This window comes from Nocardia otitidiscaviarum NBRC 14405 (assembly GCF_000308635.1).
GTDB lineage: Bacteria > Actinomycetota > Actinomycetes > Mycobacteriales > Mycobacteriaceae > Nocardia > Nocardia otitidiscaviarum.
Map to the genome: position 1 here is coordinate 1 of NZ_BAGD01000100.1, position 57,671 is coordinate 57,671.

Sequence of the window (57,671 nt, forward strand, 5' to 3'; positions counted from 1 at the left end):
ACGAGACATTCACATCGTCGCCTACGACCCCACCTGGCCTCAGCGCTTCGCCATCGAGCGGGGTCGCATCGGCGAGGCACTGGGTGCTACTGCGTGCCGCATCGACCACATCGGCTCGACTGCGGTGCCGGGCCTGGCGGCCAAGCCGATCCTCGACATCGACCTCAGCGTGCCTAATGTCGACGATGAGGCGGCCTATCTCGATCAGCTTCTGACGGCGGGCTACCAGCTTCGTGTCCGCGAGCGAGGTCACCGCATGGTGCGAACTCCGCAGCGTGACGTCCATGTCCACATCTGCACAGTCGGTAGCGAGTGGGAACGGCGCCATCTGTTGTTTCGAGACTGGCTGCGGCACGATTCTTCGGATCGTGCCACATACGAAAAGTTCAAACGCCTTCTCGCACAGCGAGACTGGGCCGACATGAATGGCTACGCAGATGCCAAGGGGCCGTTGATCGCCAAGATCACCTTACGGGCGGAAGCGTGGGCGCAGTCCGTGAGCTGGACGCCGACAGATTGAGCCATACCGGCTGGCCTCGATGACCGGGACCGAATCATCAGCCGAGGTTAAGAACAAGCTGTGAAGCTGTCTCTGATCCAACGAGGTTTGGAGAGATTTGAGAGGCGCACTGTGCGTCATCATGGCCTTTCATCAGTACCGCGTGACCCCTGTCACAAAATTTGCTGAAGGATTGCCAGTGACTGGCGGTTCTGCTTTGGTCGAACAGTCAAGGCTCTAAATTCGCAACAACATTGGGGTGGGTTCGCTGTGACGATGAGGGTTTCCGCAGTTCCTGTCGGTTTGCTGGCTGTTGTCTTGTCGGGTGTGGGGGTGGCGTCGGCGGAGCTGGTCCGCAGCCCCGATCATGTGGTCACGAAACCGACGGTGGATGGTTGGGTGGCGGAGGCGTCGCTGGTGAACGTGGTGGTCAACACCGTGCCGAACCTGGCCCAGTCGCCGTGGACGCGGGAGGCGTTCGTCGATGCCACCGCGATCGGCAATATCACCGGTCGGGGCTCGACCGGTGTGAAGTCGGGGGCGCTGCGCTCAGGGTTGCAGTTGGGCTGCAATACGGATGTGTCCTCGGGGTTGCAGACCGGGTCCTCGGCGTCGGTCGGCCCGAATGCCTCGGTCACCATCTCCGAGCGCCCCTCGGTCAATGTCGGTGGTAGTGCGACGGTGTCGCCGTCGATCCAGACCACGATCAAACCCGGTGCGATCACCACGATCCCGTTGTCGGAGCGGGTGCTCGAGGGCGCGGTCGGCGCGTCGGATCTGACCGGTATCCAGGTGCATGTGGACAATTGCCTGGGTCCGGTGAGTGTGCGCGTCTACACCCAGTTCTCGATGTCCACCCATGTCGCCGACACCACGGTCACGGTCTACTCCGACCCGACCACCATCTAAAGGGGCGGAATCTGACATGCGACTCGGAGACATTCTCAGACCTCAACGGCGAGGGCGCGCGGTCGCCGCCATCACCGCCTCGGTGACGGTGGCGGCGGCGACCGTGATCGCGCTCAATCCCGGCACCGCCACCGGTGAAACCCCGGCCGAACGGTGCGCGCGGGAGACCGCGGCCTACAACGCGGCGTGGGAATCGACCTGGCGAGCAAGCAATCCCGGCAACCCGGGACCTCCACCCCCGCCCCCGGTGCCCTACGTCTGCCACGACCCGGGAGAGCCAACCACGACGACACCGACCGCCCCGCCGACCGCACCAGGGCTACAGCCCACGCAAGCACCCGGCGCTGGGGTTCAAGGCCAGGCTGGGAACGCGCCGGGTCAACTCCCTCAAGGCAATGGCACCGACATCGTGCCGGTGCCGACCGTCACTCCCGTCGTGCCCGCTCAGACGCCAGCAGCTGAGCCTGAGTCTCCTCGCAGGCAGGACCCCGCAGTCTCGAATGCCGTTGTGCCGGAAACCGAGGGCTCGATGCCACCGCCTTCTCCCGACACCGCGACGACGAACCCGAGACCGTTTGACAGCCGACTTCATGAGGTCAGCAACAAGGTCGGTGAGGCACCACCACCAGGAGAAGGCCCGTCGTACAACGGATGCCAGTACTGTCCAACCGATGGCAAGGGCAACCTTGTCACCGGTGACGTGGGTGATGCCCCGTCTCGATGGCATACCGGGACCTACTACCACTGGAAAATCGACCGCGTAGAGCCGCGTGGGATCAGAACCGGCCCAGTCAAGGAGAACCCTGTGGTCACCTGCTTCGGACCTGATCCAGACCGAAACTGGCCCGGCGACAAGGTTGTCAAAGGAGAAGACATCGAACGCGGAACGCTCAACGTGACCGAGAGTGGCTTCGATGTCGGTGGAACCCTGGGGCTCAGCAACGAAAAGGGCAGTGGAGAACTCAGTGGCTCCTACCACCGCTCCACTTCGACCGAAGAAAGCAAAACGGTCACGGCGTCGATGTCGGTCGACTGCGGTGCGTACGACATACCCGTCGGACAGGTCGTCAACGTGTACCCGACCTATCGCGTAACTGAATGGTGGGGACACTGGGAGCAAGTGACCTGCGGAGTTGCGGTAGGTTGCCGAGTTCGCTCCGTGGGACCCACCGAACATGGGTTCTACTACTCGCTCGGCGGCGGCGGCCTGCCTGTCCTCGAGCCAGCGGCGTGAAATGGGAAGGGGTGACAATGAACGCTCTGAAGCAACGTCCGGTGAGGGCGCTCGTCGTAGCGGCGGCCAGCGTCGTGGTGCTGCTGTTCCTGCTGATCTTCGGGTTGGGTGGTGTGTCCGGGGTATTCGATAACGACCACCCTTCGGGCGCGATACCGACGACGGAGCCGGTTCGCCCGTTCCATGACGTCACGCTCAGCGACCAGATCGGCAAGACTGTCGCCCAGGCCCAGCGCGATCTCGGCATCCTCGACCGGACGACCAGTACAGCTCTCACGCCACCACGACTGGTCGCGGTACCCATGGGCACCCAGATCGAGGGCATGCCCGACGACCAGCTGATCGTGACGGCACTATGCATCGATGCGCCCGACCCAGACTCGCCCACGCCCTACCCGACCTACTTCGGTGTCACGCCCGCTGAGGACTTCACCGACGACATCCGCCGCCAGGCAACCCGCGGATTCGAATTGGCTGACCAACTACGCCAACAGACCGGATGTGTGAACACAAGTCTGCTGACGGTATCTGTGTTCGACTCTTGAACAGCGACGTGGCTGGCTACATCGGCGAACCCGGACGGCGTTGATCGGTGAATCCCGACGTCACCCCCGACCGGTGGGTTGTCGTATCGGCGGAAGCTGACGTCAGAGCTCAGATTGACATCCTGCTGTGGCTGGTTCCGTCAGCGCTGTATGCGGCATGTGAGTGCGTTCGCGTGGCCCTGCCGCCGGTCATCGGTGCGGCCACGAGTTCGAAGGGGACGGTCGGCGTACTCAGTGCGCGCACCTGGTGCGAGACTTTCACACCGTGAATGTCGACGGCACTTCGACGCCGGAAATGCACGATTGGCATATCGAAGCACGCGAATACGCTCGCCAAGAAGACCGCCGCGGGCGGCGGTTTGCCTACTCCGATCTCGTACCCGCGACGACTGCGCTGGTTGTCATCGACATGGTGCCCTTCCATGTCGCCGACAACCTCTACGGCCGCGGGATCGTGCCGAACATCAATCGCCTGACCGAGACGCTGCGGACAGCGGGAGGCACCGTCGCCTGGGTGCTGCCTGACACGAGTAGACCCAGTCGGGCAGCGATCGAGTTCTTCGGTCCGGCATTTGCCGAAATCTTCAGCAGGTCAGGCGGTACCGGTCCTCCGCACGCCCGGCTGTGGCCGGAGTTGGTCGCCGACGACGGAGATGTCTTCGTGGATAAATCCGCGTTCAGCGCCTTCTTTCCAGGTCGGTGCGCGCTGCCGCAGCAGCTGGAACAGCGCGGTATCGACACGGTGCTGATCACGGGGACTGTCACCAACGTGTGCTGTGAGTCCTCGGCCCGCGACGCGGCTACCCTCGGCTTCCGGGTGATCATGGTCGCCGACGCAAACGCCGCTCGCCGCGATCAGGACCATAACGCCACACTGCACACGATCTACCGATCGTTCGGCGACGTGCGCTCGACGGCGGATGTGCTCGCCATGATCCGCGCCGCCGGACAATAGCGACGCCATCGAGAGCCACCTGTCCGGTCTCCATCGGTGTTGACGGCAAGCCCAGCTTCGACGTTGAGACGTGCTCGGTCCAGCAGTAGCGTACGTTCAGCCGACACCAGATGCCTGAGGCCGTTGATCTCTTGAGGCTCCGAACTGGCCAGTTCGGTCAGCGCGGCATGTCTGGTCCGAGAATGCCGCCGAAACGGCGAGAGGCGACCGCGTCCGGTGGGACCATCATGCGGTGGGATCCGGGACAACCTCTGAGCAGCGCGGTCAGGTCCCGCAAGGGTCGGCTGCGTTGATCAGATTCCATCCTGTGTGGCTCCGCCATTGGTTGAACGCGGTCACGAGCAGGCTGCGTTGAGTCGGAGCCAGCACAGTTTCGAGGCCGCGGACGGCGGCGGTGAGCCGGGTGTGCAACTGATCATGCCGCGTATCCATCAGCGCGACAACGCAGTTAGCGAGATCCGCTGAGGTAGCGGACGATGAGGCATCCTCGTCCAGCAGGGCAACCATGTCGCCCAGCAGTGAGAAGGCGGCGTCTTTGACGACCACGCGAGCGTCGCGCATGGCGTGACGGGCCGGTCCGTCGAGGAGTTTTTCCAGGGATTTCAGGGTGTAGTCGAGTGCGAAATGCCGGTCGATCCACAGTTGGGCGTGTTGGGAGTACACGCCGATGCGAGTGTCGGCGAACTCGGCGTCGAGTCGCCCCATCGACGGTCGCGTGGCGCCTGCGAGGCCGGCTGCTTGGACCCGTTTGGTGTAGGCGGCCCCGATGAGGCATTCCATCGAGACGAGCATGTAGGAGATGCCGGTGTAGAACGGGCGTCCCGTGGCGTGCTCGGCGACGAAGTCTTCGTCGCGGACGCCGTCGACGATCGCTTCGACCGGCAGGTGCGGTAGAGGTTCGAGGATCAGGTCGGTGCGGGCCTGGAAGGCGTGGGTGGCGCGCAGCTCGGCCTGCGACATCAGGTGGTCGAAGGTGATGTAGGTGTACCGGGTGGGGATGCCGAGTGCGGACAGGGTCCGGATGGCCAGGGCGTTCTGCTCGGCGGTGGTTTCCTTGTTGAACCGGGTCAAGATCGAGGTGACGCCGGATTCGACACCGAACAGGCAACGGCGCAGCCCGCGCCGGTGTAGGGTGCGCCACATATGGGCGCGGTGGCAGTGCCAGTCCCGGTCGGTGTCGAGGCGCACGACCTGGTCGATGCGGCAGGAGGTCTCCCAGGTGAATCGGTGCTGGTGCACGATCTCGGCAACCGCGAGGGCCCGATCGACTGAGTCAGGGCCGCGTCCGATGAACTCTTCATCGACCAGGTACAGGGTGCGGGCGATGTGGGGATAGCGATCGAAGACCTCGCTCATAGCCGACACGATCGAAGGCAGCTGGTCCGGTGGCACCCCCGACCAGGTGCCTTTGTGTCCACGTGGGCAGAACGAGCAGTAGTTCGTGCAGCCGCGTGAGGATTCCAGCTGCGCGACGCCGTGATGGTCGAAAGTCGTTGCCAACAAGTCGAGCTCGGGGAAGATGTCGGTGCGTGTCCGGTTGGGAGCGGTGGCGGTCTTCCGGTAGCGCCCGACGGTGAGGGTGCCCTCGCCGCGGTTCGCGCCGGTGTAGCCGAGGCCCCGGATCTGATCGATGGTGAGGTCGCGGTGCCAGAACGCGAGGGCGTCGGCGACGGTCGGTTCCCCGGCGGCGCGGGCGATGAGCAGCCATGGCCAGCGCTCCAGTAGGAGACGCTCATTGCGGGCGGTCAGGCTACCGCCGACGAGGACCAGTGGCCGGTCAGCCATGACTTCGATAGCGCCGAGCAGGCTGACGAGGAGGTCGTGCTGGCCGAAGGTCGCGGAGATGCCGAGGATGTCGGGCTGTTCTGTGGCGATGGTGGTGAGAATGTCGCTCAGGGTGGTGCCCAGCTGCATGTCCATCAGCGTGACCTGCCCGGTCAGGGTGGCGCGGGCGGCGCGGGCGAGATCGCTGATCGCCAGGGGGAACCGTGGGAGCGGAAAGTGCTCGGGGTGGTATAGCGCCGCGAGAAGGATACGGGGGCGGGTGAGCCGGAATTCGGCGTCGGTGGTGAGGTTCCCGGTGCTGAGCCAGGATTCTGCGGTGTCGACGATGATGCCTTCGCGTGCCCAACTGGGCCAGGCGCGTTCGGCGAGTGGGCGTCCGGACAATTCGGCGATGCTCCAGGTGTGGTGATCGGCGTGCTCTGTGAGTAGCAGCCGGTGATCGAGGGTGTCGGCGACCAGCAGTCGTGACGGGACTGTCGCGGTGAGCGCATCGCGCAGCTGGTTGGGTTCGCTGAGATGGAGATCGCCCAGCAGGGACGTGGCTTTGTCGGTGTCGCCGCCGGTGTTCGCGACAACGGTGAGGATGCGGCGGGCGACGGGGCTGTCGGTATGCATGGTGGTGCCGTTTCTGACGGGGACCCGGCCGGTTTTCGGCAGCACTGGGTCGCAGCGCGTGCCGACCGGGCGGCCGGGCGCTGAAAACTAATGGGGGGAGCGCGTTTACACGCGCAGCGTGAGGATCATCGCTGCGTGATCGCTGAGCTCGTTGTGGCGAGGACGATGCTGATAGGCGCAGTCCTGCACGAGGTGGCGGTGCTCGGCGGTGACGAAGGTGTGGTCGAAGCGGTAACCATTGCGTGTGCCGTCAGTGGCTGTACGCCCGAACCATGAGTGCTCGACCAGATCCGGGTGTATGAGGCGGAACACGTCGACGAATCCGCTCGCGGCGAACGCCCGGTAGAAGTCATACTCCCAGGTTCCGAAGACGCGATAGTGCGGAACATGACCGGGCTCAACGACATTGAGATCGCCCGTGATCACGACCGGGCCCGGCGTGCTCGCCCGCTGCGGAAGCTCGGCCAGACATGCCGTGACCGCGTCCTGGAACTCACGCTTGGCGACATTGCGGCGCTCGGCCGGACCCCGCGAGGGCACATAGAGCCCGGCCACGGCGAACTCGAACCCCGTGCCGGCATGCTTCACGCGCGCCGCGGCAAGCCGATGCGGCATCACGGAGATCCCGGTATCGACCGGATCGAGGACACCCCGGGCAGCCAACAGCACCCGGTACCGGTCGGTGCCGCCGGGGTCGGGCAGCTGCACGCTGTAACCCACGCCGCGCAGCCACTGCGCCATCAAATCCCCGGTTGCGCCAGCGGGCACCTCCGTCAGCACGACGACATCGGGAGAGACTCGCGACAGCCACGACACCTGCCGCTGCGCGCGGATCATGCTGGCATGCTGGACATTCAGCGACAGCACCCGCACCGACGACTGGAATGCGTGGCTCATCGATGTGCTCCCATCGCCCGCTCGTCCACGAATACCTCCCCGGCCGCGTCCAGCCGCCGCTGCACATCGCCCATAATCGCTCGCACCCGGGCGATCACCGCCTCTGCGGGCCGCTGGCCCGAACCGGTGATATTAGCGGTGACCTGCGCTGGAGTGCTGAACCCGACGAGCACAGCTGCGTTGTTCGAACGTTCCAGGCATGACCACAACGCGATCCGCACCAGATCTGCGGACGACCCGCCGATCAGGTCCCGCACCTGATCGAGCCCCTCGTTGATCATCCGGGTCGCCTCTGGTGTGAACCAGCGTTTGCGCGAGCGGTGGTCCCCCTCACTGAACGCCCGGGGATACTCGGGATCGTAGGTCCCGGTCAGCAGCCCTTGGGCCAGCGGTTTGTTGATCAGTACGCCGCAGTCGTGCGCTTCCGCCAGGCCGAAGATACTCATGGACCGGTCGGCCGGGGTGAGCAGGTTGTCCCGGATTGCAAGTACCTGCGGCCGGATGCGGTCGAACAACTCCCGAAACCGCTTGTCCTTGTCGGTCTTCGGTGCTTCGCTGATCCGGTCGGTTGCGTAGCGGTGCGGCCCGCGCATACCGATCGCGCGGATCAGCCCTTCGGCACGGAAGTCGTACATCGCTTCGATCGCCAGCTCCAAGCGTTCATTATTCGGACCGAAGTCACTGTGATGGAAGAAATAGACGTCCAGGTAATCGGTGTCGAGATTATCGAGGCTCTGCTCCAGCTGACGGCGCATGTGCCCGGTGTCGTAGCCGTGCGCGGCGGTCCCCGCAAAGTACCCGACTTTCGACACCAGTTGAATCTCGTTGCGTGGCACCTGCGCCACCAGTGTGCCGAGCAATCTTTCGGAACGGCCGTGCCCGTACACGTCGGCGGTGTCGAACAGCGTCGCCCCGAGCTCCCACGCACACTCGAGCCCGGCAATAGCGTCAGCCTCTGTGACCGCTCCCCACCCCATCGGCAGGCCGAGATTGGTGTCCGGCCCGCCGATGGCCCAGCAGCCGACACCTAGCCCGGAGACCTCGATACCGCATGCCCCCAGTGTCCGCTTGATCATGGTTGCCCCTTTCCCTCGTCGCGGTCGTTACCGTCGGCCAACAGCTCGGCGCATCGGACGGTTGGTGCAAGCCGCATCCGAGAGCCCCGGCGGCGTCAATTCGAAGTCTTCGTCACGAGGCGGCAGTCTCACGAATTCGGTACGCGCCCAAGTTTGTTCGGGGATAGCGGTGATCAAATCACAGACATCGCACACGAGCGCTGGTTGGTTGTCCACGTGTGCGAGGTCTGGAACAAGGATCGCCGCAACGCTCAACTCGTCGGCGATGGTGAGGACGTGCTCCAAGGGGTCGGGCACCGAGCTCGGCCAAAGCCTCACTATGTAGACCAGCTGGTAGTCCCACCGATTTGCCAGTGAACGAATCGCGTCGGTGTGCCGGGTAAGGCCGGTGCCGGAGATATCGCCGCGCAGATAACCGAGTGCGCGTGATTCGTGCAGCGGCCAAGGGGTTTTCATCGCTGTCTGTGTCATTCGTGTCAGACCTCGCTCGCGTGATGACTGGACCGACACCCGGCCTAGCGGCACACCATCTCGTGCTGCGTGCAAGTTGGTCAGAACCAAGGGTTGTGGCTCATTTCGACCGTCCGGATGTCCACCTCCAGCACACACCGCCACCGAACGCCTGAGAGAGGGCAAATTATGGGGCAGAATCACGCTGACGCCGGGCACGGCCCCGGCACGGGGAACGGCCGAGGGGGTAGGTATGCCACCGAATGTACGGTTGCAGCAGCGGCGCGAAGCCGTGCCGTCACCGGTCGTGTCCGGGCGCGCGATGAGTCGCGCCGAACTCGCCGAAGCCGTTAACCGATACCTGTGGCGGACCCGCGGTGAGCGGCGAGATATGGACGCCCATACCATCGCCCGCTACGAACGCGGAACCATCCGGTGGCCGAACGAAGGCTACCGAGAAGCGCTCCGGGCCGTACTAGAGGCATCGGATGCCGAACTGGGGTTCACGCCCCGCCGCCAGCGCTCCGCCGCGTCCGCACCCAATCTGTTCAGCCCCTTCGACCTCGGCAACGTGCCCGACGTTCTCGTTCCACTTGACATGACCACAGCGCGTAGAACGGGTCGCATCGGGATGACCGACGTCACCGACGTCCAGGCCGCAACGCGCGACGCAGCGTCCGCCGAAAACCTCCACGGAGGTGGGTCCGTGGACTCCTTCGCCATCACGCAGCTTCGTCGTTTCACGCCCCTGCTCCACGGCGCTATCGTGCCCACTGCGCGCAACGCCCTAGTGGAAGCCATCGGCAATCTCAGCGGCGTCGCGGGCTATGCGGCCTTCGACACTGGCGACCACGCCACCGCCGAGCGCTGCTTCCGGTTCGCGCTCTGGTGCGCCGATGCCTCCGGCTCGTGGGAACTACGCGCCAGCAGCCTGGCCGACATGGCCAGAAAGACCGCCTACGTCGGGAAACCCGACGATGCACTATCGCTGATCGAACTAGCCGCAGTGCGAGCCGACCGACTGGCATCGACCACCCGGGCGATGCTCGGCGCACTGCGGGCCCAGTACCTCGCCGCAACAGGACGAACCCAGGAAGCACTCGACGAGGTGACCCGCGCCGACGAGCATTTCGCTGCCCGCGGCCCGACCGCCGATCCGCCTTGGCTCTGCTACTACGACCTCGCCGAGCACCTCGGCAGCACCGGAAAAGCGCTCATCCCCGTGGCACACGAACGCCAGCGTGTCGAACTGGCCGCCAGCCGAATCCAGCAAGCGATCGACCTGCAAGGCAGCGACTATCGGCGATCGCGCACCTTCTCGCTCACTCGCCTGGCCACCTTGCGGATGCGGCTCGACGACCCACGAGAAGCCGCAGCCATCGGGCTGCGGGCCGCCCGTGACGCAGCGACATTGTCCTCCCAACGGCTCCACAACGAACTCGGATCCCTGGCCGCCGCGAGTGCCCGCCACCGCCGGATCGCCGACGTTGCCGAACTACGCCACGCCATCATGACGGCGAAAACGATGTAAAGATCGAAACGTGAACCGCGTGCCCGTGACACCGTCCGGCGAAATCCTGGCCAGAGCCGCCCAGATCGCGGCACTCGACATGACCGGCAGCAGCGTGATCCGCGACGGCTCTCACGCCATCTACCAGCTGCCAGGGCAAGTGGTCGCCCGAATCGGTCGACCAGGCACCGCAGACGATGCTGCCAGGGAACTCGCCGTCTCCCGGTGGCTGAACGCTTCCGGCGTAAACACGGTCGAGCCTGTCCCGAATCTGCCACAGCCCATCGTCGTGGACGGCCGCCCGGTCACCTGGTGGCGACTCGTCCCGAACCACCGTACGTCAACTCCGCCCGAACTGGGAGTGACATTGCGTGCCCTCCACGCTTTGCCGGTGCCGTCCGAGCCAGCACTACCCGAGTACGACCCCTTCGTGGGTCTGCGCGAACGTTTGGCCGCCGCGTCGACGATCGACCACGACGACCGGGCCTGGCTCCTGCGGCACCATGACGACCTCCAGGCTCGATACTCGCGAGACCAATCCCAGCAAACACCGCACGTCATCCACGGAGACGCCTGGCAAGGCAACCTCGTGGTCACCATCGACTCCGGCGTCCCCACCCTGCTGGACTTGGATAAGGTCTCGACCGGACACCCTGACTGGGACCTCATTCAAATCGCCGTCGACCACACCGACTTCCACAGGATCTCCGACAACGACTACCGCTTGTTCGTAGACGCCTACGGCGGCTACGACGTCACTGCCTCACCTCGGTTCCGCCTCCTCGCCGACATCCAGGAACTCCGATGGGTCGGGTTCGCACTCGATCGCGCCGACACCAGTTCGGAGGCGCGCCAGCAGGCCCATCACCGCATCGCCTGCCTTCGCGGTACCATCCCGAAACCGTGGATATGGGCCGCCTTGTAATCGCGGTGTGGGCAGCTCCGGCAACACCGAAAGACATCATGTGCGTTACGCGCCGCGCGGACCGGCCACCTCATCGAGGTCGCTCACGCGTATCTGCGGCGAGATGAGGACACCGCGCCGCTCACTATGCTCGTTAGATCTGAGCAGACCGCAGCCAGAGACGGCCGTACAACGGGTTCGCCCAGGACACTCTCCGGGAGGTCTGGCGAAGCCGCCACCGGGCACGTGCGCCGATGTTCAGTCCATGCTGATCCGCTACCTAGGTGTGGATGCCTACCCGCTGATTGAGACTGGGACGCTCCCCCCCCGTTCGACCTGGATTGTTACCACGGTACCGACACGCGCAACACGGCCAGTCCGAGCTTGGCTCAGTGTTGCGGCTACGGCATGATGGCCGGATGCAGCGCGATCTCCTGACCCTGGCTGAGCAGAACCGCGTAGCCGCCCTGTCCGGACTTGAGGCCAAGAGTCAGGAGGCGTTAGGCCAGTTCTTTACTCCCAAACGCGCTGCATCATTAATTGCCAGGATGCCGCGTCTCCCCGAAGGCGGACACATCCGGGTGCTCGATCCCGGCGCAGGTTCCGGAATGCTGACCGCAGCACTGGTGTCTCGCGTCCTTCACGAGCGTCCAAGTTTGTCGGTCCATGCCGTCGCCGTCGAGTGCGACGCTTCTGTTGTCCCCTTTCTTGAGAACACTCTCGAAGCCTGTTCGACCGCAGGTGGGGGGCGCGTTACCACCGAGCTCGTTGCTGCCGACTACATTGCGGAAGCAACCGGGCTCGATGCAGACGAACGGCTGACCGGCTTCGATCTGGTAATTCAGAACCCGCCTTATGCGAAGCTGGGTGCCTCCTCGTCAGCCCGCGCCGCCGTGCGGAGTATCGGTGTGGACGCACCTAACCTGTACGCAGCATTTCTGGCGCTCGCAACAGTTGCTCTCAACCCTCATGGCCAGCTCGTAGCTATCACTCCCCGGTCGTTCTGCAACGGTCCGTACTTTGGCGCGTTCCGTAGCCATCTGCTCGACGAGATCTCACTGGACAGAGTTCATGTTTTCGAGTCCCGCTCAACAGTTTTCGCCGATACCGGAGTGCTGCAAGAGAACGTGATCTTCTCGGGCACCCGGGGCGGGAGCCGTGATCGAGTGATGCTGTCAACCAGTAACGGACATGAGGACGATGCCGCGCATCGTGATGTGGCATACTCCGACGTCATACATCCCGATGACCCTCATCGGTTCATTCGGATCGCGGCTAACGACGACGACACTGAAGTCGCGGAGCGGATGCTGTCCTTTCCCCACACTTTGTCCAGCCTGGGAATCACCGTTTCCACTGGACGCGTTGTCGACTTTCGATCGAAGGAATGCCTGCTCACGGAGCATTCCGAGAATGCAGCCCCGCTCATCTATCCGGGCAACATTCGAGATGGCATGGTCAGCTGGCCCCGCGAGATCCGGAAGCCGCAGTGGTTTTCACCGGCGGCTGGCAAGGACGAGAAGCTACTGTTCCCGGAGGGGTGGTACTGCGTCGTCAAGCGGTTCTCCTCGAAGGAGGAACGTCGCCGCATCGTGGCCGCGGTGTGGTCACCGGAACACACCCCCGGTCCTGTCGCGTTCGAGAATCACGTCAACGTCTTCCACATCGCTGGCGAAGGACTCGACCGAGACACAGCCTTTGGACTCTCCATGTGGCTCAACTCCTCACTCGTTGACAGGTTCTTCCGCACGTTCTCTGGCCATACTCAGGTGAACGCGACCGACCTTCGAACCCTTCGGTTTCCAGATCGAGAGTCGCTGCACGAACTGGGTTCACTTGCGCCGCAACAACTTCCAAGCCAAGAAGAGGTCGATGCACTCGTCGAGAAGGTTCTCGATGTGGTAGACACGGCTGCGTGAACAGCATCTCCGCCAGGGTCAGCGAGGCAAGGTCACTTCTTGAGGCGCTCGGCATGGACTCCGAGCGGTCCAACGAGCGCTCGGCACTGACTCTCCTGGCCCTGCTACAGCTACGGCCATCGGATCTATGGAGCGCGGCTGTAAATCCCACGCTCGGAACCCGAGCGATCATGGATTGGATACGCGACGAGTACGGCCGCGACTACAAGCCCAACACCCGTGAGACCGTCCGGCGCTTCACACTCCACCAGTTCGTGGAGGCGATGCTGGTGCAGCAGAATCCTGACCAGCCCGATCGGCCGACAAACTCACCAAAATCGAACTATCAGGTGAATATTGCGGCATTGAAGGTCATCCAGTGCTTCGGAACTCGCAAGTTCGACTCGGCGCTTGCCAACTACCTCGCGGAGGTACCGGGCTTGAAGGCGCTATATGCTGCAGCACGAGAGATGAACCGCATTCCCGTCCGCAGCGCCGATGGCAAAGAATTCACTTTGTCTCCGGGGGGACAGAACCCACTCATTAAGCATATGACAGAGGATTTCTGCTCACTATTCACACCCGGGGGCGAGTTACTCTATGTTGGAGATGCGGGCGACAAGTTCGTGGTCTTCGAAAAAGAGCGCTTCGCTGAACTTGGCGTAACCTTCAATACACACGGAAAAATGCCAGATCTAGTCGTTTATATGAAAGACAAGAACTGGCTTGTTCTTATGGAAGCCGCTAACTCGCATGGGCCTGTAGATTCGAAACGTCGGGGAGAACTGTCGGAGCTCTTCAAAGCTGCGACACCAGGCCTTGTGTACGTATCATGTTTCCCTGACCGTAAAGAGATGCGGAAATATCTTTCCCAGATTGCGTGGGAAACAGAGGTTTGGTGCTCCGAGGACCCGACGCATTTGATCCACTTCAATGGAGAGCGCTTCCTGGGGCCGTATGAGTGAGTTGCCAGATAGAACTCTGGCGCCTCAAGCCTTCTTCGAGGCTCGCAAGTTTACCCAACCCGCAGTGCAACTCATTCGAGTTCCGACGTAAGCAGCGTTCTATGGACTTCATTGTCGGCGACGTGCCAGAAGAATTCATTAACCAAGCAATTCGCATGCGAGAGGAGCGAGACAGGTTATATGGGAACATATTCACGGAGAAGAGTAGTGATCTCAGATGGGTAGGCGAGATCGGCGAGATCTGCTTCGATAAATGGGCACGACTGAATACTACACTCCCCGTGGAATGGATCCTGGAGGAGGCGGCAGGTAAAGCAGATTTCATAATTGGTGATAGCTCAATAGGAGTGAAGACCGTCAAAAGGTCTGTCCCCGTCAGGACTGGCTATACAGCGCAGATTACCGCAAAGCACGCGATGGAACCTGTCGAATACTTCTTCTTCACCTCTTATGAAGTTCCATGCAAAAGACTATGGCTCCTGGGAGGGATAGCGAAGGACATATTCATGCAGAATACAACATATTATGGAGCTGGATCTAGAGTTCACAGAGACTATACCGTCCGCGAAGGCCATGAGATATACAATATTGAGATCAGTAAGCTCACTCCGCCTCGACGATGGATTTCATCCCTGGGAGGCTAGTGTCATGCAAGGCTGTTGGCCAAGTATATCGAACACCGCCGTGACTCGGCTGAACGGCGAACGAGGGCCTTTGCTATTGCGGCTGACTGATCGACGATCTGATGCTCGAACAATTGTGCGTGAATCTGTTTGTTCGGCGAATAGCCTCCCGTTGCGTGATCCTGACTGACCTTGGCAGGCGTGACTCCGACGAGTGCTGTTGCGGCCGACGCAACGCTGGGAGAGAGCTGCTCTGTTGATGTGTCCCGTAATGTGCAGTGGGCAGACAGCAGGTAGGCCGTGAGGGGGTTGCCCGTGAATTCGAGACCGTCGGATCCGCCCGCGTACACCGAGTCGTTGGGCACGAAACTGGATAAGTTGGCGGACGCCCTGACCGGCGGTCACGCTGTTGCCCAGAGCGACGGTGTCCAGGTGGGCGTCAGGGCCGACGGCGAGGTCACGGCCGTCCACGTCGACGAGAACGTCTTCCCGGGCGGGCGGCGTCTGGGGCCGTTGCTCACCTGCCTGCTCAACGAGGCGCGTGCACAAGCCCAGGTCCAAGTCGCAGACATCCTTCGCGACGCGTGGGCCGATCCGCGTGTGCGGGATGTCGTCGACCAGATAGGCGATGCCCCGGAACGGTCGGTGCCTGCACCGGCGGAGCCGGTTCCAGCGGGCGCGCATCCGCGCTCCCATGACTACGGGTACAGCGATCCCGAGGACGAGGACTACAGCCCGTTGCGGCCTCGGTCACGTATCGCCGCCGACAACGACTGGTAGCGGTTCATGATCTTCGGACATGCTGCCGTGATCACCGGTCCAGTAGAGTGACCGGCGAAAACGGAGTGGTATGTAATCGAGGGGGACGGTAATGGGGTACGACGCCGACGAGTACATCTACGTCGATCCGGAACGCACGCGCGGACTGGTCACCACCTTGAACTCGGCAGCGGACACTCTGGCGGGGATTCGCGCGGACGACCAGGCGCTCGAGTCCGCCATCACCATGAGTTCGCTGTTGCCCGGGACTGCGGTCAACTCCGCGTGCCTGTCCGGCTCTACGGCGGCAACGAACGTTTTGCAGGCGGCTACCGAGCAGGTGCGGGTGCTGGCGGTGCGTACCGATAACGGCCTGGCGACAGTGCTGGCGCAGGAGGCCGACACCGCAGGCAAGTTCACGCAGCTGGAGCAGGGACTGCGATGAGCGGGGTACCGATCCCGACCGTGTCGCAGGTACGCGATTGGGACCTCGACGCGCTGGCGCGGCAGGGCAGCTACTGGGCCCAGCAGGCGGCCCGGTTCAAAATCGAGCTCGACGCCGCGTACAACGCCGTGGGCAACTCGGTGGACTATTTGGTCGGGAAGTTCGGCAACGGTGCGCGGGACAAGGGCCTGATCGTCCGTGACCAGGGGTACAAGGGCGTCGGTGCGCTCGAAACGGCGGGTGAGGCCATCGCCATCGGGATCGAGCCGGTGCGGTTCGCCAAGACCACGGTGACCAGCCTGCTGGCCACGATTACCGCCGGGGGCTATCAGTGGGGTGAGGACGGCTCGGTGACGCTGTCGCTGTCGCAGCTGGCCAACGCCATGTCCGACACCGACCGGGACGCCGCAGTCATCAAGCTCGCCGCGTTGCAGCGGCAAGCCGACCAGTACTCCACGTCGATGAAGGCCGCGCTGGCCGCGGCGGGGGTGGCGGCGCAGAGCGTGGCCGACGGTATCAACGCGGCGATGGCCGACCTGCCCAGCGGTGGGGAAGGCTCGCAGAACCCAGCGGTCGATGCGACGACCGGTGAGCGGCTGGGCGAAAAGGTCAGCCAGCCCGGCCAGATCCCGCCGGAGGTGCTCACCCAGATCGACCAGGTCTTCGACCAGACCTCCCTGACCGACGCGGAGAAGGCAGCGCTCGCGGCCGGAGATACGGTCGTGGTCCCGGCGTCCACGCTGGAGTTCACGCAGAAGTTCCTCGAATCCGCCGGCCCGGACGGTTTCGCGCGGCTCAGTGAGCAGCTCAGCGCGCAGGGACCCGAGGGGCAGGCGAAGGCACAGGCGCTGGCGAACTCGGTCATGCTGCTGTCGAACGAGAACGTCAAGGGGGTCAAGGCCGACGGCAAACAGGTCGCGGGCGGTTACGAGCAGCTGCCCCAGGAATACCGCGACATGATCTCGAGCCGGGTCATCGAGCATCCCGGCGCGCGTCCCGATTCGCCCGGGTATTTGCCCGACGGCAACACCAACACCTACCCCGATCCCGACGGGCTCGGCCAATACCGTGCCGGGGCACAACATTACGAGAACCTGGCGCGGTTCACCGGCGCGCTGTCGCTCGCCGACGACAGCTACATCCCCGGAACGAAACTCAGTACCGAGCTGTACCGCCAAGGCGGATTCCTCGCCACCATGGTCAACGACAACGCACACCAAGAGTGGGGGCTGCCGGTCGACGGCGCGACCCTGCAGCACTCGGTGGAGAACACTGTCGATATCGCCGCCCGCAGCAAGGACGCCACCACCGTTCTGTTCACCGGCGAAGGCACCCCTGAACAGCTCGGTGCGGACTATGACCGCGTCTCGACCGTGGTTCCGCTACTGGAATACGACTGGTCCGACGACAGCACGCAGCGGTCCCCGGTCGACCGGATGCTCGAATGGATCCCCGCCGACGGCGACGCGCGGAACCCGAGCGATCCGGTATCGGTGGCGAACGCCGACCGCGCCGATCTGGCAGCGCGCGGATTCATCGATCTGGTCACCACCACCAGCGAGAACACCCAAGACAACGCCTTCGCCCAGCTGATGAACATCGGCGAGGACGGACGCTCGCTGGGCCAGGTGAATCCCGAACTCGCGCAACGGCTCGAAGGGATCACCGCTCGCTACCTCAACGATATCGGCGGTATCCCCGCACTCGACGGCCACCCTGAATTCACCGGCGACGCCAAGGTCGGGAAGGGAGACGCCACACGCCTGTTCGCGCTCATCGCCACCGATCCGACCGCTGCCGAACAACTGGTTCGTGACGTGGCCCTGCAACAGGACGCCAACGCCTACTCCTACGGGGCGCAGGGTCCGGGTCAGCTGGGGTCGAATCTCTACGGTGAGATCAACGGCAACCTCCAGCGCTACCTCGAATCCGGCATCCAGGCCGAAGCGCTGCATCGCGGCATCGTTTTGGACAACCAGGACGCCATCGACGCCTACAACAAGGCGTTGCGCGATAACTTCATCAAAGACGCGGGTAGCACCCTCGGCGGTCTGCCCGGTGGTTGGTTCCCCGGGGCCGTTGGGTTCGCGGTCGACGCTCCCGGTCTCTACGGCGGTCCGCAGGTGACCGGCCTGCCGGATATGAACATCGAACTGCCCAACGCCGAGCTTTCGGTGAGCAAGACGATTCCTGGCTCGAATCTGTCCCAGTTGCTCAGCATTGCCCACGCGGCGGGGATCCCGCCTGAAGCCGTGCAACAGGAATTGGCCAGTTCTTCCCGGTCATCGGGCTCCGTGCCGGTGACGCGGGTCGAGAACGGACAAACTGTCTTCCTGCCGTTGAACGAGATCGCCGCGAACCCCAATATCCCGATCGCGGACTACGAGCAGGCGCTCACAAAGGTGCTGACCAAGGAGGGCTACGACGTCAGTCAGTTCACGACCATCCGAGATACCACCTATAGCGGCGGCACCGCCGACAAGAAGCCGATGATCATCGAGGACCAAGGGCAGTGGGCGGGACTGCAGACCGGCAACGACGAGAAGGGCTCGACACGATGAACCTCACCCGCGTGCTCGCCGCCAGTGTGCTCATCCCGGTCACCGCGACCTTGCTGTCCTGCAGCCGCGACGACGATCCCACGGGTACACCGACCACCACGGCACGGCCGACCCCGGTTCCCGCGGCCGAGTACCGGTTCCCGCGAGACTTGGCCGGTGACTTCACCTTTCAGTGGAGCGCGGACGAGGGTGTCGACCTCGGCGACACACCGAGCGCGATCGTCAGGGCGTTCGAAGAGGGATACGTGATAGCTAGGAAGATCGGTGCCCGCTTCTCCTACCCGGGATATCTCGAGGCTGTTCCCGACCGTCCCACTCTGCGAACTCCCGATGGTGGTGACCTCCCCTCGGGCGCGGAAGAAGGCAACTGGCTCCAGCGGCTGGCGGGCACTGTTCGAGCACGCATCCTCCAGATCACGCCAGCCGATGAAGGTTTCACCGCCGCCTACTGCACCGACTACTTCGACGCAGCCTTCTCTCAGGACGGCGGCAAGACCTACTGGTGGACAAGCAACGGAAGCAACGGCGAGCCGATCAGCGGTGCGATGATCGTTCTCGAAGTGCGTCCAGTTCCCGGGCGGACACCCCCCGAAGACACCAGCGAACAGATCGGCCCCGATCGCGCGCCGCGTTACAACGTGTTCGACGGCTGGGAGATCGTCGAGGAGGACGGCTGGGTAAATGTCGAGGGCACCCCCCCGCCCGCGTTCAGCCACCTCGCAACGCTCAACGCGGAATGCAACGCCTGGGCCCGCTCCAACCCTCACACCAACCCGGCACCTAACTCCGTCGACCCCGACAGAGTCAACACCCGAGGAATCGAAAGGCAGCGAGCCGATCCCGTACCAGCTGCTGAACCGCAATCTCCCGGATGGCCTGTACCCGTGCAGTACTGACGCTACCGAGATCGGGGCCGTACACCTCTTTGCCGAGGTGCTCTGCGGCCCAGCCTCGCTGCTCGCGACACCACCGCTAACCACTAACTCTCGCCCATCCCCGCAGCAATTCGGCGGCACCACCACCGTCACGCCGTCGGCTGATGCACCCAGCCAGTGGTCTCATGGAACAGGCCGCCTGGGAAGGTGCCCGGAACGTCGACGGCAGCGATTCCGACGTATCGATCGACCAGGGTTGGTGCGATTACCGGACTGGTGGGAAGATCCTGACCGGTACGTGCGTCGAGCGCGACGGCCTTTCCGCTGCTGTTCAAGCCGTAGAGTACGCCGTGGTACGCGGCGGTCATGGTCGGTGGTACACGGTTGTTGTCGGATCCGAACTCCCACAACGTCTTTGCGGGATCGGTGAGGTCGAACCCGAGGATACGAGTGTTGTTCTGGCAGACGACGATCTGTTGCTGGTCGAACATGCAGCGCCAGGTCTTCTGCAAGGAGTCGGCGCTGGGGTCGGTCATGGAGTACCGCGCCGCCCCAGTGACTGGGTCGAGCAGTTCGAACGCCTTGTACCGCTCGATGAACGCAGCGCCTGGTGTCCGGGATGTCAGATACTGGGTGCTGTCGCCGCCCAGCCCGGTGGACCACAGCTCATGTCCGTCCTCGATGGAGCGACCACGGCGTGCCTTGTCACCTGTACCGGCTTTGCCATCGCCGACGACGACATGGTTGTCCGCGTATTCAGCGACGAACTCGTCTGCCTGCCATCGGATCTGATGCGACTTCGGGTCGAGAACCCAGGTCGCATCTCGGTTCCCTGCTTGAGTTCGGCCGGTGACCACGACTGCGGTGTCGGTGACAGCCACTACCTTGATCTGGGCGAAGGTAGAGATCGGCAGCTGCTTCTGGACTCCCGATGCCGGACCGAGATCGATGATCGTGTCCCACAGCCGCCGTCCGGTTCCGACCTCAGCAGCGACCACTTCGATTGCTGCCTTTTCCGGCACCGTTCCGGTGGCGGGGACGACCCCGCCGAAGGCGGCGATCACCGAGTCGCCGTGCACGATCGGCGCGTAGAGCACGCCGTGGTCGCGCCCCTGCGAGGTACTGATCGGCGAAACCGCGGGGCTCACCTGCCACATCGGCTTCCCTGTTGGCGCGTCGACCGCGATCAGTGCGCCCCGCCGCGATGCACATATTGCGGTGCCGTCATGGAGCGTGCACTCCTGGGACCATCGCTTCGGCTCAGGGATATTGAGCTTCGAGACCGCCCGCTCAGCGAAGACTTTCGGCGGGTCGAAGGTCGGGCGATCCGCAGCGCCCGCCACCGCCGAGGTGGTTGTCGGCGCATCGCTCTGATCGGTTCCGCAGCCGAGTAAGGCTAGCCCGCTCAGCAGCGTGCACACCGTTAGCCCGATGCGTACCGAGTGGGCGTGGATCGGATGCGTTCGGTTCGACTCGATCATGGATTCCCCCGCAGTTTCTGAGTGAATGGCGTATTACTCACACGTTCTGCTAATGAATCGGATGCGTCGCGATCCCTTCGAGCTGCTTGATCTTAGCGGGTCGTTGGACCTCCGGGTTTGGATAGCGCAGGTATCAACTCGATGTTCACGACGGTGCCTGGAGAACTACTCGAACGTTTGGGGAGGCACGCGACCACGCCCGGCATATCGAGGACGGCGATGGGACAGGCCACTGCGGCGCGTCCGCTTCACTGATGCTCAAAGATCGCCATTGTACGAGCAACCCAGTTTCGTGCCGGTGCTCAGCGGCATGCGGAGGACGGCCCAGGCAAAGACCGCCCCGTCCGGATCTCGGGGTAGACGCCCGCGATCCGCCCAGCACGGAGAAGCGAAGTTTGGGCTTCTGTGTCGCAATCCGGGGGTCAGCGTGCAGTACACGAGACGCCAGAATCCTCTGCGATCACCCATCGTCCGCCGGGAGTGATCAATGACCACATCCGCCACCCCGACACCACGCCCCAGCCACGCCCGCATCCGGCACCGTCGGCCGCGATCGGACCCGATGCCGTACCACGCCGCCCCCGGTCGGTTCCCGCACCGCACACCGGCAGCCGAAGACGGTCCTCAGTCGCTACCGTCTGGCCACCCGCCCAAGAATTCGACACATCATCGGCAGACGCGGGCAACCGAACTGCCCGCGTGCCATGGCGCTCCTTGTAGGGCACACCATCGCTCCAAGTTCCACTCGGGTACCGAGATTTATTGCTGCACACGGCACTTGACCCAGCGAACGCAATTGAGCGTCCATATCCGATCGGGTCGGGCACCCCGATTCCGCATTGACCAAGGAGCCCAGTAATGGACGAAATCGAACCGAACACCGCCGTCGGTGACGTGTGGGAGACGCTGCCGCTGCTGCTGCCTATCCCACGCGCGGCAGCACTATTGGGGATCAGCCGATCGGCCGCCTACCGACTGGCCGAGTCGAGGGAACTGCCGACGAAGCGAATGGGCGGGCGCGTGTACGTGGTCACCGCCCGGTTACGGGCGCTACTCGAGTCCGAGCCCGCCGATCTCGGGGAGGCCGCGTAATGAAGGGGCACGTCCGCAAGCGGGGCAAGACCTGGTACTACCAGTTCCGGCTGCCGGAGAAGAGCCCGGACGGGAGTGAGCCGACCGAGACCAAGGGCGGGTTCGCTACCGAGAAGGCGGCGTGGGAGGCGTGCCGCATCGCCATGGCAGCCGTGGAAGGCGGCAAGCACGTCAAGAAGACGAAGACGACGGTGAAATCCTTCCTGCTGGAGTGGCTGCCCGCAATCGAGATGATCGTCGACGCCACCACCTACGACAACTGGCAGGCACTGGCCAAGGCGTACGCCATCCCCCGGCTGGGGGCCACCGAACTCCAGAAGCTCACCACGCCGATGCTGATGAAGTTCTATGCGCAGTTGCTGACCGACGGGCGTATCAAGCCCGACAACAACATGTGCATGTACGAGTTCTGGGTGAAGGCGACCAGTCGCGGGCGCGAACCCACACCCGCCCAAGTGGTGACGGCCTGCGGAGTGACCATTCACGCGGCGCGTGCGGCGGTGCGCCGCTTCAAGGACGGCCGCATCCCGACTCCGAAACCGGCGGGGCTGGCACCGAAGACCGTACGCAACATCCACGTCATGCTGCACCGCGCCTTCACCGACGCCGTCGCCTGGAAGTATGTGGTGGACAACCCCGCCGAGAAGGCCAAGCCTCCGCGCGTACCGCGCAGCAAGAGGCCGGTGTGGACGCCCGAGCAGGCGGCCGCGTTCATGAACAGCATCCGCTACGACCGCTTCTACGCCCTGTACCTGTTGGAGCTGTCCACCGGGCTGCGGCGCGCCGAGATCTGCGGAATCCGCTGGCCCTCACTCGATCTCGACACCGGCGTGTTGTCGGTGCACGAGGGCCGCGTGGTCGTGGCAGGCCGCGCCCAGGATGCTCAGGTCAAGACCGACGACTCCGCCCGCATGATCGCCATCGATACCGCCACTGTGACCGCGCTGAAACAGTGGAAGGCAGTCCAAGATGCTGAACGCCCGTTGTACGGCGACGACTACAAGAAGACCGGTCTCGTATTCACCTGGGAGGACGGCAGCGCCGTACACCCGGACACGGTTCGGGAACGGTTCAAACGCCTGGCCGCCCGCGCCGGGCTGCCCGAGATCCGCTTCTACGACCTGCGCCATACCTACGTCACCGGAGCATTGACGGCAGGCGTCAGCCCGAAGGTGGTGAGCCAGCGCGTCGGCCACGCCGACGTCGCCTTCACCATGAAGACCTACCAGCACGTGCTGCCCGGCCAGGACGAAGACGCCGCCACCCGGGCGGCCACCCATCTGTTGAGCGGACACCACGAACACGGTGGGATACCACACGACGGGTGACACTTAGTTTGGCTAACGTTGCCAAATCCGTTGCCAATCCATCGAAAAACGGCCCCGGAACCAGTGGTTCCGGGGCCGTTTTCCCTAGTAGCGGGGACAGGATTTGAACCTGCGACCTCTGGGTTATGAGCCCAGCGAGCTACCGAGCTGCTCCACCCCGCGTCGGTGAACACAACACTACACACGGTCGCGGAAGGGATGCAAATCTGCTGTTCAGGGTGGTTTTCTGGGTTGCGAAGATGATCACGGGACGGGTTGGCGAGTGGGTCGCGCGGCTTCCCAGGCGGGACCCCGCCGAAAACGTGAAGCATGTCACAATTTCGGAGTGATATAGAACACATCACGGGTAGATAACAGACCGTTTGGGATTCGCGAATGCAGCATAGCTGCGCTGCATCAATGCTGTTTTTCGCGTTATTCGCATCATGCAATTCAAGAGTTATCAAGACGTGATCTGTTGAGATTTACTCGTTATCGTCATGCTCGGCCCGGATCAAACCGTGATGGGCAGCCGACCCGAACCGCCGCACGCCGGAGACCCTGTCCCGCGGTACGGGCACCCCGACCTCCTGGGGACAGGGACACGACGGAGCGATCCGGCGGAGTCGGTGGGCGCAGGGAGGGACACCACCATGAAACAGAACCGGAAGATCAACACTCGCGCTCTGGGCCTCGCGGCCGTCACCGGCGCCCTTGTTGCCGTCCCGTTCGGTCTTTCCGCCTCCGCGTCGGCCGAGCCGACCCACGACTGGGACGGTGTTGCCCAGTGTGAAAGCGGCGGCAACTGGGGAATCAATACCGGTAACGGCTACTACGGTGGCCTGCAGTTCTCGCACAGCACCTGGGTCGCCAACGGCGGCACCGGCTACGCCCACCAGGCCAGCAAGGCGGAGCAGATTCGCGTCGCCGAGAACGTGCTCCAGACCCAGGGCGTCGGCGCCTGGCCCGTGTGCGGCCAGTACCTGCGCGCGGGCACCTCCGAGCCCGAGCCCGCCCCGGAACCGGCCGCCCCCGCCCCGGCTCCCGCCCCCGCCCCCGCGCCCGTCGACGATGCCCAGGTCCTCATCGACCAGGCCACGGCCGCCGGTGGCGAGCTGGCCCGCCAGTTCGGCGTCGAGGGCCAGTACCACCAGATCCTCGCCGACAACGCCGGTCTCATCGAGTCCATCGGCGGATAAGTCGCCGCTCCGGCGCACAGTCGTCCAGGAAGCGGACCTCCTCCCGCTCCAGCGGACTCGCGAAGGCGCTGCCGTCTCGTGGCGATGGCAGCGCCTTCTGCTGTCTCACGGTCAGTCGCCCGAGTCGCCAGAGGCAGCCACCCAACCCTCGGGGTCCGGCGGCATCGCGACCCGTGCACGAAGAAGGGCGCTGTCGTCCACCGACGACAGCGCCCTTCTCGGTCAGCGGCGAATAGTGCCTATCCGCCCGCGTTCTCGTACGCGTCCACGGCCTGTTGCAGACGTTCCAGAGCGCGGCCCAGCTCACCCAGATCACCCGACTTCTGGGCGTCCTGCACCGACCTCAGAGCGCTGTCGATCTGCGCGACCGCGGCGTCCCGGCCCGCGGGCGGTGGCGTCGTGCCCTGATCGGGCGGCGGTGTCGTGCCCTGGTTCGGCGGTGGCGTGGTGCCCTGTTGGCCGGGCTGGTTGGTGGCGGCGCTGCCGGTGCCGGGCAGCACCTTGTCCAGAGCCTCCTGCACCGTGGAGCCGTAGCCCACCTTGTCGCGGTAGCTGGCCAGCACCTTCACCAGCTGCGGGAAGGTCGGGGCACCGGCACCGGCATTGCGTTCCAGATACCACGGCTCGACGTACAGGATGCCGCCGTTGCCGACCGGCAGGGTCAGCAGATTGCCGTAGCGGATCTTGTTGACATTGCCACCGGTGAGCAGGTTGCGGTCACGCGAGACCTCGTCGGCGGTGGTCATCGACGTCTGCGTCTGTCCGGGGCCGGGGGTTTCCGAGCCCGGTGGCAATTGCAGCACCGTGATCTTGCCGTAGTTCTCCGGATCCGAATGCGCCTGCAGGTACGCCGACAGGAACTGGCGACGGAAGCCCACCATGCCGCTGGTCAGGGTGAACATCGGCTTGCCGGTCTCCGGGTCGCCGAGCAGCTGGTAGTACGGGGGCTGATGGGCGTTCGCGGCCGCACCCTCCACCGTCGGGTCGTTCGGGACCGACCAGAAGGCGTTGTTGGTGAAGAACTCGCGCGGATCGTTCACGTGGTACTTCGACAGCAGTTCACGCTGCACCTTGAACAGATCCTCGGGGTAGCGGAAGTGCGCCCGCAGCTCCGGCGAGATCTCGCTCTCCGGCGTCACCGCGTTCGGGAACACGCCGCGCCACGCCTGCAGCACCGGATCGGTGGAGTCGACCTCGTACAGCTTGACGGTGCCGTCGTAGGCGTCGATGGTCGCCTTCACCGAGTTGCGGATGTAGCTGACCTCCTTGCGCGGCAGCAGCCGCCCGGTGGTCTGGTCGATGCTGTCCTCGAGCACGCCGTCCAGCGACGTGCGCTGCGCGTACGGGTAGCTGTCCAGGGTGGTGTAGGCATCGACGATCCACACGATGCGGCCGTCGACCACCGCCGGGTAGGCGTCGCTGTCGGCGGTCAGCCACGGTGCGACCTGCTCCACGCGGTCCCGCGGATTGCGATTGAAGATGATCTTCGAATCGGGGCCGATCACGCCGGAGAACAGAATGTTGCGCTCGGCGTACTTGGCGGCGAAGGCCAAGCGGTTGACCCAGTTGCCCAGCGGCACACCGCCCGCACCGTCGTAGGTGTACTGCGAGTCGGGCTTGTCGTACTCACGGGCGGGCTGACCGTTGGCACCGACGATGGCGTAGTCCGCGTCGCTCTTGGAGATCAGCTCGCCGTAGTAGATGCGCGGCTCGTCGACCGGAATCGCCTGCCGCTCCTTCGGAATGAACAGATCGCTGACCGTCGACAGACCGTCCACGTCGAAGACCGGGTAGCCGTAGCCGCCCGATTCGCCCGCCGCCTGCTGCGCCTGCTCGGACTCCTTGGGCGGGGCCACGTTCACGCGGTTCGCGGGCGCGGCCACGAAACCGTTGCCGTGCGTGTACACGGTGTGCTTGTTGATCCAGTCCGTCTGGTTGCCGGACAGGTTCTGCGGCTGCAATTCACGGGCCGCGACGATGAAGTCACGCATCTCGCCGTTGACCTCGTAGCGGTCCACGTCCAGCGGATCGGGGAAGCCATAGAAGTTCTGCAGCTGCTGGTTGCGCTGAATGAAGGTGGCCTGCATCAGGTTCGGATCGAGCAGGCGGATATTCGCGATGGTGGCGCGGTCGGCGGCCGACATACTGGCGCCGTTGGTGTTCTGGGCGACGCCCTTGTAGTCGACGTATTCGACCTTGTCGTCGGTGATTCCGTAGGCCTGCCTGGTCGCCTCGATATTGCGCTCGATATAGGCGGCTTCCTTGGTGGCCGCGTTCGGGCGCACCGAGAACTGCTCCACCAGCAGCGGCCACACCGCGCCCACCAGCACCGAGGACAGCACCAGCAGCGCCGCCGCCATCGCCGGAACCCGCAGATCCTTCAGCACGATGCCGGCGAAGAAGGCGACCGCGCAGATCACCGCGATGGACAGCAGGATGAGCTTGGCGGGCAACACCGCGTTGATATCGGTGTAGGAACCACCGGTGAAGGTGGGTTCCTTGCGTTGACTGGACAGCAGGGCGTAGCGGTCGAACCAGTACGCGATCGCCTTGAGCAGCACGAAGATTCCGGCCAGCACCGCCAGCTGCACGCGCGCCGCGGTGCTCAGCGAGCCCTCCCGGCCGGTGAGGCGCAGGCCGCCGAAGACGTAGTGGGTCACCAGGTTCGCGAAGAACGCGATCAGCACGGCGACGAACAGCCAGTTCAGGACCCAGCGGTAGAACGGCAGGTCGAAGGCGTAGAAGCCGATGTCGAGATTGAACTGCGGATCCTTCTGGCCGAAGGAACCGCCGTGCAGGAACAGCTGCACCGTCACCCAGCTCGACTGCGCGACCAGACCGGACAGCAGACCGATCACCAGCGGGATGCCGACGCCGAACAGGCGAAGTCGGCTCATGACCGTGGTGCGGTAGCGGGCGATCGGATCGCCGGGGCCGGCCGGTGGCAGGAACATGGGGCGGGTGCGGTAGGCCAGCAGCAGCGCCACCCAGATGATGGCGGCGACGGCGATGGTGACCACCAGGAACAGCAGGATCCGGGTCAGCAGGACGCGGTGGTACACGTCGCGGAAACCCACCTCGCCGAACCACAGCCAGTTGGTGTACGCGTCGGTGAGCCGGGGGCCCACCAGCAGCAGTGCGGCCATGACGAGTGCTGCGACCAGCAGTACTCGGCTGCGTCGAGACAGCGAAGGTAAGCCTGTCGGGGGGCGCATGCCCACGGTGCCACGCTCCTGAGTCCGGTGATCGATGGTGGTCCCACGAGACCTTTCGCGCCCCACTCTACGTAAAACACCCGGCAGTGGATGGGGCACACCCGATGTTCGCGAGCCGCGAACCCGGCGGGGAGAGAAATCGTTGTGCTCCCGCTGCCCGACGGCAGCGAGATCGGGGACGCGAGTGGGGGTGAGCGCACGCGACCCCGGGATCGGACTATCGGTCCCCGATGCGAGGATTGGGCGTGTGAATCCCGAGCAATGGTCAGCGTCTGCCCTGTACCGGTGTATCCGCGAAGTGGCCGAGTTCGTCGACGGTGAGGGGTGGGATCGGCCGCCGCAGCTGTTCGCCCTGGTGCCCACCGAGGATCTGGTGGCGGCGGAGCCCGCGCTGCTGGATCAGCTCGACGGCGGGAACGCCTACACCCCCATCGCGCAGGAGCCGCTGCCGGAGGACGTATCCGGGGACCCGATGGCGCTCGACGAGTTCCTGGCCACCACCAGCTGGCCGCCCGCGGTAGCGGGGGTGGTGCTGGTGCAGGAGATCCTGGTGCTGCCGCCCACCGCCGAGCAGACCCTCGACGACGCCATCGCGCCGCTGCTCGCCGACCGTGACGCCGCCGACGCCGCGGCCCGCCGCGCCGCCGACAACCACCCGGACCGCCGCGAGGCCCGGCTCTTCGCGGGTGTGCTCCGCGACGGCACCGTGCTGTCGCTGCTGCACGTCCGACCCACCGAGGACGAGGAAGACCCGTTCGGCGACCTCGACCTGCGCACCACACCCAACCTCGCCCCCAATATCGTCGAGGCGCTGCGGCACACCCTGGAGAACGAGCCGGAGGACTGACGCCGCGGGGCGGCATCGCGCCTACTCGCAGGTGGGGAAGTCCTTGCCCGCGTTGATGCTCGCCAGGGATTCGATTGCGCCGCCGAGGGTTTCGACCCGGACCAGACGCAGGCCATCGGGTATGCGCTGTTTGGCCTCGTTGCAGTTGGCGGCGGGGACCAGGAAGGTCTCGGCACCGGCCTCGCGGGCGGCGATCATCTTGTACTGGATGCCGCCGATCGGGCCGACCTTGCCCGCCGGATCGATGGTGCCGGTACCCGCCACGAACTTGCCGCCGTTGAGTTCACCGGGGGTGAGCTTGTCGATGAGCGCCAGGCTGAAGATGAGCCCGGCGGAGGGACCGCCGACCTCGGAGAGGTTGAAGTCCACCTCGAGCGGGCCGACCGCCGCCTCGGTCGGGGTGACGCCCAGGTAGCCCTTCTCGGCATCGTCGGGCCGCGCGCCGACGGTGAGCTGGACGGTCTGCTCCGCACCATCACGCTTGATCACGATCGGCACCGTCGACCCGGGCTTGGCGGACGCCGCCGCGTCCAGCAGATCCTGCACCGCGGTGAGGGGTTTGCCGTCCAGGCTGATCAGCTCGTCGCCCTCCTTCAGCACATCCCTGGAGGGGCCGTCCTCCGCTACCGAGCGCACCGTCACCACGGTCGGCATGTCCAGATAGTGCAGCGCCGCCAGCTCGGCATTGTCCTCGGAGCGCTTGAAATCCAGCTTGTTGGACTTGTCCACCTCGTCGCGGGAGATACCGGGCGGGTACACCTCCGCGCGCGGCACCAGGCCCTGCTGACCGCTCAGCCACAGCCCGAACGCCTCGAAGATATTCAGCCCGTCGCGAACGGAGACCGTCGTCATATTCAGGTGCCCGGTGGTCTCGTCGACCGGCACTCCCCGCACTTCGACCACGGGTTTGTCACCGACCTCACCCAGCGTGTCGAACGTCGGGCCAGGACCGAGCGCCACGAACGGGACGGTGACGGCGCTACCCACAGCCCCCAGGATCAGAATGGGGATCAGAGCGGCGAGCAGGGTGAATATCCGACGGTTCACCGGGCCAAGGGTACTGGTGATGGGCGCGATCGCGACGCACCGCTGCGCGGATTGCCCTCCGCCGGGCTCCAGTACCGTAGTGGGTATGAGTGACTATCCGTTCGGATTCTCGAACCGCGACGACGATCCGGAGCGCAAGAAGCCGGGCGACGAGTCGGGGTCCGGACCGAACGATCCGTTCGGCTTCATGATCGGCGGACCGGGCGGTGCGGGCGGCTTCGACCCGTCGCAACTCGGGCAGATGCTCAGCCAGTTGGGCGCGATGTTCAGCGGGATGGGTCAGCCGGGCGCGCAATCGGGTCCGGTGAACTACGACGTCGCCAAGCGGCTGGCCCGCCAGCAGCTGGGCGCGGGCGTCAGCCCGGTGACCGAGGGCACCCGCCGCGCCGTCACCGATGCCGCGCACCTGGCCGAACTGTGGCTGGACGCCGCCACCACGCTGCCCGCGGGCGCGACCAAGGCCGTGGCGTGGACCGCCAACGACTGGCTCGAGGAGACGCTGCCCACCTGGAAGCGGCTGTGCGATCCGGTGGCCGAGCAGATCTCGGGCATGTGGACCTCCACACTGCCCGAGGAGGCCAAGCAGTTCGCCGGGCCCATGATGGGCATGCTGAGCCAGATGGGCGGGCTGGCGTTCGGCTCGCAGCTGGGCCAGGCGCTGGGTCAGCTGGCCAAGGAGGTGCTGACCTCCACCGATATCGGCCTGCCGCTCGGCCCGGACGGCACCGCCGCGCTGCTGCCCGCCGCCATCTCCGAGTTCAGCGCGGGGCTGGAGCGGCCGGAGAGCGAGACCCTGGTCTACCTGGCCGCGCGGGAGGTCGCCCATCAGCGACTGTTCGCGCATGTCCCGTGGCTGCGCCAGCAGGTGCTGGGCGCCGTGGAGGATTACGCCCGCGGCATCCGCATGGACTTCTCGGCCATCGAGCAGGCCGCGCAGAGCATCGACCCGATGTCGCTGGCGGATCCGTCGAAACTGGAGGAACTGCTGTCGCAGGGCACCTTCGAACCGCAGACCACGCCCGAGCAGAAGGCGGCGCTGGAGCGGTTGGAGACGCTGCTGGCGCTGATCGAGGGCTGGGTCGAGGTCGTGGTGACCGATGCCGTCGCCGACCGGCTGCCGGGCGCGGGCGCGCTCGCGGAGACGCTGCGCCGCCGCCGCGCCACCGGCGGTCCGGCCGAACAGACCTTCGCGACCCTGGTCGGGCTGGAGCTGCGGCCGCGCAAGGTGCGTGAGGCGGCCGCGCTGTGGCGGCGACTGACCACCGACGCGGGCATCGAGAAGCGCGATGGGGTCTGGGCGCATCCGGACCTGCTGCCGCACTCCTCGGATCTGGACTCCCCCGCCGGATTCATCGACTCGGTGATCGGCGGCGGCACCGCGGCCTTCGACGATCCGCTGGCACAGCTGGCAGAGACCGAGGCCCGGGAGAAGCAAGAGCGCGACGAGAAGCAGGGCGACGGCGGGAACGCCCGCGACGCCGGAGATATCGACATGCGCAAGGGTGACGACGACGCCTGACAACAGCGACGCCTGACAACAGCGACTACGGCCGGAGCGAACAGCGCTCCGGCCGTTCGCTTCTCGGCGGGCGGCGACAGTGACAAGCGCGTGGAACAGGGACCTACGCGCGGGGTGCGGCGGGCGGCGCGGCAGCACAGCGGCGCGGCGGCGAACAGTGCGGCGGCGCAACGGCGCGGCAGGTGGCGAACAGCGCGGCAGCGCAGCGGCGCAACGACGCGGCGGGCGGCTGCGGCGCGGCGGGCGCGGGGGCGCGGGGGGCGCGACGGGTGCGGCGGGTGGGGAGGGTGGCGAGCGGCGCGGCGGCGGGCGGCGTGAGGTATGCCCGCCGGAGCGAGGTACCGGGCGTCGGGCGTGGCGGCTGTCGCCGTGCGGCGTGCGAGCGGGTGAAGTCCCGGGGTGGGCGGGGTCGTGCACACTGTCCGGGCGGGCTACCGACCTGTGGATAGCCGTTCGAGTGCCTGGTCAGGAGGTGTTTTCACCGGCTGTCGTCGGCGCCGGGGCGCGCATACTTCCGGGCATGAGCATGCGTGTCCGGGGGCCGATGCTGCACCCGCGCTATCCGGTGCTGGTGCGGCGTGACGGCGGGGTTCAGGTGGGGTGGGATCCGGGTCGGGCGCTGATCCTGCGGCTACCCGGGGTCGACACCCAGCGGGTGCTGGCCTTCCTGCGACTGTTGGACGGACTGTGCAGCTATCCGCGCATTCTCTGGCGCGCACGCGAACTCGGCATCGAGGCGGATACCGTGCGCGGGGTGCTGGCGGAGATGCGGACGGCCGGACTGCTCGCCGACGCCGGTGCCGAGCGGGTGGGGGGCATCCGGCTCCTGGGCGGGGTGCATCTGCACGGGCGCGGCCCGCTGTCCGACGCCCTGCTGCTCGGTCTGCGACGGATGGGCATGCGTCCCAGTCACTCCCGTGGGGAGTCACCGCCCACCGCATGGCGGCCGCAACTGGTGGTGCTGGCCGACACCCTGGTGCCCGCTCCGGATCTGGTGGAAAGGCTGGTGCGGCTGCGCATTCCGCATGTGCAGGTCTGCGTTCGGGACGGTCGCGGCGTCATCGGCCCGCTGGTGCTGCCCGGTGTCACCAGTTGCCTGTCGTGCGCGGATCGGTATCGAGCCGACCGCGAACCGGAGTGGCCGCACCTGGCGGCGCAGCTGTTGGGGCGGGTCGGCCAGGCCAGCGCGGCCGGTATCGCGGCCACCGCGGGCTTGGCGCTGGCCGAGATCGAGGCCGTCGCGGCGGGCGAGCCCGACCGTCCGCCCACCGTGCTGAACGCCACCCTGGAGCTGAATCTGGATTCCCGACGGCTCGACCGCCGCACCTGGCCGCCCCACCCGTCCTGCCATTGTCGGAAAAGCCCAGTTCAGGTCGAAGTGTGATGGAGGACACTATCTATGGAGTCGATGAAGATCAGCCAATTCCCATGGCACATCGGCTGGTACGTCGGCAATGATGGGGACGTGTCTGAGATTGTGAGCCGCCGCTCCTCCCGCAATGCCAAGTTGGCCAAGATTCCACTCGGTATCGCGGGCCGGGCGGCCGTAGGGTTCGGTCGCAAACTCGCCGGGGGCGACAAGAAGGAGATCAACGCCGAGCTGAACCAGCGGGCCGCCGAACAGCTGTTCGCGGTGCTCGGTGAGCTCAAGGGCGGGGCGATGAAGTTCGGCCAGGCGTTGAGCGTCATGGAGGCCGCCGTACCGGAGGAGTTCGGCGAGCACTATCGCGAGGCCCTCACCAAGTTGCAGGCCGCCGCGCCGCCCATGCCCGCCGCCGCCGTGCACAAACAGCTGGACCAGCAGCTCGGCACCGCCTGGCGGCAGCGGTTCAAGCATTTCGACGACGAGCCCACCGCCTCGGCCAGTATCGGCCAGGTGCACAAGGCCGAATGGTCCGACGGCCGCATCGTCGCGGTGAAGGTGCAGTATCCGGGTGCGGACGAGGCGCTGCGCGCGGATCTCAAGACGCTCAACCGCATGGCGGGCATGATCGGCTCGCTCATTCCGGGCGCGGATGTGAAGCCGATTCTGGCCGAGATCAGCGAGCGCACCGAAGAGGAGCTCGACTACCGCATCGAGGCGGGCCATCAGCGGCAGTTCGCCAAGGCTTTCGACGGGCATCCGCGCTTCCTGGTGCCCAAGGTGGTGGCCAGCGCGCCCAAGGTGGTGGTCACCGAATGGCTGGACGACGCCACCCCGGTCTCGACCATCATCAAGCAGGGCGAGCAGGACCCGGCGGGCACCCTGGAACTGCGCAATCGGGTGGCCGGGCTGATGGCCGAATTCCACTTCTCCTCCCCGGCGATCGCCGGGCTGCTGCACGCCGACCCGCATCCGGGCAACTTCATGATGCTCGCCGACGGCCGTCTCGCGGTCATCGACTACGGCGCGTGCGCGCCACTGCCACAGGGCTTCCCGCCGATTCTGGGACAGATGGTGGCGTTGGCCGTGGAGGAGCGTTTCGACGAACTCACCGAACTGCTGCACGCCCACGGTTGGGTGATTCCCGGAAAGCGCCTGAGCCATCAGGAGATTCAGGACTATCTGCGGCCGTTCACCGATCCCATCCAGACCGAGACCTTCCACTTCACCCGGCGGTGGATGCAGCGGGTGGCGGGCAAGGCCACCGACATCACCAGCGCGGAGATGAAAACCGCTCGCGCCCTACAGCTTCCGGCGGAGCACGTAATGATCTTCCGGGTGCTGGGCGGCTCGGTGGGCATCTGCGCCCAGCTCGACGCCGAGGTGCCGTTCATGAAACTCATGCACGACTGGGTGCCGGGGTACGCCGAGAACCGCCGGGCGAGCTGAAAAGACTTCCCCCACAGCGATACAACCATCGCGGCCGCGACGGCCCCCCGAACGTACAACGACCCGCTCACTGCGAAGTGAGCGGGTCGTATGTGTTCCGTTCCCCCGTCGCGGAGGGGCATCACGCCACCGCGACCTTGCGCGGGCGGCCACGCGGCCGCTTGCGGGCGATCACGACACCCTGGTCGAAGATCTCACCGCCCCACACGCCCCACGGCTCACCGCGATCCAGGGCGGCGGTCAGGCAGCCCTGACGGATCGGGCAGGAGGCGCACAGCGCCTTGGCCTCTTCCAGCTGAGCGGGGCTCTCCGCGAACCAGAGGTCGGGGTTGCCGACCCGGCAGGGGATGTTGAGAGCGACTCCCCGGCGGGTGCGGGTGGTCGGGGTGACGTTTCGGCATGTCGCGCGTTCACGGATGACCGTGGTGGACACGTCTTCTCCTTCAGCTCGTGCAGCGGTCGTTGCGTTGTTCCGCGAAACCGGTGCCTGTGGCTGAAGGGCCGTTGTATCTGTGGCCACGGTTTCGCTTCTGGGCGATCCGTGGCCGGAGGTCAGGGAGTGTTCCCTACCTGGGTCGACTTCGGTGTCGACGCCTGATCACGGTCGCTGGGTGGGCATTACGGGTGCGGGCTGCCGCCGGCAGATGCACCGGACGGAGTCCGGCCTCTGCGGTGGCGCCGAAGACGGCGAAATCAGCGATCGGCTGATCAGCGGTCGGCTGCCAGTCACCCTTGGGCTTGTCCTGCATGACGATGTGCGACGGCGCATAACGTCCGGTTTCGAAAACCTTGCGGAATTCGGAGACGCCGATGCCACTGCCGCGCACGCTGGACAGACGAATCCCCTGCGCGAGGATCCCCCGGGAGGCCGACACGACGGACGGCGCAATCGCTTGCATCGACAAAGTCGTCGACATTGCGTTCGTGGTCATTGGTCTGCCTCCCTCCTGAACTCGTTGCGATCGAAAGTGTTCATGCATGCGGGGTGACACCCCGGGTGCATGACAACCACCCTAAGCGGGCGGTACATCAGTGCACAACCTATTTTTGACCTGCGTTTTTGTGCCCTGTCGCACCTCTTGCGAGGCAAGCCCCCGAAGCTGGGGGCATCGCCGCGGGAACTACGAGGAGGCGCGCAGCCGCGACCGCACGATGGCGATCACCTCCGCGCCGTACGCCTGCAACTTCTTCGCCCCGATACCCGGAATGGCGACCAGAGCGCGGTCGTCGGTCGGCTGCTGTTCCGCGATGGCGGTCAGGGTCGTATCGCTGAAAACCACGAAATGCGGCAGCGACAGCTCGTCGGCCTTCTCCCTGCGCCATTCCTTCAGCGCTTCCAGCAGTGCGGGATCCAGATCGGCCGGACAGCGGGAACAGCGGCCGAGCATGGTCGCGGTGGTGTTGAGCAGTGGTCGCCCGCAGATTCGGCAGGTGGGATGCACGCGCTTGGGACCGCGGCGATCGGTGGTGTGCTGGGCGATGCGCGAGGCCGGGGAGTCGTCGGGGACCAGACCGGCGAGGAAGCGGGAGCGGCGGCGCACCTTGCGTCCCCCCTCGGTGCGAGCCAGCGCCCAGGACAGCCGCAGATGCTCCCGGGCCCGGGTGACGCCCACATAGAGCAGCCGCCGTTCCTCCTCCAGGGCCGCCTCGTCGGCGACGGTGTTGTCCGGACCGAGCACGTGCGCGATGGGCAGCGTGCCGTCGGCGAGACCGACCAGGAAGACGGCGTCCCACTCCAGCCCCTTGGCGGCGTGCAGGGAGGCCAGGGTGACACCCTGGACCGTCGGCGGATGCCGGGCCTCCGAACGGGCGGCGAGTTCGCGGAGCAGGCCGGGCAGGTCCAGGTCCGGGTCGTGGGCGGTCAACTCCTCGGTGAGCTGCACCAGGGCCACCAGCGAGGACCAGCGTTCGCGGGCCTGCGCGCCGGTGGGCTCCTCGGTGGTGAGCCCGAGCCGAGCCAGCGCGGCCCGCACCAGGGTGACCAGGTCCGCGCCGCGCGCATCGGGCAGGTCGTCGCGACCGGCGGTCTGACGCAGCGTGCTGACGGCCTGGCGCACCTCCGGCCGCAGGAAGAAGCCCTCGCCGCCGCGCACCTGATACGGGATGCCCGCCTCGGTGAGCGCCTGTTCGTAGACCTCGGACTGGGCGTTGATGCGGTAGAGCACCGCGATCTCGGCGGCGGGCACGCCCTTGCCGAGCAGTTTCGCGATGGCGCGGGCCACGGCCGCCGCCTCGGCGGGCTCGTCGTCGTACTCGGCGAAGCCCGGCTCCGGGCCGTCGGCGCGCTGGCCGACGAGCTGCAGGCGGGTGCCCGCGATGCGGCCGCGCGCCGCGCCGATGACGCGATTGGCCAGCGAGACCACCTGCGGGGTGGAGCGGTAGTCGCGCTCCAGCCGCACCACCGTCGCCTCCGGGAAGCGGCGGGAGAAGTCGAGCAGATAGGTCGGGCTGGCCCCGGTGAAGGAGTAGATGGTCTGGTTGGCGTCGCCGACCACGGTGAGATCGTCGCGCTCGCCGAGCCAGGCGTCGAGCACCCGCTGTTGCAGCGGGGTGACGTCCTGGTACTCGTCCACCACGAAACAGCGGTAGCGGCCCCGGAACTCCTCGGCCACCGCCGGAAAATCCTCGATGGCGGCGGCGGTGTGCAGCAGCAGATCGTCGAAGTCCAGCAGCATGCCGTCCGGGGTGATCTTGAGCTGTTCGTAGGCCGCGTAGACGGCCGCGACCTTGGCCGCGTCGTACGGGGTCTCGCGGTGGCGGCGGGCCACCGTGGCGGCGTAGTCCTCGGGGGCCACGAGCGTGCCCTTGGCCCATTCGATTTCGCCGAGCAGGTCGCGCACGCTGTCGGTGTCGGCGGGCAGTCCGCCGCGCTGGGCCGCCTGGGCCACGATGGGAAATTTCCTGTCGATCAGCTTCCACGGCACATCGCCGATGACCTGCGGCCAGAAATAGCGCAACTGCCGCAACGCCGCGGCGTGGAAGGTGCGGGCCTGCACCTGGGTGGCGTCACCGCCGAGTCCGAGCGTCCGCAGCCGCCCGCGCAACTCCCCCGCGGCCCGCGCGGTGAAGGTCACCGCCAGCACCTGATCGGCGCGCACGTGACCCGCCGCCACCAGGTGGGCGATGCGGTGGGTGATGGTGCGGGTCTTGCCGGTCCCGGCCCCCGCTAGCACGCAAACCGGGCCGCGCGGGGCACGGGCGGCCGCCGCCTGCTCCGGATCGAGGTCGTCGAGCAGGTGATCGCTGGACTGGGTGGTGGTGGCCGGCACGCGCTCCATCATGGCAGCCGCCTCCGACAGCGCGCGTACCCCGCACACCACGGCTGTCCGGGAACAGGTTCCGCACCCGGCGCGTTGCACGACCCGTGACTGCAACGGACCTGACCATGTACTCGACCACCTGGTGCGGCTACTGCCGCCGACTCAGGAAGCAACTCGACGAGGCGGGGATCACCTACGAGGTGATCGATATCGAGGAGAATCCCGCAGCGGCCGAATTCGTCGGCAGCGTGAACAACGGCAATCACGTGGTGCCGACCGTGAAATATCGGGACGGGTCCACCGCCACCAATCCCAGCCTGGCCGCCGTGCAGCAGGCCCTCGCCGCGATCAGCTGATTCGACGCGCACCCGGGTTCGGCGCGGACGGTCCATGAAAAAAGCCGCACATCCCGTTCGGGATGTGCGGCTTCGCGCTACCGGGTCAGTCGGTGCAGACCGATTCCTTGATCACACCACGTTCCGGGCTGGAACTGCCGGTGAACGGGAACGGCAGCGGCGGCTTGACGGCCGCCAGCTTGTCGAGCGCCGCCCGCTCCGCCTCGGGACGGGTCACCCCGGTCCCCCCGTGGAAGCGCATCTTGTCCTCGCTCATGGCGACCGCGCCGCAGCCATTGGCCCAGCTGGCCAGCACCTCACAACCCCGGTAGCCGCATTCGGCGAGCGCGGCCTGCTCGGCCGACGCCCGGTCCGGATAGTTCCAGGCCGAACCGTAGGAGGTGAAGTCGCTGAACGCGCCGACGGCGATGGCACCCCAGTATCCGTCCGGGCCGGGCTCCGCCGCAGCGGTGCCCATGCCGACGGACGTGAGTGCGGCCGCCGAGACAACCAGACTCATGGCGGCCTTACTCAGAAAACCCATCGAAAAATCTCCCCATCAGAAAACGGCTTCCGACGTGAAAGCCGTTCCAGTGATCTTGACGGGGATTAGTCCTATTTGTCCAACAAGTTCCGAATAGTGGGAATCAGTCTGCGGCAGCCCAGGATTCGACAATCGTGCGCGCGATGGAGATCGATCCCGGCAGCAGCAACCGCGCATCGCCGCCGCCACTGCCCCACGCACCGGCCGCCAGCGCCTCGCGCACCTCGGCGCGGGTGAACCAGTGCGCCTCGGCGATCTCACCGTCGGAGAAATGCAGCGGCTGTTCGGGATCGGCCTGCGCGGCGAAACCCACCATGAGCGAGCGCGGAAACGGCCACGGCTGCGAGCCCAGGTAGCGGACCTCGCGCACATCGACGCCCACCTCCTCCTTGATCTCGCGCTCCACGCACCGCTCCAGGGACTCCCCGGCCTCCACGAAACCGGCCAACAGCGAGAACAATCCCTCCGGCCAGGTGTGCTGGCGGCCCAGCAGCACCCGGTCGCCGCCGTCGTGCACGAGGCAGATGACGGCCGGGTCGATGCGGGGGAATTCCTGATGGCCGGAATCGCTGGTGCGCGACCACCCGGCGTTCGACGCGCGCGTCGGCGTGCCGTCGTGCGCGCTGTAGCCGGCCTTGTCGTGCCAGTTCAGCAGCGCGATGGCGGTGGAGAGCAGACCCGCGCCAAAATCGTCGAGATCCAGTGTCGCCCCCACGGCACGCAGATCGGTCAGCTCACCCTCGATCTCGTTGTCGCGCACCGCCCACAGGTGGAACTCGCCGTCCACACCCAGGAACACCGCATGCGGCGACGGCTCGGCCGACAGCGTCACCGCCTCCTCCAGCACCACCGCATTGCCCTCGACGCGCACCTGGCCGCGCCGGTTCATGCGCACCAGCTTCGCCTGCCCCCAGCCTTCCTTCAGAGCCTGCTCATCGGCGCGGAGATGCTCCGCCCGATCGAGAGCGGAACGCGAGAGCACGGGCACGGCATTGAGATCAAATACGGACACAGCATCTATTTTGCCCTTCGCTTCGCTCCGGGCGGATTCGCGTCAGAGATTGGCGCGGCGGAGGTACAGGAGTTTGTCGGCGGTTTCGAGGGCGTCCACCTCGGGTTCGCCGACGCGGATGAGCTGACCTTCGCGGACCACGCCGAGGACGATATCGCGGAGGTGGCGGGGGGAGCCGCCCACCTCCTCGGGTTCCACGTCGCGTTCGGCGATGGCGAAACCGGCCTCGGGGGTGAGCAGGTCCTCGATCATGTCGACCACGCTGGGGGTGGTGGTGGCGATGCCGAGCAGGCGACCCGCGGTCTCCGAGGACACCACCACCGAATCCGCGCCGGACTGGCGCAGCAGGTGGGTGTTCTCGGCCTCGCGGATGGAGGCCACGATCTTGGCCTTGGCATTGAGTTCGCGGGCGGTCAGGGTGACCAGGACGGCGGTGTCGTCGCGGTTGGCGGCGATGACGATCGAGGCCGCGTTCTGCACACCGGCCAGCCGCAGCACATCGGACTGGGTGGCCGAACCGTGCACCGTCACCAGGCCCGCGTTGGCCGCGCGCTCCAACATGTCGGCGTCGGTGTCGACGACGACGATCTCGGCGGGCTGCACGCCGTCACCGAGCATGGCGTCGACCGCGGTGCGGCCCTTGGTGCCGTAGCCGACGACCACGGTGTGATTGCGCACGGTGTGCCTCCATCGCTGAATCTTGAAAGCCTGCCGGGACCGTTCGGTCAGCACGGACAGGGTGGTGCCGACCAGGACGATCAGGAACAGCACCCGCAGCGGGGTGATGACCAGGATATTGACCAGCCGGGCCTTGGGAGTCACGGGCGCGATATCGCCGTACCCGGTGGTGGACAGCGACACCGTCGAGTAGTACAGCGCGTCCATGAGCGACAGCTCACCGTCGACGTTGTCGTTGTAACCGTCGCGCCCGACGTAGACCACGGTGGTGGCGATGGCCAGCAACAGCACGGCCATGCCGATCCGGCGCCACAGCAGCCGCCAGGGGCTGGTCTGCGCCTCCGGGATGCGCAGGACGCCCACCAGGGCGAAGTCGGGGCGCTCGGTGAGTCTGCCCAGGCCGGGCGAGGAGTCACCGAACATGGAAACCACCGGCCCATCCGAAAGCGTCTAGCTGCGGCACAGGACGGCAGACTACCGGTCCGATCGGCGGGATGTGATGTCCGGACGGGGCGCGTCCGGAGATCGGTCCGACTCCTCCGGTGTGTCGAGCTCGGGGCCGAGTGGTGCGGCGGCGCCGATGAGCTCGGCCAATTCGCCTGGGCCGGGCAGATGTTCGGGGGCGATGGTGCGGCCGGTGCGCACGTAGTGGAAGGCCGCTCCGATCCGGTCCAACATCTCGGCCTCGGTGGCGCCGGTGCGTTGGGCGAGCAGCCGTGCCCAGGCCACGCGGTAGACGGCCAACTGCACGGCGACGGCGGCCTCCTCGGCGGGTTTCGGTTCCGCGCCGGTCTTCCAGTCGACCACCACCCAGCGGCCGTCCGGTTCCCGGAAGACCGCGTCCATGCGACCGCGCAGGACGGTACCCGCCAGTGTCGTTTCGAAGGACACCTCGACCTCGACGGGATTGCGGTCGGCCCACGGCGAGGCGAGGAACGCCTCCTGGAGGCGGACCAGGTCGGCGTCGGTGTCGCCGGTGTCGGACGCGCCGGGGAGTTCGTCGACGCCGAGCAGGCGCGACGCCCCGAACCAGCGTTGCAGCCAGGCGTGGAAGGCGGTGCCGCGCCGAGCGTACGGACTGGGCGGATACGGCAGCGGACGCCGCAGCCGGGCAGCCAGTTTCGCCGGATCGGCATGCAGGTCGACCAGGGCGGTGGCGGGCAGCTGCCCCGGCAGCTCGACCTCTCGGGCGGCCTGCGTGGCCGCGGCGTGCTCGGCGAGCAGCGCGTCGACATCGGCCGCCCAGCCCTCGGGATCGGGGTCGTCGGAGTCCGATTCGCCCGCAACGATTTCGACGTCGACGGACGAATCCGCGAGCGGATCGGCACGCCGGTGCGGCGGTCCGGCACCGACCCTCCCGCCCGCGCTCGCACCGGATGCGCCGCCATCCGAACTCGCGACGTGCGGGTCGCCCGGCGGCGGCACGGTGGCACCGGGTTCCGCACCCGCGGCGCGTCGCTCGCCCTTTGGCGGCGTGGTGGAACCGGTTGGGGCGGCCGGAAACATACCGAAGTCGAGTTCGGTCTGGATACCGCGGGCGGCGCGGCGCTGTTCCTCGCGCAGGTCGGCGAGGGCCGCGCGGACCAGGGCGGCGGCGTGTTCGATATCGGCGCGGCGCTTGCCGAGGGGGTCGCGGGGCCAGGTGGCGGTGGGCGGGTTGTCGGTGAACGGGTTGGGGGTGTCGGGGGGTGGTGGGTCGTCCCAGCGGTCGATGCGAACGGCGCGGGCCAGCATGCCGGGCTGTTCCGCCGCGCGCGCCAGGTCGAGCAGGAAGTCGGAGGGACCCTTGGGCTTGGAGCCGGTCTCGGCCCAGTGGTGCGCCGAAACGAACAGGGCGCGTTCGGTTCTGGTGAGGGCCACATAGAAGAGGCGGCGCTCCTCGTCCAGGCGGCGGGCGGCCAGTGCCTTCTTGTGCGCGTCCAGGGCGCGTTCCAGATCGGCGCGATCGTGGATATCGGTGAGATCGAGCACCGGGACACCCTCACCGGCGTCGTCGCGCTGGCGGTCCCCGCGCAGCGCGGTGGGGAGTTCCGCGAGCGCGCCCATCCAAGTGGTGGTGCCGGTGCCGGACGGGAAGGTGCCGTCCACCACGTGCGGGACCGCCACCACCTCCCATTCCAGCCCCTTGGCGGCATGCACCGTGAGCACCTGCACCCGATCCCGGGCGACCTCGACTTCGCCCGGCTCCAAACCGTTCTCGACCTCCTCGGCGGCGGCGAGGAAGGCGAGCAGCCCGGTCAGCGAGGCGCGATGGTCGGCGGCGTAGCCGGAGACCACCTCGGCGAAGGCGTCCAGATGCTCGCGACCCGCGCCCGCCCCGGCGGTGGCGCGCCGGGCCTGGGTCTCCACGCCCACCCCGATGGTGCGCTCCACATCCGCGACCAGTTCCGGCAGCGGCTGTCCGCTCCGCTCGCGCAGGGCGGTGAGCTCCGCGCCCAGGGCATTGATCCGCGCGAAACCCTGCGGTGAATACTGTTCCGCCGCACCGGGATCGGCAATGGCGTCGGCCAGGCCCGCCTGTTCGGAGGGCTCCGGCGCGACCTCGCGCAGTGCGTCGTCCAGTGTCCCGGTGTCGGTGATGGCGGCCTGCTGTCCGGCGGGCTGTCGAATGGACAGCTCTCGGGCGCGCCGGGACAGGGCGGCGATATCCGCGACGCCGATGCGCCAGCGCGCGCCGGTGAGGATGCGGATGGCCGCGCTGCCCGCCGACGGGTCGGCGATCAACCGCAGCGTGGCCACGACATCGGCCACCTCGGGCGTATGCAGCAGCCCGCCCAGCCCGACGATCTCCACGGGTAGTCCCCGCTCCCGCAGGGCCTCCGCGAGCGGGGCCGCATCGGCGTTGCGGCGCACCAGCACCGCCGAGGTGGGCGGCTGCGCATCCAGGTCGGCGGCGGCCTCCCATTCGGCCGCGATGCGTTCGGCCACCCACTCCCGTTCGTCCGCGACCGTCTCGGTGAGGGCGAAGGCGAGCACGCCGTCGGTGGCGTCGGGCCGCGGGCGCAGGGCGTCCACGGTGACGCCACCGCCCTCGGCCGCCCGCCGCCGCAGCGGATCGGCCACCAGATTGGCCAGTTCCAGCGCCTCCGGTGGGTTACGCCAACTGGTGAGCAGCGGCAGCACCGGCGCGGGAATGCCCGGCGCACAGGGGAAGTCGGTGGCGAAGCGGGGCAGGTTGGCCGCCGACGCACCACGCCACCCGTAGATCGACTGCATGGGATCGCCCACCGCGGTCACCGCGAGCCGTCCGCTCCCGGCCGGGTCGTCGTCGCGATCGGGTCCGATGCCGCCGAAGAGGGAGGCCAGCAGAATGCGCTGGGAGTGGCCGGTGTCCTGGTATTCGTCGAGCAGCACCAGGCGGAAGCGCTCACGTTCGGCGGCCGAGACCTCCGGATGTTCGGCGGCCAGCCGGGCGGCCAGGGACATCTGCGCACCGAAATCCAGTGCGCCGCGGCGGCGCAGCTCCTCGGCGAGCCGTTCCACCAGAGGCAGCAGCGAGATGCGCTCCTCCTGCACGGCGAGCAGGTCCAGCAGGGCCTTCTTGGGTCCGCCGCGCTGCTTGGGGCCCGCGGGCAGGGTGTGGATGAGGCGGTCCAATTCCCGGTGGGCGTCCCGCAATTGGTCCGGCCGCACCAGGTGCTCGGCCAGCTGCCCGGACAGCGCCAGCACGGCCTCGGTGACCGAGACCGGGGTGCGGTCGATATCGAGGTCACCGTCCCAGGTCGAGACGAGCCGATAGGCCAGTTGCCAGAGCTGGGTCTCGCTGAGCAGGGTGGCGTTGGGTTCCACCGGCAGCAGCAGGCCGTGTTCGGTGAGCAGCCGGCCCGCATAGGAGTGATAGGTGCTGATCTCCGGTTCGGAGCCGGTGAGCAGGGCGCGCAGGTGCCCGGTGGGGTCGATATCGCGCACCAGCGGGGCGCCGGCGAGCCGGGCCAGGCGGGTGCGGATGCGGGTGGTCAACTGCTGGGCGGCTTTTCGAGTGAAGGTGAGGCCCAGCACCTGTTCGGGTTCGACCAGGCCGTTGGCGACCATCCACACCACGCGGGCGGCCATGGTCTCGGTCTTGCCCGCGCCCGCCCCCGCCACGACCAGGGTCGGGCCGGGCGGGGCGGCGATCACGGCGGCCTGCTCGTCGGTGGGCGGGGGCAGGCCCAGCGCGTCGGCCAGTTGCCGGGGGGTGATCACTCGTCGGTCACCTGCCGACCGGTGTCCTGCACCGGGCAGCTGCCGGAGACCTTGCAGTGGCGGCAGCCGTCATTGCGCATGGCGAGATAACTGGGGCCGCGGGTGGCGGCGGCCGCGTCGTGGATCACGCCGCGCCACCGGTCGATTCCCGCCTCGTCCAGGGGCGGCTGCGCACGCTGGGTGGCGCCCTCCCTACTGGACGGCTTGGCCACGTAGACCAGGCGGGCGCCGCCGGGTTCGCCGTCACCGAGCGCGCCCTCGGCGGCGGCGACCTGATAGGTCGCCAGCTGGGCGTGGTCCTCGGCGGCCTGTTTGGAGATGGGCGTCTTGCCGGTCTTGACATCGACGATCACGAAGCGGCCCAGGGCGTCTCGTTCCACGCGGTCGACGCGGCCCTTGATGCGCACCGGCAGTTCGTCGGGGCCGCGCGCGGGCAGAGTGAGGTCGATCGGCACCTCGACGCCCAGCGCGGTGAGTTCGTCGCGGGTATTGCGCAGCCAGGCCAGGAAGGTGTCGACCATGGTCTCGGTGCGGCGCAGTTCCTGGCGGGAATGCCAGTTCTCGCCCTCCCGGGAGCTGGGGTCGACCTTCTTCCACGCTTTGGCCAGCGCCGCCTTCACCTGCGCCTCGTCGACCTGTCCGGCCAGGGCCTGCACCAGGGTGTGCACCAGATTGCCCTTGAGGGCGTGCACATTGTCGCCGTCCTGGCCGCCGTGGCGTTCCAGCGCCCAGCGCAGCGGGCAGGTTCTCAGCTGGTCGACGGTGGACGGGGAGAGACCGACGGCGCCGTCCTCGATCTCCCACAGCGGATGCTCGGAGCTGAGGTCGGCGGTGCCGTACCACTCGTCGGGGTGTGCGCCGCGCACACCGGCGGCGGCGAGGCGGGCCAGTTGGCGGGCGGCGCGGTCGGCGCGATCCGGATCGGCCTCGGGATCGCAGACGGCGCCGCGTAATTCGGCGATGAGGGCGTGCATGGCGAGGGCGCGACCCGGATCGACCGGGGCGGGGATGCGGCCCGGTGCACCGTGGTCGGTATCGGCGTCGAGTTCGGCGAGGAAGCGCGACGGGGTGAGATCCTGGTCGCCGGTGACGGATTCGACGGCGGTCACCAGCAGGGAACGGCGGGCCCGGCCGCAGGCCACCAGCAGCAGCCGCCGCTCCTCGGCCAGCAGGGGTGCGGCGCGGCTGAGACGTTCGCCGGTATTCCCTACTCCGGCAATGACATCCACCAGCTCCTCGACGCCGAGCAGGGTGCCGCGCGGGCGCAGGTTGGGCCAGATGCCCTCCTGCACACCGGCGACCGCGACGGTATCCCATTCGCGTCCCGCCGCGCCGTGCGCGCTGACGATGGTGACGGCCTCGCCCGGATCGGTGTGCGGTGCGCTGTCCTGCGGAATCTCCTGCTGTTCCAGGTATTCCACGAAGCCTTCGACGGTGGCGTGCGGCAACCGGTCCACATACGCTCCGGCCGCCTCGAACAGCCCGACCACAGCGTCCAGATCCCGGTCCGCCTGCATCCCGACCGCTCCCCCGCGCTCGGACTGCCCCACCCACCGCCGCTCCAGGTTCGACGCCGTCCACACCGCCCACAGCGTCTCCTCCAGCCCCTCCCCGCGCCGCCGCGCCGCGCGTCCCCGCCCCACAGCCTTCAACACCCGCCGCAGCGGCGCGGACTCCACCTCGGTGAGCCGCCCCAGCACGGCCCGATCCCCCACGCCGATAATGAGATCCCGCAGTATCTCCGCCGAGGACCGATCGAGATCGGCGAACCGCTCCGCCTCCCGCTCTCCGTCCGGCCCGGTAGCCTGCCCGACTCGGACATCTTCCCTGCCGCCGGACACTGCCGCCCCGGCGCCTGGCGTTCGGCTGTCCGCCCCGGCGTCATCGCCTGGCGCGGCCCCGCTCGGTTCGGCGTGGTCCGTCGCGGGGCGGGGCGCGCCGCCGTCGACCGTTGCCGAATCGTCCGGGGCGGAAGCGTTCTCGTCGGCGTCCGGTTCGGGTCGGCGGGTGGGGTGGCCGAGTTCGAGGACCGAGCGGCGGATGCCGCGGCGCAGGCGGCGCAGGCTGATCTGGTCGGCGCCGCCGAGGGGGCCCGCGAGCAGGTCGAGGGCGTCGTCGGCGGTGAAGGCGTCGGGGCGGGGGCCGGGGTGGCGGCTGGGGTCGCTGGCCATGATGGCGCGCAGGGTGAGCAGCGCCCAGGCCGCGCCGCGGCGGCGGGCGAGCGGGACCTCCGGCGGAGGTTGGCGCACGGGGACACCCGCCGCCAGCAGCGCACGCCGCAGGGGGGCCAGCGACAGCGGAATGGAGCGGACGATCACGGCCATCCGGGACCACGGGACGCCGTGGGTGAGGTGCGCGCGGCGCAGATGGTCGGCGATGAGAGCCGCCTCCTTGGCCGGGGTGGTGAGGACGTGGACCCGCACCTCGCCCTCGGGGGCGTCGACCACCCGCAGGGCGACCGGCGGGGTGCGGTGGACGCCGGTGCCGGGGAGGCGGGCGGTGATGCGGGCCAGGGCCTCCTGGATGGCGGGGGCACTGCGGTGGTTGTCGCGGAGGATGACGCGGCGGTCCTCGGGTGCGCCGGGGTCGGCGGCGAAGCGGGCGTCCGCGCCGCGGAAGGTGAAGACGGACTGGTCCGGGTCGGCGGCGATCACTGCGGTGGCGGGGCCGCTGCCGATGGCGCGAACCAGTTGGGCCGCTTGCGGATCCAGGTGCTGGGCGTCGTCGACCAGCAGGTGCCGGACGCGGTCGCGTTCGGCGGCGAGCAGCTCCGGGTCCAGCACCAGGGCGTCCAGCGCCGCGCCCACGAGTTCGGCGGCGTCCAGGGCGGGAGCGCTGGCCTCCGGGGTCTCCATGCCGACCGACCAGCGCAGCAGCATGGTCTGCTCGTACCGCTCGGCGAAGCGGCCCGCGGCCACCCACTCCGGATGCTGTTGGGCGCGCCCCAGTTCCACCAGGTCCTCGGGTCCGAGTCCGCGTTCGGTGGCGCGCAACATGAGATCGCGCAACTGTTCGGCGAAGCCGCCGGTGGGCAGGGCGGGGTGCAGCCGCTCGGGCCAGTACTTCGCGCCGTCCTGGAGTTCTCCGCGCAGCAGCTCGCGCAGCACGATGTCCTGTTCGGATCCGGTGAGCAGCCGCGGTGGCGGATTGCCGTGCGTCGCCGCGTGCGTGCGCAGCAGGCCGAAGGCGTAGGAGTGCACGGTGCGCACCAGCGGTGCCCGGGTCGCGCCCGGCACGCCGCCCAGCTCCGGAGCCAGCGCGGCGATGCGGAGGGTCAGCGCGTTGCGCACCGCGGTGGCCGCCCGTTTGGAGTAGGTGAGCACCAGCACCGACTCCGGATCCTCGCCCGCGACGATCCGGGCCGCCGCCAGATCCACCAGCAGCGCGGTCTTGCCCGTCCCGGGACCGCCGAGCACCTGCCACGGCCGCCATCCCGGTTCCGGCTCCACGCCGTCGAACAGCTCCCGGACATCGGCGTCCCACTCCGGGGAGTGGGACGCGGTCTGCACCCGGCGCACCAATCGCACCGAGCTATCCGATCGCATCACGCGGGCTATTTCAACAGACGCCCCCGACACCATCGTTTGCCCGGTCTTCGCCGAGTGTTCTCGCACACTCCGCCGACCCGGCACCTGTCGTACCAACCCGGCAGAATGGGGCGGTGGCCGATCTCCAGGTACATCGTTTCGGGCCCTCGACAGGGCCGCTCGTGTTGGCGCTGCACGGCCTGACCGGGCACGGGAACCGCTGGCGGGCGCTGGCCGAGGAGCAGTTGCCGGAGGTCCGGATGGTGGCTCCGGATCTGCGGGGACACGGGCGATCGACCTCGCTGCCGCCGTGGGACTTCGAGACCGTCGTCGCCGATCTCGTCACCGTGCTGACCGCCGAGACCGGCAAACCCGCGGTGGTGGTCGGGCATTCGTTCGGCGGGGCGGTGGCGATCCACCTGGCGCGCGCCCGCCCGGACCTGGTGCGGGCCCTGGTCCTGCTCGATCCGGCCATCGGCATCGATCCGGTGCTGCTGCACGACATCGCCCGCAGCACGCTCGAGCATCCCGACTACGAGAGTGTCGAGGCCGCGCGGTTCGACAAGTTGGAGACCGGCTGGGCCGAGGTGGAACCGCGGCTGTTGGACGCCGAACTGGCCGAACACCTGGTGCCCACCGGCGGCGGACGGGTCGGCTGGCGGCTGTTCGCCCCGGCCGTCCTGTCGTACTGGGGGCAGCTGGCCCGCGATGTCGTGCTGCCGCCCGCGGGGATGCCGACCGTCCTGGTGCAGGCCGCGAAGGTGCGGCCGCCGTTCGTGCCACCCGCCTTCCGCGCCGCGCTCACCGACCAGCTGGGCGACCTGCTCACGGTGCACGACTTCGACTGCGACCATATGGTGTCGGAGGCCCGTCCCGCCGAGACCGCGGCGCTGGTCCGCGCCGTGCTGGCGACCACGTGACCGCCCACCGACGGGCCTCGACGGCCACCGACGAATTCCGAAACGACCGGGAGCGCATGCGATGGCGACGACCGATGCCGAGATCGAACGAGTCCGCGCACTGGTGGCCCTGATTCCGCCCGGCCGCGTCGCCACCTACGGCGATATCGCCGCGGCGGCGGGCCTGTCCACCCCGCGCACCGTCGGCTGGATCATGCGCACCGATTCCGCCGACCTGCCCTGGCACCGGGTGCTGCGCGCCGACGGCCGCCCCGCCCCGCACCTGGCGGGCCGCCAACTCCAACGGCTGGCCGCGGAGGGTTGCCCGCTCCTCGACGATCGCGTGGACCTGCGCCGCGCCCGCTTCGACCTCACCGCCGATCAGTCCCCGAGCGACTGATCGCGGTCGGTCGCGATACCGAGAAACACCTGCACACTGTCGGAACGGTTCGGGAAGTCGGCCCGAAACATCTGCACCGCCACGGTGCGGCGGACCGCGGTCTCGGGATCGCGGAGATGCAGCAGCGGCCGGTCCCGACCGTAGGCGGGGATGCCCTCGTCCCAGATCCGCCGGAAGAATTCGTAGCGACCCAGATCGGCGAGCAGTTCGCTCGCGGCGACACCGGTCCCGGCTCCCGCGATGAGGCCGCGCAGCCAGCGCACCAGCAGGCGGGTCTCCTGCTCCCATTCCACCAGCACCCGGCGCGAGGACTTGTCGCCGAGCAGCCAGCGCAGCATATTGCCGTCGTCGGTGATTCCGGGAAAGGCCCGCGCGAAACTGTCGTTGCAGGCGAGCACGTTCCATCCGATATCGAGGTAGGCGGCGAGGTTCGGTTCGTGCAGCATGAGCGCTCGGCGCGGATCGTCACCGAGCCCACCGCCGAGCTCGCCGCGCAGTTCGTCGGGGGCGATGCGTTCACGCACATCGAATCCGGCGAGATCGAGCAGATACCGATACTCCACGGCGGACAGCGGACCGATCTGGTGCAGACAGCGGACCAATGCCTGGAGCACTTCCTGGGTCGGGCGCTCTCGATTGCCGTTCTCCAGGTGTGTGATGTAACTCGCGCTCACCCCGGCGTTGAATGCCAGCCTTTCCCGGGAGACCCGTCGACTGTCCCGCAACCGCCGCAGTAAATTTCCGAGTGTCGGCGGCTGCACCTCCCCTGCTTTGTCGACGCACCCCGAATTCGCTGCCATGGTTCTCCTCCGTCCCGACCCATCGCCAGTCGTACCTAGATATAAGTCACCCGTATTTAGTTGTCCACTAATAGTTTTCACGGTATTACGGCCGCCGGACGGGAAGTTTTCGTGGCAGTACACCGCGGAACACGTCGAGCTAACGTCCGGATTCGCGTTGCCGAGGGCTTGCCCGCTCGCCGGTCGGCCACTCCTCGGGAAATCCGTACTCGAGGACCTCCTGAATCAGCGAGTGCTCGAACCCGATTCGCCCGACCGGATCGAAGCGGATGATCCCGGCGGCCTGCGCGGTGGTGATACGGTCCAGCAGCGCGGTTTCCGAGCAGCCCAGCAGCGCCAGCAGCCCGGCCACGTCGGCGTCGTCGCCGAGTCGGGCGGCGTAGCGCAGAGTCCGGATCACCTCGGCGGGCAGCCGCTCGATCCGGGCGCGCACGATATCGCGGACGCGCGGCGGCAGTTCGCGAATATCGCCGTGCTGCGCCGCGATTCCGGCAAGTTCGCGCACGAACAGCGGATTGCCGCCGGTACGTTCGCGTAGGGCGGCGATGGTGTCGCGGTCCACGGCCGTCCCGCCGGCCGTCCGCACCATGCGCGCCACGGTATCCGGACCGACCCCGTTCAGTTCCTCCCAGGACACGGTGCGGTCGGCCAGCGCGGTCACGGTGGCGCGCAGTTCCGGCCCGGCCTCGGCCGGGCGCAGCGTGAGGATCAGCAGCACGGGCGCGCGGCGCAGCCAGGCGGCGAGCAGGCGCAGGATGTGCAGGGTCACCGGATCGGCGTACTGCAGATCCTCGAGCACCAGGGCGACCGGCCGGGCGGCCGCGACCGTCCGACAGCGCTGCGCGATGGTCCGGGCGACATCGAAATAGCGTGCGGCCGAGAGCAATTCGGCGAATCCAGCGGGACCGTCCAGGCTCGCCGCGATATCCGCCCAGGCCCGCGCGGGCGGCCCGCCGTCCACGCAGCGCCCGGTGGCTACGGTCCACGATCGCCGTCGCAGCTCGGCCGCAACCGACTCCGCCAGATAGGTCTTGCCCATACCCGCCGCACCGGCCAGCCATATCGGGCGGGCGCCGCGTGCCCAGGCGTCGGCGGCGGCCGCGAGCACGGCGGCGAACTGTCGCGGATACCCGGTGTGCGCACCACCGGACGGGCTGGGTCCGAGCGCCGAGTCCCGCCCTGCGGCAGGTGTTTCCGCGATCGCATGCACGGTCGGGCCGACTTGGAGCGGATCCGTCTGGTTGAGGATGGCCGACTCCAGGTCCCGCAGCCGTCGTCCCGGATACACCCCGATCTCCCGCACCAGGTACTCACCGGCACGGCGCAGTGTGGCCAGCGCCTCGGCCTGCTGACCGAGCCGATACTGGGCGATGGCGAGCAGGCGAGCGCCCTCCTCCCGCCCGGGCCGCTGGTCCAGCAGCGGCCGCAGCCCGGTCACCACCTCGGTCGGCCGGTCCAGCGCGAGTGCGGCCTGTGCGCGCAGTTCCGCGGCCAGCAGACGCAGGTCGGTGAGCCGGTCGGCCTCACCGACCGCCCACCCCGCGTCCTGGAAGGATTCCAGCGCGGCACCGTCCCAGCAGGCCAGTGCGGCATCGAGCAGTCGGCACCGGTCGGCCGGGTCGATACCGGTCCCCGATTCCCGGAGCCGATCCTGGTAGACGCGCAGCAGCGCCTCGAAATGCCAGGCGTCGACCTGTTCGACCGCGAGTCGCAGCGCGTAACCGCCGCCCTCGGACACCAGGACGGTGGCCGGTGCCCGCCGATGACGTCGCGGTTCGAAAACCGTTCGCAGCTTGTGGATCTGGACCTGGAGCACGGAGGCGGCGCTCGACGGCGGCGTCCCCTCCCAGATATCGTCCACGAGCCGGTCCACCGACAGCACCCGGCCGTGCGCCACCACCAGCCGCCCGAGCAGCGTGCGCGGGAGGCGACCGCGGATGTCGACGGGCGTGCCATCGATCACGACACGCAGCGGCCCCAGCACTCGTATCCGCCGATCGTTCATCACTTTCCCGGCCCGCCAAGTATTCTCACGCATCCGAGGCCGCACCTCGGCCGTTTGCTGAATATTAACGATTTGCCGAAGTGCCAAGTCGTACTGTCCCATTGGCGTGTCGCGGGCAATGTTCGAAATCACATCCGTGGAAGTAATCCGTTGGCCACCCGAATCTTTCAGGAAGAACCACACAGAAAGTCACCGAGAAGCCGGGACCCGGAAACTGTCTGTCATGCGTGAGAACGGCTTCGCCGCCGCACTGCTCGGTTATCTGTCCGACCTCACCGAAACCATTGCCCGGCGCATCGACCGAATCGTGATCGCCCGCACCCTCGCCCTCGACGAAGCCGGCGCTCCCGACGGTCTGTACCGAGACCGTTTCGGTGCGCTCTGGGAGAAGCATGCGCGCGGGTGGCGGCTGTGGCTCCGGTCCGGCGCGGCCCTCGAGGTCCTCGCGACCGAAGCGGACATCGCCCGCACCCTGCGCAGTTTCGCGCCGTTCACCCCGGTGGTCGTGTGGCTGCCGCGCCGATGAACGACCGGATCGCCGACGACCGGATCACCGCCGACCTGTCCTATCCCGCCATCGATCGACCGGACCTGTACGACCGGCTCGATGCCGCCACGGCCGCCGGGGGCCGGGTGGTGCTGCTCAGCGCGGCGGCCGGAACCGGGAAATCGGTCGCCGTCGCGGACTGGTTACGGCGGCGGCCAGCGCCCGGAACGACCGTCACCTGGGTCGACCTCGCCGACTCCGATACCGATCCGGGTGTCGCGCTGCGCGGCTGCACCGGGCCGACCCTGCTGATCGTGGACAATGCCCAGCGGATCACCGATCCGACCGCACTGGAACCGCGCCTGCGCTGTCTGCCGAGCACGGTGACGGTCGTGCTGTGCGCACGCACCGATCCGGCGCTGCGCTGGCACGCCTTGGAACTGTGCGGCCGGGTCACCCGGATCGGCGCCGCCGAACTGGAGTTGACCGCCGCGCAGACGCGGGCACTGTGCGCCCAGCACGGCTACCACCCGGATGACGATGAGCTGGCGGCGCTGCGGGAGTTGACCGGTGGCTGGGCGGCGCCCACGCGCATCCTCGCCGCACGGCTCGCGCTCGCTCACCCCGGCGGGCGATCGGTCGCGGCCCTGCGCACCCATCCACCACGAGCGCTGTCGGACTTCCTCACCCGGGAGGTGATCGAGCCGCTGCCCGCCGAGCTGCGCCGATTCCTGCTGTGCACCGGTGCGCCCGCGGCCTTCACCACCGAGCTGGCCGTGACGCTGGCCGGACCGTCGGCACCACTGCTGCTGCGGGAGTTGGAACGTCGCAATATTCCGATCGCCCGGATCGCCCGCGACGACGGAGTCTGGTTCGGGCACCATCCGCTGCTGCACGCCCAGCTCCGCGCCGACCTGCTGCGGCTCGGGGCGGAATTCGCCGCCGGACTGGAGTCGCGGGCCGCACGATGGTTCGACGCCGCCGGTCTGCCGCTGCTGGCGCTGCCCCACCTGCTCGACGCCGGTGCGAGCGACCGACTGGCCGACCACCTGCGCCGGCACGGAATGACGATGGTGCTCGACGGCGACGGTCCGGCCCTGTTCGCGCACCTGTACCGCGGGCGGCCGGAGCTGTCCGACGATCCCTACCTGGCGCTGCTGCGCGCGGTGGACGCACTGGGTCGCGGTGACGCCACGCTGACGGAATCGCTGCCGCCGCCCGGCCATCGCGGGGCGACGTCGGTGGCGCCCGCCGCGTGGCTGACCCCGCTGGCACGCGCCGCCCATATCGATGCCGCGCTGCGCACCGACCGTCCGGTGGGCAGGCCGGTCGCGGCACCGACCACCGGCCACCTCGATCTCGACTGCTATCTCACCGTCCACCTGGCGTCGGCGCGCGTACTGCACGGGGATCGCGCGGACGGGGAAGCTCGGCTGCGGCACGGGCTCACCCTGGCCACCCGGGCCAACCGGCCCGGGTTGGCCCTGCGGGCGGTGACCGGGCTGGCCGTCGCGGCGGGCCGCGCCGACGCGGTGACCGCCATGCGCGATCGCGCCGCGAAGGCCATCGCGGTCGCCGCCGAACACGATCTGGATCGGACCGTCGACGCCCTGCACGCCGCGGGCATGGCCGCCTTCGGAGCGTATCTACAGGGTGAATCCTGGCCGGCGGACCAGACCGAAGCGCTGCTGACCACCCGGGAGGACGCCGACGGCACCCCGCGCCCCGCGGCCGGGTGGTCGACCCACGTCATCGGGCGGCTGCTGATCTTCCACCGATGCCCGGAGCAACGCACCGCCGCCGAGGATCTCCGCTCCGCCATGCTCGCGCTGCTCGACCGTGGTGGCCCCCTACCGGTGTCGGGATCGCGACTGCTGCTGCCGGTGGTCTGGGCGCTGTCGACGGTGCGGGCGCCGCGGACCGCGCGACTGCTGGTGGCGCACGCCCGCACCACCGGCGGCGGCATCCCGGAGGTGCCGCTCGCGCAGGCGGCGCTGGCATTGGTCGCGGGCGGAGCCACCGCCGTGCGGCCGATGCTCGCGGCCGCGCACGAACGCGCCGCGGAACTCGCGACCACCGAGCGGACCACCCTGTGGTTGCTCGACGCGGCCACCGCGGCGCTGTCCGACGCGCCGCATCCGGCCGGGGACCGGCTGCGGCGCGCTGTCGAACTCGCCGCGCCGGAGCAGGTGGTGCGGCCCTTCCTGGATGTCCCCGGAGTGATCGAGATGCTGGATGACCGGGCCGGAACCTTCGGGCGCGGAGACGATTTCGTGGACCGCATCCGTCGGCATCCGGGGATCGGCCGCACGGCGGCCGCACCGCCGCTGACCGCCGCCGAGATCACCGTCCTCACCCAGCTGCCGTCCGGGCGCACCGCCCAGCAGATCGCGGCCGACCTGGGGGTATCGATCAATACCGTGAAGACGCACCTGCACCGCCTCTACGCCAAACTCGGCGTGAACTCCCGGATGGACGCCATCGGCCGGGGCCGCCGCATCGGCCTGCTGTGAACGCGGTCCGTGCGGGCTGCACTCACCGGTGAGCCGGCAGTCTGTGGCTACCAGCGCGGCGGTCCGAGTGCCGCCGATGAACCCATGACCGGCGATGTAGCGTAGCGACTCCGCTGTCACCCGGTCCGCGTCAACGTGGCACCCGCGGTCGCCGGTGTGTCACCCATCGGAGGTGAAGCACCGGCCGCGGGGTTGGGCGTAGCGTCGGATCCGTTCCGAGCGGAGGAGCCGTCAGGTGCCGAACGAGGAAGTACCGCACACCGTTCCGGCCGGCGCGCGGCCCGGTGTGGTGCGGCGCGCGCTGCTGCCGCCGCTGCTCACCGCGGCGGTGCTGCTGCTGGCGTACTTCGTGCTGCCCTTCACCGGCGTGCTCGCGGGCCGCGCACTGGTCGTGCTGGTCCTCGGCGGGCTGCTGGTGTGCGTGACGCCGGGTTGGGAGTTGCGGCGGGTGCTGCGCGCCGAGAACCCGCTCGCTCGCGGGCTGGAGGGGCTAGCCGCCGTATTCGGGCTGCATATCGTCGGTTTCGCCACGGTCTACCTGATGCTCTCCGAGGTCGATCCGGCCAACTTCAGCGAAACGCTGACCCGGCTGGACGCGCTCTACTTCTGCGTGACCGTCTTCACGACGGTGGGCTTCGGCGATATCGTGGCCGACTCCCAGCCCGCCCGGGCGGCCGTGCTCGTTCAGATGGTCGTCAACCTCGTCCTGATCGGGGCGGCGCTGCGGCTGTTCACACATGCGGTGGGGCTGCGGCAGCGACAGTTGGATCGGCGGGAACCGGGAGCCGATCCGCCCGCGACGGGTCCGTGACCGGCGGCGAATCCACCCCGCGACAACCTCGACAAGGGGTGCCGAGTGGCCGAGACCGGGGCGCGCCCAGCGAGCGGATCCCCAGCCCCGAACGAGCTCGACGGCCAGAGCCGGGCGGGTCGACCACCGGACCCGCGTAAGCCCAACGGCCAGAGCCGGGCGAGCGGCTCGTAGGTCCCGGGTAAGCGAGCGGCGGGAGCCTGGCGAGCGGTTCGTCAGACCCAGGCGAGCCGAGCGGCGACCGGAGCCTGGTGAGTCGGTCGTCGGGGCGGCCGAGTCGGACGGTCGGAGGCGATATCCGCCACTCGGCGGCGACATCCGGCGAAACCCGGTACGCGCTACCCCGTGCGGCGGTTACCGTGGATTCATGTCCACCCGTCTGGCCTGCGTGGTGTTCGATGCGACCGAGCCCCGGTCGGCGGCTCGCTTCTGGGCGGAGTTGCTCGGTTGGGAGATCACGCTGGACCGGCCCGCCGAGGTGGACGTGGCCGCGCCCGATCCGGACGGGGTGGAGGTGGCGCTGACCTTCCTGGCGGCCCCGCACCCCAAGGCGGCCAAGAACCGCATCCATTTGGACCTGGCCAGCCGGTCGCTGGATCACCAACGGGTGCAGGTGGATCGGGCGCTGTCGCTGGGCGCGCGGCGGCTGGACATCGGGCAGGGCACGGTGCCGTGGACGGTGCTGGCCGACCCCGAGGGCAACGAGTTCTGCGTGCTCGAGCCGCGTGAACAGTACGTCGACACCGGCGCGGTGGCCGCCATCGTGGTCGATACCCGAAATCCGTTGCGACTGGCCGAGTTCTGGTCGGCCGCCGCCGGATGGCCGCTCACCCACGACACCGCTCGCTACGCCGGAATCCGCTCGGCGACCGGGCAGGGCCCATGGCTCGAGTTCCTCCGCACCCCGGCCATCTGCCCCGACCGCGGCCGCCTGCACCTGGATCTGGTCGCCTTCCCCACCGACGATCCGGCCGCGGAGACCGCTCGGCTGCGCGCCGCGGGTGCGACGCCGATCAGCTCCGGTGGTGACGAGACCGATGCCCCGGTGGCGGTCCTCGCCGATCCGGAGACCAACGAGTTCTGCCTACTACGCGCGCCCGCCGATTGACCAGCGGCCAGATCCCCGGCACGAAGGCCGCGGCCGATCTCAGGTATCGGACTCCGCACGACCGCAGGCCGCCTCGCCCTGCGCGGGTTCAGGCCGCCTCGCCCTTCTTGAGCCGCCGTCGCTCCCGCTCCGAGAGCCCACCCCAGATGCCGAAGCGCTCGTCCCGGGCCATGGCGTACTCCAGGCACTGCACGCGCACCTCGCAGCCCGCGCAGACCCGCTTGGCCTCCCTGGTGGAGCCGCCCTTCTCGGGGTAGAACGCCTCCGGATCGGTCTGGGTGCACAGGCCGCGCTCCCGCCAGCCCGTATCGTCGAATTCGGCCTTGTCCGCGAGAGCCTCGAACGCGGCGTCGAACTTGGTGAACATCAACTTCATGGTGTGCCTCCAAGCATGCGTAGCGACAGCGGTGGTTTTCGACGGGACTACTAGCGGCCCATGGCGCAGTCGGCGACCGCGCTGAGCGGGCGGGACTGCTCACCGGCGGCGAAGATGCGGCGCGCGTGCACGGCGGCCGGAGTGGACGACCAGGGCGCGAGCGCGGTGGTGAACATGAGCTCGCACCACGACAGCGCGGGCACCTCCCCGCCCGCGAGCGTGCCCAGCAGCGACATCTCGGTGTCGTGGTCGGTCCAGGCGGCGAGCAGCCAGGCGGCGTCGAGGCGCCCGAGGAATTCCTCGGCGTCCTCCGGCGGGCCGTTCGGGGCGTCCACGGCGAGGTGGACGACGGCGGAAATGGCATGGCGCATACGGGCATCCAGCCCGATGCCGTTGTGCAGCAGCAGGCCCTCCAGGGCCTCCCGTAGGCCCGCGCCGCGATCGACTCGGAAATCGGTGCGCCGCTCGGCGGTGGTGAACTCGAACATGACGTTCCTTTCGCGATAATGCACGTAGGAATAGAAAATCAAGGTAGACAAGGGGTTTCGGCCTGGCGCACCGGAATTCCGGATGCGGTCCCCGCCGCGGTGGCTCGGTATTCCACGAGCGCCGCCAATGTTCCCGGTTGCCAATCCCGGCGGCCGGGTACCCGGCACCAGTCCCGGGCCGGATTGTCGGAGGTCGAGAACAACCGCAGTGTCATTCCC

48 protein-coding genes and 1 tRNA gene (1 of these 49 running past the window's edge) are annotated in these 57,671 nt (G+C 67.7%); 28 read left to right on the forward strand and 21 right to left on the reverse strand.

The window, feature by feature from the left end:
- The 5 genes from ON31_RS22305 to ON31_RS22320 all read left to right on the forward strand — a co-directional run.
- Window positions 1–520, forward strand: a 520-nt coding sequence (locus ON31_RS22305) for a GrpB family protein (RefSeq protein WP_039816497.1), incomplete at its 5' end; no start/stop codon positions are given.
- 312 nt (window positions 521–832) lie between these two features.
- Window positions 833–1,408, forward strand: a complete 576-nt coding sequence (locus tag ON31_RS22310) for an MspA family porin (RefSeq protein WP_157533752.1) — start codon at window positions 833–835, stop codon at window positions 1,406–1,408.
- A gap of 508 nt (window positions 1,409–1,916) precedes the next feature.
- Window positions 1,917–2,642, forward strand: a complete 726-nt coding sequence (locus ON31_RS36865; protein WP_147286988.1) for a hypothetical protein — start codon at window positions 1,917–1,919, stop codon at window positions 2,640–2,642.
- 17 nt (window positions 2,643–2,659) lie between these two features.
- Window positions 2,660–3,187, forward strand: coding sequence for a hypothetical protein (locus tag ON31_RS22315; RefSeq protein WP_039816500.1), 528 nt, complete (start codon window positions 2,660–2,662; stop codon window positions 3,185–3,187).
- 265 nt (window positions 3,188–3,452) lie between these two features.
- Window positions 3,453–4,142, forward strand: a complete 690-nt coding sequence (locus tag ON31_RS22320; RefSeq protein WP_218007373.1) for a cysteine hydrolase family protein — start codon at window positions 3,453–3,455, stop codon at window positions 4,140–4,142.
- 264 nt (window positions 4,143–4,406) lie between these two features.
- Here the strand turns inward: ON31_RS22320 and ON31_RS22325 are convergent, their stop codons facing one another.
- The 4 genes from ON31_RS22325 to ON31_RS36870 form a co-directional block, all read right to left on the reverse strand.
- Entirely contained in the window at window positions 4,407–6,542 is a 2,136-nt protein-coding gene (locus ON31_RS22325) for a B12-binding domain-containing radical SAM protein (protein ID WP_115061592.1), read from the reverse strand.
- Between the two features lie 105 nt (window positions 6,543–6,647).
- A complete protein-coding gene (locus tag ON31_RS22330; protein WP_051037606.1) occupies window positions 6,648–7,439 on the reverse strand; it encodes an endonuclease/exonuclease/phosphatase family protein in 792 nt (263 codons plus the stop codon).
- Window positions 7,436–8,515, reverse strand: coding sequence for an aldo/keto reductase (locus tag ON31_RS22335; RefSeq protein ID WP_039816502.1), 1,080 nt, complete (start codon window positions 8,513–8,515; stop codon window positions 7,436–7,438). The genes ON31_RS22330 and ON31_RS22335 overlap by 4 nt, the downstream gene beginning before the upstream one ends.
- A 27-nt stretch (window positions 8,516–8,542) precedes the next feature.
- Window positions 8,543–8,986 (reverse strand): hypothetical protein, encoded by a 444-nt coding sequence (locus ON31_RS36870; protein ID WP_147286989.1) that lies wholly within the window; start codon window positions 8,984–8,986, stop codon window positions 8,543–8,545.
- Window positions 8,987–9,218: 232 nt separating this feature from the next.
- Between ON31_RS36870 and ON31_RS22340 the strand changes: the two genes are divergently transcribed.
- The 9 genes from ON31_RS22340 to ON31_RS22370 all read left to right on the forward strand — a co-directional run bounded on the left by ON31_RS22340 (window position 9,219) and on the right by ON31_RS22370 (window position 19,526).
- Window positions 9,219–10,496 (forward strand): NsdA family TPR-like regulatory protein, encoded by a 1,278-nt coding sequence (locus tag ON31_RS22340; protein ID WP_255222212.1) that lies wholly within the window; start codon window positions 9,219–9,221, stop codon window positions 10,494–10,496.
- Between the two features lie 10 nt (window positions 10,497–10,506).
- Entirely contained in the window at window positions 10,507–11,400 is an 894-nt protein-coding gene (locus tag ON31_RS22345; protein WP_255222213.1) for a phosphotransferase family protein, read from the forward strand.
- A 398-nt stretch (window positions 11,401–11,798) separates the two neighbouring features.
- Entirely contained in the window at window positions 11,799–13,298 is a 1,500-nt protein-coding gene (locus tag ON31_RS22350; protein ID WP_039816598.1) for an Eco57I restriction-modification methylase domain-containing protein, read from the forward strand.
- Window positions 13,295–14,242 carry a BsuBI/PstI family type II restriction endonuclease gene (locus tag ON31_RS35760; protein ID WP_081592650.1) on the forward strand — a complete coding sequence of 316 codons (948 nt, stop codon included), beginning with the start codon at window positions 13,295–13,297 and terminating at the stop codon, window positions 14,240–14,242. Before ON31_RS22350 ends, ON31_RS35760 begins: the two co-directional genes overlap by 4 nt.
- 101 nt (window positions 14,243–14,343) lie before the next feature.
- A complete protein-coding gene (locus tag ON31_RS35765; RefSeq protein ID WP_218007374.1) occupies window positions 14,344–14,886 on the forward strand; it encodes a hypothetical protein in 543 nt (180 codons plus the stop codon).
- 336 nt (window positions 14,887–15,222) lie between these two features.
- Window positions 15,223–15,645 carry a hypothetical protein gene (locus tag ON31_RS22355; protein ID WP_039816504.1) on the forward strand — a complete coding sequence of 141 codons (423 nt, stop codon included), beginning with the start codon at window positions 15,223–15,225 and terminating at the stop codon, window positions 15,643–15,645.
- 91 nt (window positions 15,646–15,736) lie between these two features.
- A complete protein-coding gene (locus ON31_RS22360) occupies window positions 15,737–16,069 on the forward strand; it encodes a hypothetical protein (RefSeq protein ID WP_039816506.1) in 333 nt (110 codons plus the stop codon).
- Window positions 16,066–18,630, forward strand: coding sequence for a TPR repeat domain-containing protein (locus ON31_RS22365; protein WP_039816508.1), 2,565 nt, complete (start codon window positions 16,066–16,068; stop codon window positions 18,628–18,630). The genes ON31_RS22360 and ON31_RS22365 overlap by 4 nt, the downstream gene beginning before the upstream one ends.
- Window positions 18,627–19,526: a hypothetical protein gene (locus tag ON31_RS22370; protein ID WP_039816510.1), complete on the forward strand. Its 900-nt coding sequence runs from the start codon at window positions 18,627–18,629 to the stop codon at window positions 19,524–19,526. Before ON31_RS22365 ends, ON31_RS22370 begins: the two co-directional genes overlap by 4 nt.
- A gap of 128 nt (window positions 19,527–19,654) precedes the next feature.
- Here ON31_RS22370 and ON31_RS22375 read toward each other — a convergent pair whose 3' ends face one another.
- Window positions 19,655–20,986, reverse strand: a complete 1,332-nt coding sequence (locus ON31_RS22375; protein ID WP_115061455.1) for an outer membrane protein assembly factor BamB family protein — start codon at window positions 20,984–20,986, stop codon at window positions 19,655–19,657.
- A gap of 858 nt (window positions 20,987–21,844) precedes the next feature.
- Between ON31_RS22375 and ON31_RS22380 the strand changes: the two genes are divergently transcribed.
- Together ON31_RS22380 and ON31_RS22385 are read left to right on the forward strand one after the other, a co-directional pair.
- On the forward strand, window positions 21,845–22,078 hold the full coding sequence (locus tag ON31_RS22380) for a helix-turn-helix domain-containing protein (RefSeq protein WP_051037607.1): 234 nt from the start codon (window positions 21,845–21,847) through the stop codon (window positions 22,076–22,078).
- Window positions 22,078–23,406, forward strand: coding sequence for a site-specific integrase (locus ON31_RS22385; RefSeq protein ID WP_051037608.1), 1,329 nt, complete (start codon window positions 22,078–22,080; stop codon window positions 23,404–23,406). The genes ON31_RS22380 and ON31_RS22385 overlap by 1 nt, the downstream gene beginning before the upstream one ends.
- An 88-nt stretch (window positions 23,407–23,494) precedes the next feature.
- Here the strand turns inward: ON31_RS22385 and ON31_RS22390 are convergent.
- Window positions 23,495–23,568, reverse strand: a tRNA-Met gene (locus ON31_RS22390).
- Between the two features lie 470 nt (window positions 23,569–24,038).
- On the opposite strand from ON31_RS22390, the gene ON31_RS22395 reads away from it, so the two are divergent.
- Entirely contained in the window at window positions 24,039–24,584 is a 546-nt protein-coding gene (locus ON31_RS22395) for a transglycosylase family protein (protein ID WP_039816514.1), read from the forward strand.
- 239 nt (window positions 24,585–24,823) lie between these two features.
- Here ON31_RS22395 and ON31_RS22400 read toward each other — a convergent pair whose 3' ends face one another.
- Window positions 24,824–27,805: a UPF0182 family protein gene (locus ON31_RS22400; RefSeq protein ID WP_039816516.1), complete on the reverse strand. Its 2,982-nt coding sequence runs from the start codon at window positions 27,803–27,805 to the stop codon at window positions 24,824–24,826.
- A 232-nt stretch (window positions 27,806–28,037) separates the two neighbouring features.
- On the opposite strand from ON31_RS22400, the gene ON31_RS22405 reads away from it, so the two are divergent.
- Window positions 28,038–28,646: a PPA1309 family protein gene (locus ON31_RS22405; protein WP_051037619.1), complete on the forward strand. Its 609-nt coding sequence runs from the start codon at window positions 28,038–28,040 to the stop codon at window positions 28,644–28,646.
- 21 nt (window positions 28,647–28,667) lie between these two features.
- On the opposite strand, the gene ON31_RS22410 is transcribed toward ON31_RS22405, so the two are convergent.
- Entirely contained in the window at window positions 28,668–29,693 is a 1,026-nt protein-coding gene (locus ON31_RS22410; protein WP_081592651.1) for a YlbL family protein, read from the reverse strand.
- 85 nt (window positions 29,694–29,778) lie between these two features.
- Between ON31_RS22410 and ON31_RS22415 the strand changes: the two genes are divergently transcribed.
- The 3 genes from ON31_RS22415 to ON31_RS22425 all read left to right on the forward strand — a co-directional run bounded on the left by ON31_RS22415 (window position 29,779) and on the right by ON31_RS22425 (window position 34,024).
- On the forward strand, window positions 29,779–31,212 hold the full coding sequence (locus tag ON31_RS22415; RefSeq protein ID WP_039816522.1) for a zinc-dependent metalloprotease: 1,434 nt from the start codon (window positions 29,779–29,781) through the stop codon (window positions 31,210–31,212).
- Between the two features lie 520 nt (window positions 31,213–31,732).
- On the forward strand, window positions 31,733–32,596 hold the full coding sequence (locus ON31_RS22420) for a TOMM precursor leader peptide-binding protein (protein ID WP_039816524.1): 864 nt from the start codon (window positions 31,733–31,735) through the stop codon (window positions 32,594–32,596).
- 24 nt (window positions 32,597–32,620) lie between these two features.
- A complete protein-coding gene (locus ON31_RS22425) occupies window positions 32,621–34,024 on the forward strand; it encodes an ABC1 kinase family protein (RefSeq protein ID WP_051037620.1) in 1,404 nt (467 codons plus the stop codon).
- A gap of 121 nt (window positions 34,025–34,145) precedes the next feature.
- Here ON31_RS22425 and ON31_RS22430 read toward each other — a convergent pair whose 3' ends face one another.
- From ON31_RS22430 to ON31_RS22435, 3 genes are all read right to left on the reverse strand, one after another.
- Entirely contained in the window at window positions 34,146–34,457 is a 312-nt protein-coding gene (locus tag ON31_RS22430) for a WhiB family transcriptional regulator (protein ID WP_081592652.1), read from the reverse strand.
- Between the two features lie 133 nt (window positions 34,458–34,590).
- The gene (locus tag ON31_RS36875) at window positions 34,591–34,956 is read right to left on the reverse strand and encodes a hypothetical protein (protein ID WP_029931675.1); all 366 of its coding nucleotides are present in this window, start codon (window positions 34,954–34,956) and stop codon (window positions 34,591–34,593) included.
- A gap of 189 nt (window positions 34,957–35,145) precedes the next feature.
- Complete coding sequence (locus ON31_RS22435; RefSeq protein WP_085996470.1) at window positions 35,146–37,305, reverse strand: ATP-dependent DNA helicase UvrD2; 2,160 nt, start codon at window positions 37,303–37,305, stop codon at window positions 35,146–35,148.
- A gap of 83 nt (window positions 37,306–37,388) precedes the next feature.
- Here ON31_RS22435 and ON31_RS22440 point away from each other — a divergent pair, with 83 nt between their 5' ends.
- Window positions 37,389–37,640, forward strand: coding sequence for a mycoredoxin (locus ON31_RS22440; RefSeq protein ID WP_039816526.1), 252 nt, complete (start codon window positions 37,389–37,391; stop codon window positions 37,638–37,640).
- A gap of 85 nt (window positions 37,641–37,725) precedes the next feature.
- Here ON31_RS22440 and ON31_RS34810 read toward each other — a convergent pair whose 3' ends face one another.
- The 5 genes from ON31_RS34810 to ON31_RS22465 form a co-directional block, all read right to left on the reverse strand.
- Window positions 37,726–38,163, reverse strand: coding sequence for a DUF4189 domain-containing protein (locus tag ON31_RS34810; protein ID WP_081592653.1), 438 nt, complete (start codon window positions 38,161–38,163; stop codon window positions 37,726–37,728).
- A 103-nt stretch (window positions 38,164–38,266) separates the two neighbouring features.
- On the reverse strand, window positions 38,267–39,175 hold the full coding sequence (gene nudC, locus ON31_RS22450; RefSeq protein ID WP_039816528.1) for an NAD(+) diphosphatase: 909 nt from the start codon (window positions 39,173–39,175) through the stop codon (window positions 38,267–38,269).
- A gap of 42 nt (window positions 39,176–39,217) precedes the next feature.
- Complete coding sequence (locus ON31_RS22455; protein WP_039816531.1) at window positions 39,218–40,276, reverse strand: potassium channel family protein; 1,059 nt, start codon at window positions 40,274–40,276, stop codon at window positions 39,218–39,220.
- 51 nt (window positions 40,277–40,327) lie between these two features.
- On the reverse strand, window positions 40,328–44,035 hold the full coding sequence (locus tag ON31_RS22460) for an ATP-dependent helicase (RefSeq protein ID WP_051037622.1): 3,708 nt from the start codon (window positions 44,033–44,035) through the stop codon (window positions 40,328–40,330).
- On the reverse strand, window positions 44,035–47,583 hold the full coding sequence (locus ON31_RS22465; protein ID WP_039816533.1) for an ATP-dependent helicase: 3,549 nt from the start codon (window positions 47,581–47,583) through the stop codon (window positions 44,035–44,037). The genes ON31_RS22460 and ON31_RS22465 overlap by 1 nt, the downstream gene beginning before the upstream one ends.
- A gap of 116 nt (window positions 47,584–47,699) precedes the next feature.
- Between ON31_RS22465 and ON31_RS22470 the strand changes: the two genes are divergently transcribed.
- Both ON31_RS22470 and ON31_RS22475 read left to right on the forward strand, forming a co-directional pair.
- Window positions 47,700–48,485 carry an alpha/beta fold hydrolase gene (locus ON31_RS22470; protein WP_039816535.1) on the forward strand — a complete coding sequence of 262 codons (786 nt, stop codon included), beginning with the start codon at window positions 47,700–47,702 and terminating at the stop codon, window positions 48,483–48,485.
- Between the two features lie 61 nt (window positions 48,486–48,546).
- On the forward strand, window positions 48,547–48,864 hold the full coding sequence (locus ON31_RS22475) for an MGMT family protein (RefSeq protein WP_039816537.1): 318 nt from the start codon (window positions 48,547–48,549) through the stop codon (window positions 48,862–48,864).
- Here the strand turns inward: ON31_RS22475 and ON31_RS22480 are convergent.
- Window positions 48,846–49,664 carry an MmyB family transcriptional regulator gene (locus tag ON31_RS22480; protein ID WP_051037611.1) on the reverse strand — a complete coding sequence of 273 codons (819 nt, stop codon included), beginning with the start codon at window positions 49,662–49,664 and terminating at the stop codon, window positions 48,846–48,848. The genes ON31_RS22475 and ON31_RS22480 overlap by 19 nt on opposite strands.
- A 139-nt stretch (window positions 49,665–49,803) precedes the next feature.
- A complete protein-coding gene (locus ON31_RS22485; RefSeq protein WP_169335031.1) occupies window positions 49,804–51,702 on the reverse strand; it encodes an ATP-binding protein in 1,899 nt (632 codons plus the stop codon).
- A 190-nt stretch (window positions 51,703–51,892) separates the two neighbouring features.
- Here ON31_RS22485 and ON31_RS22490 point away from each other — a divergent pair, with 190 nt between their 5' ends.
- The 4 genes from ON31_RS22490 to ON31_RS22505 all read left to right on the forward strand — a co-directional run bounded on the left by ON31_RS22490 (window position 51,893) and on the right by ON31_RS22505 (window position 56,588).
- On the forward strand, window positions 51,893–52,195 hold the full coding sequence (locus ON31_RS22490) for a hypothetical protein (RefSeq protein ID WP_039816541.1): 303 nt from the start codon (window positions 51,893–51,895) through the stop codon (window positions 52,193–52,195).
- Complete coding sequence (locus ON31_RS22495; RefSeq protein WP_039816543.1) at window positions 52,177–54,669, forward strand: winged helix-turn-helix domain-containing protein; 2,493 nt, start codon at window positions 52,177–52,179, stop codon at window positions 54,667–54,669. Before ON31_RS22490 ends, ON31_RS22495 begins: the two co-directional genes overlap by 19 nt.
- Window positions 54,670–54,904: 235 nt before the next feature.
- Window positions 54,905–55,480, forward strand: coding sequence for a potassium channel family protein (locus ON31_RS22500; RefSeq protein ID WP_051037613.1), 576 nt, complete (start codon window positions 54,905–54,907; stop codon window positions 55,478–55,480).
- A gap of 367 nt (window positions 55,481–55,847) precedes the next feature.
- A complete protein-coding gene (locus ON31_RS22505) occupies window positions 55,848–56,588 on the forward strand; it encodes a VOC family protein (protein ID WP_039816545.1) in 741 nt (246 codons plus the stop codon).
- A gap of 88 nt (window positions 56,589–56,676) precedes the next feature.
- Here ON31_RS22505 and ON31_RS22510 read toward each other — a convergent pair whose 3' ends face one another.
- The 3 genes in view from ON31_RS22510 to ON31_RS22520 are tightly spaced (at most 38 nt apart) and all read right to left on the reverse strand, a layout consistent with a single transcriptional unit that may run on beyond the window.
- Window positions 56,677–57,033: a WhiB family transcriptional regulator gene (locus ON31_RS22510; protein ID WP_370450436.1), complete on the reverse strand. Its 357-nt coding sequence runs from the start codon at window positions 57,031–57,033 to the stop codon at window positions 56,677–56,679.
- The gene (locus ON31_RS22515; protein WP_174385114.1) at window positions 57,015–57,452 is read right to left on the reverse strand and encodes a hypothetical protein; all 438 of its coding nucleotides are present in this window, start codon (window positions 57,450–57,452) and stop codon (window positions 57,015–57,017) included. The genes ON31_RS22510 and ON31_RS22515 overlap by 19 nt, the downstream gene beginning before the upstream one ends.
- A gap of 38 nt (window positions 57,453–57,490) precedes the next feature.
- On the reverse strand, window positions 57,491–57,671 hold the 3' end of the coding sequence (locus ON31_RS22520) for a hypothetical protein (protein ID WP_143979680.1). The gene runs 302 nt beyond the window's last position; 181 of the gene's 483 nt are visible here — the last part of the coding sequence; the start codon falls outside the window, past its right edge; it ends in the stop codon at window positions 57,491–57,493.

Bases quoted from the DNA above. Each gene is read 5' to 3' on its own strand.
- ON31_RS22315 (WP_039816500.1), top strand. From the start codon at position 2,660: ATGAACGCTCTGAAGCAACGTCCGGTGAGGGCGCTCGTCGTAGCGGCG.
- ON31_RS22325 (WP_115061592.1), bottom strand. From the start codon at position 6,542: ATGCATACCGACAGCCCCGTCGCCCGCCGCATCCTCACCGTTGTCGCG.
- ON31_RS22330 (WP_051037606.1), bottom strand. From the start codon at position 7,439: ATGAGCCACGCATTCCAGTCGTCGGTGCGGGTGCTGTCGCTGAATGTC.
- ON31_RS22335 (WP_039816502.1), bottom strand. From the start codon at position 8,515: ATGATCAAGCGGACACTGGGGGCATGCGGTATCGAGGTCTCCGGGCTA.
- ON31_RS36870 (WP_147286989.1), bottom strand. From the start codon at position 8,986: ATGACACAGACAGCGATGAAAACCCCTTGGCCGCTGCACGAATCACGC.
- ON31_RS22340 (WP_255222212.1), top strand. From the start codon at position 9,219: ATGCCACCGAATGTACGGTTGCAGCAGCGGCGCGAAGCCGTGCCGTCA.
- ON31_RS22350 (WP_039816598.1), top strand. From the start codon at position 11,799: ATGCAGCGCGATCTCCTGACCCTGGCTGAGCAGAACCGCGTAGCCGCC.
- ON31_RS35765 (WP_218007374.1), top strand. From the start codon at position 14,344: ATGGACTTCATTGTCGGCGACGTGCCAGAAGAATTCATTAACCAAGCA.
- ON31_RS22360 (WP_039816506.1), top strand. From the start codon at position 15,737: ATGGGGTACGACGCCGACGAGTACATCTACGTCGATCCGGAACGCACG.
- ON31_RS22365 (WP_039816508.1), top strand. From the start codon at position 16,066: ATGAGCGGGGTACCGATCCCGACCGTGTCGCAGGTACGCGATTGGGAC.
- ON31_RS22370 (WP_039816510.1), top strand. From the start codon at position 18,627: ATGAACCTCACCCGCGTGCTCGCCGCCAGTGTGCTCATCCCGGTCACC.
- ON31_RS22375 (WP_115061455.1), bottom strand. From the start codon at position 20,986: ATGATCGAGTCGAACCGAACGCATCCGATCCACGCCCACTCGGTACGC.
- ON31_RS22380 (WP_051037607.1), top strand. From the start codon at position 21,845: ATGGACGAAATCGAACCGAACACCGCCGTCGGTGACGTGTGGGAGACG.
- ON31_RS22385 (WP_051037608.1), top strand. From the start codon at position 22,078: ATGAAGGGGCACGTCCGCAAGCGGGGCAAGACCTGGTACTACCAGTTC.
- ON31_RS22395 (WP_039816514.1), top strand. From the start codon at position 24,039: ATGAAACAGAACCGGAAGATCAACACTCGCGCTCTGGGCCTCGCGGCC.
- ON31_RS22415 (WP_039816522.1), top strand. From the start codon at position 29,779: ATGAGTGACTATCCGTTCGGATTCTCGAACCGCGACGACGATCCGGAG.
- ON31_RS22420 (WP_039816524.1), top strand. From the start codon at position 31,733: ATGAGCATGCGTGTCCGGGGGCCGATGCTGCACCCGCGCTATCCGGTG.
- ON31_RS22425 (WP_051037620.1), top strand. From the start codon at position 32,621: ATGAAGATCAGCCAATTCCCATGGCACATCGGCTGGTACGTCGGCAAT.
- ON31_RS36875 (WP_029931675.1), bottom strand. From the start codon at position 34,956: ATGACCACGAACGCAATGTCGACGACTTTGTCGATGCAAGCGATTGCG.
- ON31_RS22435 (WP_085996470.1), bottom strand. From the start codon at position 37,305: ATGATGGAGCGCGTGCCGGCCACCACCACCCAGTCCAGCGATCACCTG.
- ON31_RS34810 (WP_081592653.1), bottom strand. From the start codon at position 38,163: ATGGGTTTTCTGAGTAAGGCCGCCATGAGTCTGGTTGTCTCGGCGGCC.
- ON31_RS22455 (WP_039816531.1), bottom strand. From the start codon at position 40,276: ATGTTCGGTGACTCCTCGCCCGGCCTGGGCAGACTCACCGAGCGCCCC.
- ON31_RS22465 (WP_039816533.1), bottom strand. From the start codon at position 47,583: ATGCGATCGGATAGCTCGGTGCGATTGGTGCGCCGGGTGCAGACCGCG.
- ON31_RS22475 (WP_039816537.1), top strand. From the start codon at position 48,547: ATGGCGACGACCGATGCCGAGATCGAACGAGTCCGCGCACTGGTGGCC.
- ON31_RS22480 (WP_051037611.1), bottom strand. From the start codon at position 49,664: ATGGCAGCGAATTCGGGGTGCGTCGACAAAGCAGGGGAGGTGCAGCCG.
- ON31_RS22485 (WP_169335031.1), bottom strand. From the start codon at position 51,702: ATGCGTGAGAATACTTGGCGGGCCGGGAAAGTGATGAACGATCGGCGG.
- ON31_RS22490 (WP_039816541.1), top strand. From the start codon at position 51,893: ATGCGTGAGAACGGCTTCGCCGCCGCACTGCTCGGTTATCTGTCCGAC.
- ON31_RS22505 (WP_039816545.1), top strand. From the start codon at position 55,848: ATGTCCACCCGTCTGGCCTGCGTGGTGTTCGATGCGACCGAGCCCCGG.
- ON31_RS22515 (WP_174385114.1), bottom strand. From the start codon at position 57,452: ATGTTCGAGTTCACCACCGCCGAGCGGCGCACCGATTTCCGAGTCGAT.